At 31.3% G+C, this 57,671-nt stretch carries 52 protein-coding genes, 1 tRNA gene and 1 pseudogene (1 of these 54 running past the window's edge); 23 read left to right on the forward strand and 31 right to left on the reverse strand.

Annotated elements, in window-relative coordinates:
- Positions 1-236: 236 nt before the first annotated feature.
- Positions 237-701 carry a hypothetical protein gene (locus ACEQT4_RS12425; protein ID WP_370228095.1) on the reverse strand — a complete coding sequence of 155 codons (465 nt, stop codon included), beginning with the start codon at positions 699-701 and terminating at the stop codon, positions 237-239.
- Between the two features lie 207 nt (positions 702-908).
- Between ACEQT4_RS12425 and ACEQT4_RS12430 the strand changes: the two genes are divergently transcribed.
- The gene (locus ACEQT4_RS12430; protein ID WP_370228097.1) at positions 909-1,976 is read left to right on the forward strand and encodes a tyrosine-type recombinase/integrase; all 1,068 of its coding nucleotides are present in this window, start codon (positions 909-911) and stop codon (positions 1,974-1,976) included.
- Positions 1,977-2,140: 164 nt separating this feature from the next.
- On the opposite strand, the gene ACEQT4_RS12435 is transcribed toward ACEQT4_RS12430, so the two are convergent.
- Positions 2,141-2,824 (reverse strand): DUF2490 domain-containing protein, encoded by a 684-nt coding sequence (locus tag ACEQT4_RS12435; RefSeq protein WP_370228099.1) that lies wholly within the window; start codon positions 2,822-2,824, stop codon positions 2,141-2,143.
- The gene (locus ACEQT4_RS12440; protein ID WP_370228101.1) at positions 2,824-3,393 is read right to left on the reverse strand and encodes a hypothetical protein; all 570 of its coding nucleotides are present in this window, start codon (positions 3,391-3,393) and stop codon (positions 2,824-2,826) included. The genes ACEQT4_RS12435 and ACEQT4_RS12440 overlap by 1 nt, the downstream gene beginning before the upstream one ends.
- Before the next feature lie 45 nt (positions 3,394-3,438).
- On the opposite strand from ACEQT4_RS12440, the gene ACEQT4_RS12445 reads away from it, so the two are divergent.
- Complete coding sequence (locus ACEQT4_RS12445; protein ID WP_336129338.1) at positions 3,439-3,774, forward strand: tRNA-binding protein; 336 nt, start codon at positions 3,439-3,441, stop codon at positions 3,772-3,774.
- A gap of 138 nt (positions 3,775-3,912) precedes the next feature.
- Here the strand turns inward: ACEQT4_RS12445 and ACEQT4_RS12450 are convergent, their stop codons facing one another.
- Complete coding sequence (locus tag ACEQT4_RS12450; RefSeq protein WP_036226860.1) at positions 3,913-4,284, reverse strand: PUR family DNA/RNA-binding protein; 372 nt, start codon at positions 4,282-4,284, stop codon at positions 3,913-3,915.
- A gap of 83 nt (positions 4,285-4,367) precedes the next feature.
- Positions 4,368-6,110: an ABC transporter ATP-binding protein gene (locus ACEQT4_RS12455; protein ID WP_370228103.1), complete on the reverse strand. Its 1,743-nt coding sequence runs from the start codon at positions 6,108-6,110 to the stop codon at positions 4,368-4,370.
- A 149-nt stretch (positions 6,111-6,259) separates the two neighbouring features.
- Here ACEQT4_RS12455 and ACEQT4_RS12460 point away from each other — a divergent pair, with 149 nt between their 5' ends.
- The 4 genes from ACEQT4_RS12460 (at position 6,260) to yajC (ending at position 9,296) form a co-directional block, all read left to right on the forward strand.
- Positions 6,260-7,363, forward strand: coding sequence for a Glu/Leu/Phe/Val dehydrogenase (locus ACEQT4_RS12460; RefSeq protein ID WP_370228105.1), 1,104 nt, complete (start codon positions 6,260-6,262; stop codon positions 7,361-7,363).
- Positions 7,364-7,485: 122 nt separating this feature from the next.
- Entirely contained in the window at positions 7,486-8,430 is a 945-nt protein-coding gene (nusB, locus tag ACEQT4_RS12465; RefSeq protein WP_370228268.1) for a transcription antitermination factor NusB, read from the forward strand.
- Positions 8,431-8,514: 84 nt separating this feature from the next.
- A complete protein-coding gene (locus ACEQT4_RS12470; RefSeq protein ID WP_027878576.1) occupies positions 8,515-9,000 on the forward strand; it encodes a DUF1573 domain-containing protein in 486 nt (161 codons plus the stop codon).
- Positions 9,001-9,002: 2 nt separating this feature from the next.
- On the forward strand, positions 9,003-9,296 hold the full coding sequence (yajC, locus tag ACEQT4_RS12475) for a preprotein translocase subunit YajC (protein WP_027878577.1): 294 nt from the start codon (positions 9,003-9,005) through the stop codon (positions 9,294-9,296).
- 105 nt (positions 9,297-9,401) lie between these two features.
- Here yajC and ACEQT4_RS12480 read toward each other — a convergent pair whose 3' ends face one another.
- Positions 9,402-10,004, reverse strand: coding sequence for a YdeI family protein (locus ACEQT4_RS12480; RefSeq protein ID WP_370228108.1), 603 nt, complete (start codon positions 10,002-10,004; stop codon positions 9,402-9,404).
- Between the two features lie 174 nt (positions 10,005-10,178).
- On the opposite strand from ACEQT4_RS12480, the gene ACEQT4_RS12485 reads away from it, so the two are divergent.
- Both ACEQT4_RS12485 and ACEQT4_RS12490 read left to right on the forward strand, forming a co-directional pair.
- Complete coding sequence (locus tag ACEQT4_RS12485) at positions 10,179-12,557, forward strand: TonB-dependent siderophore receptor (protein ID WP_370228110.1); 2,379 nt, start codon at positions 10,179-10,181, stop codon at positions 12,555-12,557.
- Positions 12,558-12,708: 151 nt separating this feature from the next.
- Positions 12,709-12,790 (forward strand) — tRNA-Tyr (locus ACEQT4_RS12490).
- Between the two features lie 67 nt (positions 12,791-12,857).
- Here the strand turns inward: ACEQT4_RS12490 and ACEQT4_RS12495 are convergent.
- The 8 genes from ACEQT4_RS12495 to ACEQT4_RS12530 all read right to left on the reverse strand — a co-directional run bounded on the left by ACEQT4_RS12495 (position 12,858) and on the right by ACEQT4_RS12530 (position 21,093).
- Positions 12,858-13,289 carry a DUF2141 domain-containing protein gene (locus tag ACEQT4_RS12495; RefSeq protein ID WP_370228112.1) on the reverse strand — a complete coding sequence of 144 codons (432 nt, stop codon included), beginning with the start codon at positions 13,287-13,289 and terminating at the stop codon, positions 12,858-12,860.
- A gap of 102 nt (positions 13,290-13,391) precedes the next feature.
- The gene (locus ACEQT4_RS12500; protein ID WP_370228114.1) at positions 13,392-14,636 is read right to left on the reverse strand and encodes an OmpA family protein; all 1,245 of its coding nucleotides are present in this window, start codon (positions 14,634-14,636) and stop codon (positions 13,392-13,394) included.
- Positions 14,637-14,730: 94 nt separating this feature from the next.
- On the reverse strand, positions 14,731-16,062 hold the full coding sequence (locus tag ACEQT4_RS12505; RefSeq protein ID WP_370228116.1) for a DUF58 domain-containing protein: 1,332 nt from the start codon (positions 16,060-16,062) through the stop codon (positions 14,731-14,733).
- Positions 16,063-16,133: 71 nt separating this feature from the next.
- Positions 16,134-17,228: an AAA family ATPase gene (locus tag ACEQT4_RS12510; RefSeq protein WP_370228118.1), complete on the reverse strand. Its 1,095-nt coding sequence runs from the start codon at positions 17,226-17,228 to the stop codon at positions 16,134-16,136.
- Positions 17,229-17,231: 3 nt separating this feature from the next.
- Positions 17,232-18,428: a DUF4350 domain-containing protein gene (locus tag ACEQT4_RS12515; protein WP_370228120.1), complete on the reverse strand. Its 1,197-nt coding sequence runs from the start codon at positions 18,426-18,428 to the stop codon at positions 17,232-17,234.
- Entirely contained in the window at positions 18,425-19,195 is a 771-nt protein-coding gene (locus tag ACEQT4_RS12520; protein ID WP_370228122.1) for a DUF4129 domain-containing protein, read from the reverse strand. Before ACEQT4_RS12520 ends, ACEQT4_RS12515 begins: the two co-directional genes overlap by 4 nt.
- Positions 19,188-20,129 (reverse strand): hypothetical protein, encoded by a 942-nt coding sequence (locus tag ACEQT4_RS12525; protein ID WP_370228124.1) that lies wholly within the window; start codon positions 20,127-20,129, stop codon positions 19,188-19,190. The genes ACEQT4_RS12520 and ACEQT4_RS12525 overlap by 8 nt, the downstream gene beginning before the upstream one ends.
- Positions 20,110-21,093 (reverse strand): stage II sporulation protein M, encoded by a 984-nt coding sequence (locus ACEQT4_RS12530; RefSeq protein WP_106676995.1) that lies wholly within the window; start codon positions 21,091-21,093, stop codon positions 20,110-20,112. The genes ACEQT4_RS12525 and ACEQT4_RS12530 overlap by 20 nt, the downstream gene beginning before the upstream one ends.
- A gap of 79 nt (positions 21,094-21,172) precedes the next feature.
- Between ACEQT4_RS12530 and ACEQT4_RS12535 the strand changes: the two genes are divergently transcribed.
- Both ACEQT4_RS12535 and ACEQT4_RS12540 read left to right on the forward strand, forming a co-directional pair.
- Positions 21,173-21,919, forward strand: coding sequence for an RDD family protein (locus ACEQT4_RS12535; RefSeq protein WP_370228126.1), 747 nt, complete (start codon positions 21,173-21,175; stop codon positions 21,917-21,919).
- A 102-nt stretch (positions 21,920-22,021) separates the two neighbouring features.
- A complete protein-coding gene (locus tag ACEQT4_RS12540; protein ID WP_027878589.1) occupies positions 22,022-22,624 on the forward strand; it encodes a trimeric intracellular cation channel family protein in 603 nt (200 codons plus the stop codon).
- A gap of 9 nt (positions 22,625-22,633) precedes the next feature.
- Here ACEQT4_RS12540 and ACEQT4_RS12545 read toward each other — a convergent pair whose 3' ends face one another.
- A complete protein-coding gene (locus ACEQT4_RS12545; protein ID WP_370228128.1) occupies positions 22,634-23,341 on the reverse strand; it encodes a peptidylprolyl isomerase in 708 nt (235 codons plus the stop codon).
- 7 nt (positions 23,342-23,348) lie between these two features.
- Here ACEQT4_RS12545 and ACEQT4_RS12550 point away from each other — a divergent pair, with 7 nt between their 5' ends.
- Together ACEQT4_RS12550 and ACEQT4_RS12555 are read left to right on the forward strand one after the other, a co-directional pair.
- Positions 23,349-23,990 (forward strand): CoA pyrophosphatase, encoded by a 642-nt coding sequence (locus tag ACEQT4_RS12550; RefSeq protein WP_370228130.1) that lies wholly within the window; start codon positions 23,349-23,351, stop codon positions 23,988-23,990.
- A gap of 47 nt (positions 23,991-24,037) precedes the next feature.
- Entirely contained in the window at positions 24,038-24,844 is an 807-nt protein-coding gene (locus ACEQT4_RS12555; RefSeq protein WP_223077067.1) for a 1-acyl-sn-glycerol-3-phosphate acyltransferase, read from the forward strand.
- Between the two features lie 29 nt (positions 24,845-24,873).
- Here ACEQT4_RS12555 and ACEQT4_RS12560 read toward each other — a convergent pair whose 3' ends face one another.
- On the reverse strand, positions 24,874-25,506 hold the full coding sequence (locus ACEQT4_RS12560; protein WP_370228132.1) for a hypothetical protein: 633 nt from the start codon (positions 25,504-25,506) through the stop codon (positions 24,874-24,876).
- Between the two features lie 3 nt (positions 25,507-25,509).
- Positions 25,510-26,004, reverse strand: a complete 495-nt coding sequence (locus ACEQT4_RS12565; RefSeq protein ID WP_027878594.1) for an RNA polymerase sigma factor — start codon at positions 26,002-26,004, stop codon at positions 25,510-25,512.
- A 173-nt stretch (positions 26,005-26,177) separates the two neighbouring features.
- On the opposite strand from ACEQT4_RS12565, the gene ACEQT4_RS12570 reads away from it, so the two are divergent.
- From ACEQT4_RS12570 to ACEQT4_RS12585, 4 genes are all read left to right on the forward strand, one after another.
- The gene (locus ACEQT4_RS12570; RefSeq protein WP_027878595.1) at positions 26,178-26,357 is read left to right on the forward strand and encodes a hypothetical protein; all 180 of its coding nucleotides are present in this window, start codon (positions 26,178-26,180) and stop codon (positions 26,355-26,357) included.
- Between the two features lies 1 nt (position 26,358).
- Positions 26,359-27,717, forward strand: a complete 1,359-nt coding sequence (locus ACEQT4_RS12575) for a histidine kinase (protein ID WP_370228135.1) — start codon at positions 26,359-26,361, stop codon at positions 27,715-27,717.
- Between the two features lie 22 nt (positions 27,718-27,739).
- Positions 27,740-28,081 carry a 2TM domain-containing protein gene (locus ACEQT4_RS12580; RefSeq protein ID WP_370228137.1) on the forward strand — a complete coding sequence of 114 codons (342 nt, stop codon included), beginning with the start codon at positions 27,740-27,742 and terminating at the stop codon, positions 28,079-28,081.
- Positions 28,082-28,202: 121 nt separating this feature from the next.
- Positions 28,203-28,958 carry a LytR/AlgR family response regulator transcription factor gene (locus tag ACEQT4_RS12585; RefSeq protein WP_370228139.1) on the forward strand — a complete coding sequence of 252 codons (756 nt, stop codon included), beginning with the start codon at positions 28,203-28,205 and terminating at the stop codon, positions 28,956-28,958.
- Here ACEQT4_RS12585 and ACEQT4_RS12590 read toward each other — a convergent pair whose 3' ends face one another.
- Positions 28,959-30,143: an LETM1-related biofilm-associated protein gene (locus ACEQT4_RS12590; RefSeq protein WP_370228141.1), complete on the reverse strand. Its 1,185-nt coding sequence runs from the start codon at positions 30,141-30,143 to the stop codon at positions 28,959-28,961.
- 152 nt (positions 30,144-30,295) lie between these two features.
- Between ACEQT4_RS12590 and ACEQT4_RS12595 the strand changes: the two genes are divergently transcribed.
- From ACEQT4_RS12595 to ACEQT4_RS12610, 4 genes are all read left to right on the forward strand, one after another.
- Positions 30,296-30,946, forward strand: a complete 651-nt coding sequence (locus ACEQT4_RS12595) for a DUF4331 family protein (protein ID WP_370228143.1) — start codon at positions 30,296-30,298, stop codon at positions 30,944-30,946.
- A gap of 22 nt (positions 30,947-30,968) precedes the next feature.
- Positions 30,969-31,529: a DUF4331 family protein gene (locus tag ACEQT4_RS12600; RefSeq protein ID WP_027878601.1), complete on the forward strand. Its 561-nt coding sequence runs from the start codon at positions 30,969-30,971 to the stop codon at positions 31,527-31,529.
- A gap of 85 nt (positions 31,530-31,614) precedes the next feature.
- The gene (locus ACEQT4_RS12605; RefSeq protein ID WP_370228145.1) at positions 31,615-32,898 is read left to right on the forward strand and encodes a tetratricopeptide repeat protein; all 1,284 of its coding nucleotides are present in this window, start codon (positions 31,615-31,617) and stop codon (positions 32,896-32,898) included.
- A gap of 19 nt (positions 32,899-32,917) precedes the next feature.
- Positions 32,918-35,140 (forward strand): TonB-dependent receptor, encoded by a 2,223-nt coding sequence (locus ACEQT4_RS12610; protein WP_370228147.1) that lies wholly within the window; start codon positions 32,918-32,920, stop codon positions 35,138-35,140.
- Positions 35,141-35,520: 380 nt separating this feature from the next.
- Here the strand turns inward: ACEQT4_RS12610 and ACEQT4_RS12615 are convergent, their stop codons facing one another.
- The 5 genes from ACEQT4_RS12615 to ACEQT4_RS12635 all read right to left on the reverse strand — a co-directional run bounded on the left by ACEQT4_RS12615 (position 35,521) and on the right by ACEQT4_RS12635 (position 41,461).
- Positions 35,521-36,318, reverse strand: a complete 798-nt coding sequence (locus ACEQT4_RS12615) for an anti-sigma factor domain-containing protein (RefSeq protein ID WP_370228149.1) — start codon at positions 36,316-36,318, stop codon at positions 35,521-35,523.
- Between the two features lies 1 nt (position 36,319).
- Positions 36,320-36,847, reverse strand: a complete 528-nt coding sequence (locus ACEQT4_RS12620; RefSeq protein ID WP_027878605.1) for an RNA polymerase sigma factor — start codon at positions 36,845-36,847, stop codon at positions 36,320-36,322.
- 100 nt (positions 36,848-36,947) lie between these two features.
- Positions 36,948-37,574, reverse strand: coding sequence for a YceI family protein (locus tag ACEQT4_RS12625; protein WP_027878606.1), 627 nt, complete (start codon positions 37,572-37,574; stop codon positions 36,948-36,950).
- Between the two features lie 20 nt (positions 37,575-37,594).
- Positions 37,595-38,152, reverse strand: a complete 558-nt coding sequence (locus ACEQT4_RS12630; protein ID WP_223077058.1) for a superoxide dismutase family protein — start codon at positions 38,150-38,152, stop codon at positions 37,595-37,597.
- Between the two features lie 90 nt (positions 38,153-38,242).
- Positions 38,243-41,461, reverse strand: coding sequence for a hypothetical protein (locus ACEQT4_RS12635; protein WP_370228152.1), 3,219 nt, complete (start codon positions 41,459-41,461; stop codon positions 38,243-38,245).
- 98 nt (positions 41,462-41,559) lie between these two features.
- On the opposite strand from ACEQT4_RS12635, the gene ACEQT4_RS12640 reads away from it, so the two are divergent.
- Positions 41,560-42,687 carry a VWA domain-containing protein gene (locus ACEQT4_RS12640; RefSeq protein WP_370228154.1) on the forward strand — a complete coding sequence of 376 codons (1,128 nt, stop codon included), beginning with the start codon at positions 41,560-41,562 and terminating at the stop codon, positions 42,685-42,687.
- Between the two features lie 8 nt (positions 42,688-42,695).
- On the forward strand, positions 42,696-44,162 hold the full coding sequence (locus ACEQT4_RS12645; RefSeq protein ID WP_370228156.1) for a magnesium chelatase: 1,467 nt from the start codon (positions 42,696-42,698) through the stop codon (positions 44,160-44,162).
- 39 nt (positions 44,163-44,201) lie between these two features.
- Here the strand turns inward: ACEQT4_RS12645 and ACEQT4_RS12650 are convergent.
- A pseudogene (locus ACEQT4_RS12650) lies at positions 44,202-45,848 on the reverse strand (M1 family metallopeptidase).
- 8 nt (positions 45,849-45,856) lie between these two features.
- Entirely contained in the window at positions 45,857-48,067 is a 2,211-nt protein-coding gene (locus tag ACEQT4_RS12655) for a bifunctional alpha,alpha-trehalose-phosphate synthase (UDP-forming)/trehalose-phosphatase (protein WP_370228158.1), read from the reverse strand.
- 79 nt (positions 48,068-48,146) lie between these two features.
- On the opposite strand from ACEQT4_RS12655, the gene ACEQT4_RS12660 reads away from it, so the two are divergent.
- Positions 48,147-49,952: a glycoside hydrolase family 15 protein gene (locus tag ACEQT4_RS12660; protein WP_370228160.1), complete on the forward strand. Its 1,806-nt coding sequence runs from the start codon at positions 48,147-48,149 to the stop codon at positions 49,950-49,952.
- Positions 49,953-49,992: 40 nt separating this feature from the next.
- Here ACEQT4_RS12660 and ACEQT4_RS12665 read toward each other — a convergent pair whose 3' ends face one another.
- The 6 genes from ACEQT4_RS12665 to ACEQT4_RS12690 all read right to left on the reverse strand — a co-directional run.
- On the reverse strand, positions 49,993-51,321 hold the full coding sequence (locus tag ACEQT4_RS12665) for a M28 family peptidase (RefSeq protein ID WP_370228161.1): 1,329 nt from the start codon (positions 51,319-51,321) through the stop codon (positions 49,993-49,995).
- Between the two features lie 94 nt (positions 51,322-51,415).
- A complete protein-coding gene (locus ACEQT4_RS12670; protein WP_370228162.1) occupies positions 51,416-53,224 on the reverse strand; it encodes an acyl-CoA dehydrogenase family protein in 1,809 nt (602 codons plus the stop codon).
- A gap of 24 nt (positions 53,225-53,248) precedes the next feature.
- Positions 53,249-54,439 carry an acetyl-CoA C-acyltransferase gene (locus ACEQT4_RS12675; protein WP_370228163.1) on the reverse strand — a complete coding sequence of 397 codons (1,191 nt, stop codon included), beginning with the start codon at positions 54,437-54,439 and terminating at the stop codon, positions 53,249-53,251.
- A gap of 13 nt (positions 54,440-54,452) precedes the next feature.
- Positions 54,453-56,861 carry a 3-hydroxyacyl-CoA dehydrogenase NAD-binding domain-containing protein gene (locus ACEQT4_RS12680; RefSeq protein ID WP_370228165.1) on the reverse strand — a complete coding sequence of 803 codons (2,409 nt, stop codon included), beginning with the start codon at positions 56,859-56,861 and terminating at the stop codon, positions 54,453-54,455.
- Positions 56,862-56,866: 5 nt separating this feature from the next.
- Positions 56,867-57,322 (reverse strand): MarR family winged helix-turn-helix transcriptional regulator, encoded by a 456-nt coding sequence (locus ACEQT4_RS12685; RefSeq protein WP_027878619.1) that lies wholly within the window; start codon positions 57,320-57,322, stop codon positions 56,867-56,869.
- A gap of 135 nt (positions 57,323-57,457) precedes the next feature.
- Positions 57,458-57,671, reverse strand: partial view of a long-chain fatty acid--CoA ligase gene (locus ACEQT4_RS12690; protein ID WP_370228167.1) — the end only. It continues 1,556 nt past the right edge of the window; 214 of the gene's 1,770 nt are visible here — the last part of the coding sequence; the start codon falls outside the window, past its right edge — the gene reads right to left on this strand; its stop codon occupies positions 57,458-57,460.

Raw genomic sequence — 57,671 nt, forward strand, 5'->3', positions numbered from 1 at the left:
CAAGATTGAAAAAAAAATAACAAACATAAAATGCCTGTATATGTCAATATATTATCTTTTATGTTCATAAGTATCTCGTATCTCTAATTGGCTACAACGGTCTAGTATAACCGTCAGTTACGGGTTAATATGCGTTAATTTTCGGTTTAGCACTGGCTTTAGCAATTCCGAGTGGATTCGGACGTAGTCGAATCCGCCGTAATTGCGGTTATACATTGTTGTAAGCTGGCTTTTTTTCATCGACATCTTATTAAAATTCCACCTTGAGGGAAATTCAATTCAGCTATGTATTTTTCGTCAGTCAAACATCCATATCGTTTTCTAAATTTCCGTTCCCTAAAATCATAAACTCTTAAAATCAGATAGCTTTTGTCAAAATGATGTTTTTGCATTTCAATTCCGAAATTCACGCTGTTGTAATACTTTCCCTTAAGAGCATAGTAGTCAAAAGTCAGAGTTATTTTTTTAGTCGATTCAGCTTTTATTTTTTCCCAATCTTCTTTTTGAAGTCTTAATTCTCCAGGATGATATCCGACAAGATTTCTGCTTTTCGTTCCGTCCGCATTTTCGAAATTCAGATATGCACCAGCGATTTCTCCAACAACTAATCTTTCGTTTACTTCAATTACCATATTCAGATTTTGTCCAAATCCGTTTATTGTAATTAAAAGAAGTAGTGCAAAAATCAGTTTAAATTTCATTCAGAGTTCGGTTTTTTAGCTTGCTTACAACACTTATATATACGCAATAATACTAAATATAAAATAAATATTCAATCTATAAGCATAAATATTTAAAAGCTCATTGTTTACAGTGTGTTAAGAGATTTTAAATTAATTGCGCAATTGGTATATCTAATTAAAATTATTTTTTATTTTTGGTAAATAGATATACAAATTACGCAGGTTTTGGTTTTAAGTAATTATTCGTTTCAATTTGGTAAACACAATGACAAAGATGTTATTTGGATTAAGTTTCCATACTCCTCAACGCTCATAAATCAACTCAAAAAACGTTTTCCTTCTGCAAAATGGAGTAAGACTCAAAAATGCTGGTACATGATAGATGGTACTTCGGTTAGAGAAGCGTTACAGCTACCAAATAAAGACAAATCTGTTGGTTATCTGCAAAAAATTCATCCAAATAATCAAGAAGCTTTTATAAATTTTCATCAGTTACTTAAACTTAAAGCATATAGCCCAAACACCATAAAAACCTATCTTTATGAGTTTGCACATTTACTTAAATTGATAAAAAATTATGATGTAAATATGCTTACTCCAGAAAAACTAAAATCCTACTTTTTATTTTGTTTAGAGCATGATAAAATGAAAGAACGAAAACTTAATGGAAAGATTAATGCTATTAAATTTTATTACGAGCAAGTATTACATAAACCAAAAATGTTTTTTGATATACCTAGACCCAAAAAGCCAATTACATTACCTAAACATTTATCTAAAAACGAAATAAAACGCCTATTTAAACAGGTTAAAAATGAAAAACATCTGCTTATTTTAAAACTGGTTTATGGCATGGGTTTACGCCTAAGCGAAGTGACTAATCTTAAAATAACCGATATTGATAGCGAAAATATGATGGTTAGAGTAGAAGGAGCAAAAGGAAAAAAAGACCGCGTAGTAAATTTACCCGAAAGTATTTTGGAAGAAATGCGTGATTACTACCAAAAATACAAACCAGAATATTATTTATTTAACGGTCAATACGGCGGAAAATATTCGACCAGAAGCGTGCAAAGTATTTTTAAAACCGCAATGAAAAAAGCCAGAATTAACAAACGTATTGGTATACATGGTTTAAGACACAGCTACGCTACACATCTTTTAGAAAGTGGCGCAGATATTAGGTTTATTCAAGAATTATTAGGACATTATAGCATTAAAACTACGCAGGTTTATACCAATGTAACTAATCTTTCTAAGCATAAAATTAAAAGTCCTTTGGATTATTTGTAAATAAAATTTCTGCGAAAAGAGGAATCTAAAAAACATGTATTGTCCTTATTCAGATTGTTCACTAAGCATAGTTGAAGTGATGCATGGCTGAAAAATCAATATTATAATAATCTTAATTAAAGATCCTTTGACTACTAATACATTTGTAATGTACAGAATAACGTTTATAAGCTTACATACCAACCAATAGTTAACCAATATCTGTTTCTGGTATTATTATTAACAAAATCGTTAAAGCGATATTCTAAACCAAGCTCTAGTTTATTATTATCTGTAAAAACATAGCCAAAGATAGGCGATAATCTTAATTCTAAATCGTAATCCTTACTTTCAAAAATATTTAAGTATTCATTACTTATTTTAAAATACCATTCTTGCGCATCTACAGTTTGACCGTTTAAAGGCAAATCAAAAGTTAAACGATATCTAAGTCTTAATTGCATATCTTGATCACTTTCAAAAGTTTGATCGGATGCAAATCTATGTCCCAAACGGTAATTGCTTAGAGTATTTATAATAGTAAATTGTTGTATACTACGTTTAATAATCTCTTTATTGGTAAATCTAAGTAAAAATCCACCAGCCAATTTATTGTTTAATCCTACTTTTTTAGAGACTACAAAAGCTGCGTCTGTATGTACGTAATCGTATCCAGAATTTTTGGTACTGTTGGTAATGCCTTCTTTAAATAATTGCCTAAATTCTGATTTAAAATTTAACTGCCAATTATTGCTTAAAGGTTTACTAATGTTTAATGTAGGTAATGTACCAACTTGGTATCTGTTTTGAGCAAAACTAACCGAAATAGCAAGTAGACATATAACTAAAAAAGCATAACGTTTTTTCATTAAAACTCGATATTATCAGTGTTTCTAAACACAATTTTAGACGTAGCTTCTAATTGTCCTGTGTGGTTAAATAAAAGCTCAAAAAGATGTTTTCCAGAATCAGATTTTCCTTTTACAACTATTTCATATTTAACCGTAATATTATTTTTAACATCATCCTTAAAATAGTTGATTAGGTCTTTTTCTTCAGCAGAAAACTGAATTTGTATCTTTCTAATCTTATGCTTTATAAAAGTGTTTTGTAAAGAGTTTATAATGTTTTGTTGAATGGTTTTTGGTAGATCATTCCATTTTTTTTCAATTTCAATATCTTCAATTGTTCCGTTAGTATCAAATTCGATACTGTATTTTTTACCTTTAAATTTAGATTTTGCTTCAAAGCTAATCCCGTTATTGCTTTGCTCTTTATACCATTTTACTTTTTTAGATTGAATGATTTTTGATACAAATAACCTGGCTTTTTTAGGTACGTTTGTAAACGAAATTTTAGACTCTTGCTCATATTTATTTTGAGCTGAAAGTTGAAGCACTGTGAAAAAAAGTAGAGGTAGAAAAATTAATTTTTTCATGAGTAAACAATTATCTTACAAAGATAAACATTGAAATAAATATTTATGAGTAATACTATTCAATTTGAAGATTTCACAAAAGTAGATCTAAGAATAGGAACCATCATAGAGGTTAAAGATTTTCCTGAAGCACGTAACCCTGCATTTCAGTTAAAAATTGATTTTGGAGGTTTAGGTGTTAAAAAAACATCTGCTCAAATAACCACTATTTATAATAAAGAAGATTTACTTAATAAACAGATTGTAGCTGTTGTAAATTTTCCTAAAAAACAGATTGCTAATTTTATGAGCGAGTGTTTAGTTGTTGGTGCAGTAAAAGAAAAAGATGTGTTTTTACTTAATCCAGAACAAAAAGTACCAAATGGGACTAGTGTAAGTTAAAAATACTTAAAAGTAGTTTTGATAAGATGTGCAACTGTGATTTAGAACTTAAGCGAAGAATTTTAAAAAAATAAGGCATAAAAAAAGCGCTTTTTAAAATAAAAAAAGCGCCTTTTAAGTTAGAGTAGTTAAGTTATCTTATATATCGTCAAAGTCTACATCTGTAAATCTGCTTTCTGCACTTTCAGAAGTAACTTGTTCTGTATTGTATTCTTTTTTAAAGTCTTTTTGATGACGCTCGCTAATTACTTCTTCACCTTTTTCATTCACGATATAATCGGTCATTTCTTTTAAGATGGTGTTAAATTCGCTAAAATCTTCTTTGTATAAGTAGATTTTATGTTTTTTGTAATGAAATGATCCATCGTCGTTAGTAAACTTTTTACTTTCTGTAATGGTTAAATAATAATCGTCTGCTTTAGTAGCTCTTACATCAAAAAAATAAGTACGTCTTCCTGCTCTAAGTACTTTAGAAAAAATTTCCTCTTTCTCCATCATTTCGTTATTCATAATATGAGTTGTGTTTGTTAAAAATTTCTAAATCAAAAATCAAAAAAAAAGTTGAATGTCACAACAATTTCATGCAAATCTTTTTATTTGGTTGTCTTTAAGTATAGCTCTTTGTAGTAACCATCTGTGTTTATAAGCTGATCGTGTGTGCCAGATTGTACAATTTTACCGTTGTCTAATACTATAATTTTATGTGCATTTTTGGCTGCAGATATACGGTGACTTACAATTATAGATGTTTTTCCTTCGGTTATTTTTTTAAGATTATTTAATATTTTTTCTTCTGTTTCTGTATCTACAGCAGATAAACAATCATCAAATAACATTATTTGTGGCTGTTTTATTAATGCTCTGGCAATAGACACACGTTGTTTTTGTCCGCCAGATAATGTAATACCACGTTCACCTAAAACAGTATCATATTGTTTATTAAACTTGATAATATTTTTATGGACTTGTGCTTGTTTTGCAGCTTCAATAACTTCTTGGTCTGTTGCATTTTCTTTACCAAATTTTATGTTGTTATTAATAGTGTCACTAAATAAAAAGGCGTCTTGTGGCACGTAACCAATTGCGTTTCTTAAACTGTTTAAGTTAAGTTGCTCTATTGGGTTTTGGTCTATACTAATTTCTCCTTTTTCTACATCATACAACCTTCCAACCAGATCTAAAACGGTAGATTTACCAGATCCTGTTTTACCAATTATAGCTAGTGTTTCGCCAGAATTCACTTTAAAACTTACGTTTTTTAAGGCTTGTATATTAGTATCATCATAGGTAAAGGACACGTTTTTAAACTCGATATCACCTTTTATAGTAGAAGGTTTTGGATTGTTGTTTTTAATTTCAGGTTCGGTCTTTAAAAACTCGTTTATTCTTTTTTGTGACGCTTCTGCTTCTTGTACAATAGAGGTAACCCAACCAACAGTAGCAACTGGCCAAGTTAGCATGTTTACGTACATAATAAATTCAGAAATGGTTCCTAAAGTAATCTCTCCAGCCATATATTGTTTACCGCCAAAGTAAATCACTACAATGTTACTTAACCCGATTAATAAAATCATCATCGGGAAGAAAAATGCTTGAATGCGTACCAAACTTAGTTGTTTTTGTTTACTAGTTTCGGCTAAATCTTCAAAATTATTATAGGTTTGTGGCTCTATTCCGTAGGCTTTAATTACTGAAATTCCGCTAAATGTTTCTTGAGAAAACGTTGATAGTTTTGATAAAAACTGTTGTACAACGGTACTTCTTTTATGTATTTCGGAACTAATTTTATAGATAATAACCGATAAAATTGGTAATGGTATTAAGGTGTACATTGTTAACGTTGGCGATTGTCGGTACATAAAAATAATAACAACCACAAAAAGCGTTAAGGTGTTAATACTGTACATTAAGGCAGGACCAACATACATACGTACTTTACCAACATCTTCGCTAATACGATTCATTAAATCTCCAGTTCTATTTTTCTTATAAAAATTAAGCGATAGTCTTTGATACTGTTGGTAGACTTCATTTTTTAAATCGGCTTCTATAAATCTAGAAACGTTAATTAAAGTTTGACGCATTAAAAAGGTCATAATACCCGAAAATGCAGCAGCACCAACAATAATTAAAATGTATTTAAGAAGTGTACTTTTAAATAGAGCTTCATTTATATTTTCATTTTGAAGCTGTTGGTTAACCACATCGATTATAGATCCAATGTATTTTGGGACAAAAACCGAAAAGACTTTAGAAGCTATAGTTATAAAAATACCAATAATAATACGGCTTCTGTACTTGTAAAAATATTTATTAAGATGTTGTAGTTCTTTCATTAAGAAATTAATAATTGAAATAAATGATATTATCAAATTCGTATTTTAACACTAAAAAAATTGTTCATATATTAATTATAGTCTAATTTTGCACCGTCATTTTATAAAATTTATATTTTGACTAGGTTTAAAATTAATATCAATAAAAAATGATTTCAGAATTAATCAATACAAATCAATTACAAAAAGCAGATCCTGTTTTTGGGCAATTATCTTTTGACAATCACGAACAAGTTGTTTTTTGCAACGACAAAGATACGGGATTAAAAGCAATAATCGGGATACATAATACAGTATTAGGACCTGCATTAGGAGGAACCAGAATGTGGCAGTATGCTAACGAGTGGGAAGCACTTAATGACGTACTACGTTTATCACGCGGTATGACTTTTAAATCTGCAATTACAGGATTAAACTTAGGTGGAGGAAAAGCAGTAATTATTGGTGATGCAAAAACGCAAAAAACACCAGAATTAATGAAACGTTTTGGAGAGTTTGTACATAGCCTAAGCGGAAAATATATTACAGCAGAAGATGTTGGTATGGAAACATCAGATATGGATTTAGTAAGAGAAGTAACACCATACGTAACAGGTATTTCTGAAGAAAAAGGAGGCGCAGGTAACCCATCACCAATTACCGCATACGGTGTGTTTATGGGGATGAAAGCTGCAGCTAAATTTAAATTTGGCACGGATGTATTAGAAGGTAAAAAAGTAATAGTACAAGGTATTGGTCATGTTGGCGAAACTTTAGTAGAACACTTAGTACAAGAAGGAGCAAAAGTAATTATAGACGATATTAACCAAGAGCGTCTTGAAGCTATTAGTAAAAAGTACGGTGCAACAATTTATAAAGGTGAAAATATTTATGCAGAAGAAGTAGATATTTACGCACCATGTGCATTAGGAGCAACAATTAACGATGCTACTATCCAAACATTAAAAGCAAAAGTTGTAGCAGGAGCAGCAAACAACCAATTAGCAGACGAGATTAAACACGGTCGTCTACTACAAGAAAAAGGTATTGTTTACGCACCAGACTTTTTAATTAACGCTGGAGGAATAATTAATGTTTACGCAGAATTAGAAAATTATGACAAAACAGAAATTATGCGCAAAACAGAAAACATATACAATACAACTATTGAGATTTTAAACAATGCAGATGTTAATAATATCACTTCACATCAAGCTGCTTTAAATATTGCACAAAGTAGAATAGAAGCAAGAAAAAAAGAAAATCAACAATAGGTTATCCTATAAATTATATTATTTTTGCAAGGCGAAAGAAACTATTTCTTTCGCCTTTTTTAATTTAACAAGAAAAGCATTTTAAACTAAATAGTGCGCAACCCAAAAAGTTCTTTGTAATGATGTTAACAAGAAGACATATTCGTGTAAAAGTAATGCAAACCCTATTTGCATTTGATGGTACAGAAAGTGATGATTTTACAAAAGATCAAAAGTTTTTATTGTACAGTATAGACAATATGTATAACCTGTATTTACTATTAATGTCTTTATTAGTAGAAATCAATAAAAAAGCGACAACTCATCTAGAAACCGCACAAAAAAAACATCTAGCCACAGAAGAAGATAAAAATCCAAATAAAAAGTTTATTAACAACCAATTACTACAATTAATCGTTAATAACGAAAGACTAAAAGTTCAATTAGAAGACAGAAAAATAACAAATTGGCAATTAGATAACGAGTACGTAGATTTACTTTACAAAGAAATTAAAAACAGTGATCTGTACAAAGATTACATGTCAACAAAGACCTCTACTTTTAAAGAAGATAAAAACTTTGTAATAGATATCTTTAAAGAAATTATAGCACCAAACGATAAACTTTACGATTATCTAGAAGATAAAAATCTAACATGGTTAGACGATTTACCAACAGTAAATACATTTATCCTTAAATTATTAAGAAAACTTAAAGAAACTAGTGATCCTGTAACTTTAACACCAAAGCTATACAAAGATATAGAAGATAAAGAGTACGCTATAAAACTATTTAAAAAGACATTACTAAATCAAAGTAAGTTAGGAGAAGAAATTTCTGGAAAAACAAGTAATTGGGACAGAGATCGTATTGCATCACTAGATATGGTATTACTAAAAATGGCAATATGCGAGTTATTGCACTTTTCTTCAATACCAACCAAAGTAACAATTAATGAGTACTTAGAAATATCTAAAGAATATTCTACACCAAAAAGTAGCATATTTATAAATGGTATTTTAGATAAACTATTAAAAGAATACCAAAACGAAGGAAAACTAAATAAAGTAGGTAGAGGATTGATGTAGTAAAAAAATATTCTTACTTTTACCAATCTAAATTTTTAACCTTTTAGCCAATTTGGCAATAAATAACTATTAAATATTAATATTATGAAAAAAGTACTAGTTTTATTAAGTGCAATTTGCTTAGTAGGATTTACATCATGTAAGGAAGATGCAACAAAAAAAATTGATGCAGAAAATGTTGCAGCTGCAGCAGAAAGAGATGCAAAAGCAAACGTTTTTCCTGTAATGGAATTTGATAAAACAGAGCATGACTTTGGCGAAATAGCTTCTGGTACACCTGTAGAAACTGTGTTTACTTACAAAAACGTGGGAGAAGCACCATTAGTAATTACAGATGTAAAAAGTTCTTGTGGATGTACTATTCCTAAAGATTGGTCAAGAGAGCCATTAGCACCAGGCGAATCAGGAAAGTTTACAGTTAAATTTAACGGTAAAGGAACAAACAAAGTAACTAAAGTAGTAACAGTTACTGCAAACACTAAAACAGGAAGAGAAACTGTAAAAATCTCTGCTTTTGTGAAGCCAGATCCAAATGCTGCTCAAAAAGCTAACTTACCTATGGCACAATAATTATGGGAGAAATAGGAAGTTTTTTACCAATAATTTTAATGTTTGCTGTAGTATACTTTTTTATGATAGCACCACAAATGAAACGTGCTAAACAAGAAAAAAAGTTTGCTGCAGAATTAAAACGCGGTGATAAAGTAATTACAAAAAGTGGTTTACATGGTAAAGTTGTAGATCTTAATGAAAAAGATAACAGCTGTATTATAGAAACTATGTCTGGTAAATTAAAGTTTGATCGTTCTGCAATTTCTATGGAAATGAGTAAAACATTAAACAATCCATCAGTAGAAAAAAAGTAATTATTACGACATATTTAAAAAAAGGCAACCAAGTTGGTTGCCTTTTTTTATTATATATCATTTCAAAAGATTATTAGATACCACATAACTAAAGCACGATGTAAATTAACAATTTTTATATTTATCATGTAAGCCCTTTAACTCCATAATCATAGGCGTTATTTTTTCTAACCGATTTTTTTTTGTTGATTCTCGTTTAGCTTCACTTATATAATTACAATATTCCTTTTGTTTAGAAGGACTTAGTTTTTCAAAAGCATCTTTAAGATTATTATCTTCTTTAAAAGCAAATTCTAATTCTGTAGGAATCGTAATATCTGCTTTTTTAGTTCTTGTAGCTTTAATCTCTTTACCTAATTTTTGATTTTGTATAGCCTCTTTTACATAAGATAAAACTAAATTAGAGTTTACTGTATCATCCACTTCAAACCGCATTTGTCTCAATGCTTTAGTTTTTCCTTCTTGCGCATTAACTAAGACATTAGCTTCATCCTTTAAAAACACACCATTAAAAAACCATAAACAGTAATGATTTTTAAAAGCACCTAATCCAACTACATTCTTCCCATTTATAGAGTAGGTTGGTGCATTCCATTTTATTTGTTCTTCTAATTCTGTTGAAATTAAAAGCTGTCTTAAAGCAATTAACTGATTAGAAAAGTTTGGATGATTCTCAATATACTCATCAACTGAACTTACCTTTTTCATTTTATTATTATTTAGGACTAAGTTACATAATTTATATCTTAAACTTTTACATAAATTAGGTTGTTGACTTTCAAATCATTATAAATATTATTTATATTTAGTCTAAATAAAGTTTGTTTTGTTTGTTTTCAGACATATATTTGCGGCATTATTTAAAATCAATCTAAATAAATTATGTTAAAAAATATTACTCTATTATTAATTTTGTTTACGCAATTTGCTATTGCACAATCAAAAATTGAAGGTCAAGTTATTGGTCAAACTAATGAGATAATTCCTTTTGCAAATGTTATTATAGAAGGTACATCTAAAGGAACATCTGCAAATCAAGAAGGTTATTATTCATTAGAAAATTTACCAAAGGGAACGTACAATATCAAAGTGTCTTATGTTGGTTTTTTATCACAAACAAAGACAGTAAACTTAGAAGCAAATCAAACTTTAACAGTTAATTTTCAACTAAAAGGAGATACAGACCTAGAAGAAGTTGAAGTTTTTGGAAGTCGTTTTAAACATCCGGATAAAATTGAAGCATTAACTAGATTACCATTAGCTCCTTATGAGCAAATACAGAGTATTTCTATTATTTCTGATAAGCTAATAATGCAACAAGGTAATTTAACCATTTCTGAAGCAACTATAAATGTACCAGGTGTATATACTTTTGCCACTTATGGTAATAAGAGAGAAAGCATGTCTTCACGTGGGTTTAGAGGAATTCCTATTTTAAAAAATGGAGTTAGAGTACATTCAGATTTTAGAGGTGTAGGAATATTAACAGATATGCAAGGTGTAGATAATATACAAGTATTAAAAGGAGCTGCATCTATTACGCAAGGTGTAGCTACAGACTTAGGTAGTCCTGGTGGAGTTATCAATTTAGTTACAAAAACACCTAAGTATACTTTTGGTGGTAACGCGTCATTACGTGCAGGTAGTTTTGGTCAAGCACGTACTACTTTTGATGTGTATGGTCCATTAACTAAATCTCAAAATACAGCCTTTAGAATTAACGGAGCTTTAGAAAGAGCAGATAGCTTTAGGGATAATGTGTCTAGTGACCGTTTTTATATCAATCCATCTTTTGAATGGAAAGCAGATGAGAAAACTACATTTACTTTTGAAATGGATTATTTTGAAGATAGTCGTACGCCAGATGTAGGAACAGTCAATCTTGCAGAAAATAATGTAAATGCTATTTACGATCTTCCTGATAGTCAATTTTTAGGATATGAAAACGATAAGTCGTTAACCACAAATGCCACTTATGCCATACGTTTTGATAGAAAATTAACCGATAAATTAAGCCTAAAAGGAGCTTTTTATAAATCTAATTTAGATTTAGATGATAAAGGAGCTAGCCTAGGAAGTGTAGTTGAAGACATTAACGGAAACTCTATTTATAATCAAAGAGTAAGAGGTTATTCTGTGTCTAATAGAACTGATGACAATAGTGTGTTACAGTTTGATTTAATAGGTGATGAAATTGAAACAGGTAAAATAAAGCACAGTTTTCAAGTAGGGTTTGATTATCGTACCTCTAATTTTAGCACAACATCTCAACGTGTTTCAGCAATAGATACTATAGATGTTTTTACAACAAACACACACACTTTACCAGATAATTTAAATTTTTCTGCAGTAAATATAGGAGGAGCAAAATCTAAAGCAATCGGTTTTGTCGCTCAAGACGTTATTACATTTAACAAATGGTTTAAAACCTTTTTAGGTGTACGTTACAGTAAAACTCAAACAATAACTGATACCGAAACAACACAAAGTGATGCATTTAATCCATTAGGAGGAATTATAGTATCACCATTTAATAATGTTAACTTATTTGCTTCTTACACTAATAGCTCTTATCCAAGAACAGCAACTCGTTTAGATGTTAATGGAAATGAATTAGGTAACGAAAGATTTGATCAATTTGAAACAGGAGTAAAAACCAATTGGTTAAATAATAGATTGCGTTTTAACTTGACGTATTTCAAAATCAATAACAGAGATATCAACCTTCCTGTGTATGATGAAAACTGGGTTGCAACTGGTTACTATCAAAAAGGAGGAAACGATCAAAGACAAGGTGTTGAGGTTGAATTAAGTGGACGTATTTTTGAAAATTTAGAAGTGATTACAGGTTACTCATATATAGATGCGCAGTACAAAGAACATACGTCTTTCGTTTACGGTTCTTCACCGTTAAACACACCAAAGCACACATTTAATGCTTATGCTAACTACAGCTTTAAACAACAATTAGAAGGATTATCTGTTGGAGCAGGAGTATATTATACAGGAGAAAGACCAATTAACGATTGGAGTGCTGGTGCTGTAACGCATGAAGGTATTGTGCCAAATCAAGAACCATTTAATGTAGATGCATACACTCAAGTTAACGCTCAAGTAGCTTACAAATTCAATCAAAATTTTAACTTTAGAGTACTAATAAATAATATGTTTAATGAAATAGGTTATAACGCATATAGAACACGTTTTATTAACCAAACCGATCCAATAAATTTTGCAGGTGTATTGACTTACTCATTTTAATTTTATGAAATCGTCATTATTTAAAAATAAATTCTTTAAAATATTTTTGCCTTAAAATGTTAAAAATCAATTTATTCTAAAATAATTTGTAAAAAGGTTAAAATTTTACTTTGTTTAGAATAATAACTTAAATATATTTGCCGACGGTTTTGGGGAGATACTCAAGCGGCCAACGAGGGCAGACTGTAAATCTGCTGACTATGTCTTCGCAGGTTCGAATCCTGCTCTCCCCACAAAAAAAGCGCTCTACTTAGAGCGCTTTTTTAGTTTTTTGATTGATTGAGTTGGTTGGTTTATTGATTAAAATCTAATATTAAAGCTTAAATCTTTATCGTTTACTTCAAATTTTGCATCTTGGTATTGAGGCGGACCATAAGACATTGGGTTATTTGACATACCATAACTTTCTAATGGCATACCATTTTCAAAATCCATACGATTATTATCATTTTCGTCATGCATAACCATAATGGCGTATGTGCCAACTTCAATATTTTTAAAAGTAACAGTTACTTGTCCATTTTCTATTTTAGACTTTAAGTTTTTTATACCAGGACCTTTCATAAAAGTGTCTTCGGTATGTAGACCCAAAATAACACTACCTTTATCATTTTTAATGTTTTGTATGGTAACAGTAATATTTTGACCATTAGAAGTTACTTTTGTTTCTGTTTGAGCATTTACATTTAAAGTAAATATTAAAGCTATTAAAAGTGTGTAAATAGTTTTCATAATTAATCGGTTTTGTTGTTTTTTGATAGTTCAAATGTCTAACAAAACATGAGGCTTTCACAAACTAAGTCACCGAACTGTAGATTTTTTATGATGAATTGTTTATTCTACAGGAATTACCTCTACACGTCTGTTTTTTACTCTACCTTCTTCTGTATTACTTGTGTCTACAGGATATTGTTCTCCAAAACCTTTAACTATTAAACTTTCTGCGTTAATGCCTTTATTTAATAAGTAATTTTTTACTGTATTAGCTCTTTCAAAAGATAGTTTAAGATTGGTTTCTTCTGTTGCCGTATTATCTGTATGTCCAGAAATTAAATATTTTTTAAATTTTCCTTTTGATATAAGTTGAGCAATATTCTCAAGTTTTTTAATTTCTGAAGGTCTAATTTCTGCTTTACTTAATTCAAAATAAATTACAATAGGTTTTAGGTTTTTAAGCTCTTCTTTACTGTAAGCATTTTTTATCTCTTTTTTAGGACAACCATTTTCTGTTCCTTGTAATTTAGGACATTTATCATATTTATCTGGTACACCATCTTTATCATAATCTGGTAATGGACAACCTTTGTTGCTAATATCTCCTGCTATTGTAGGACATCTATCATAAAGGTCTGCAACACCATCGTTATCTTGATCTGGACAACCGTTATTGGTTCCTGGTGTTTCTGGACAGTTGTCTTCTTTATCAGGTATTCCATCTTTATCGGTGTCAGGACATCCATTAAATTTTGCTAATCCAAATGTGTCAGGACATTCGTCCTCTTGATTAAAAATACCATCATTATCATTGTCTGCACCTCCAAATTTGAAAATTATTCCTGCAGAATGTTGATAATGGCTTAAACCATAATCTTCAAAAGCATGCTTGTAGGCACTTTGTGCTGTAAAGCCAAAATTGTATGTCAACCAAAAATCAATACCTACAGCTCCGTTTACTGTTCCTGCGCCAATTTCGTCTAACCAAGTATATCCGCCACCAAGACTTACGTATGGATTAAAAGTAATATTATTGATTAGTTTGTATTTAAACATACCGTCAATAGATATGTACGGGAATTTTTCGTCTCTGTTGGTATGTTCTTGTTTTATGCTATTAAGGGATACAAGTGCTTCAAAAGATATTTTATTCTTTAAATGTCTAGCTAAAGCTAATTTAAAACCTGCAGGATCCATATTCCATGTTTGAAATTTTCCTTCTTCGCCAGGTAATTTTCTAACTGGATTGTTTACTGCGTTTGTACTTAAGCTTGCTGTCCAAGGAGAATAATTATCTTGAGCAAAAGTTGTTAATGTAAAGGATAGGGAAAGAATTACAGTTAGTAATAAAACTAAGTGTTTCATGTTTTTAGTAAATTGATTAATAGCAAAGCCAATATAAACTAAAAAAACAGAATATTAAAAATAAATAGATAACAGGTAAAGTTTGGCGATTAGCTTACAATAAACCACGTGCTTTAATTTCTAAATACTTATTAATAGTATCTAATGTAAGGTTTTCTGGTGTGGTTAAAATAGAGTAAATACCATACTTTTTAAGTTCGTTAACGATTAGGCGTTTTTCAAAAGCAAATTTTTCTGCAATTACCTTATCATAAGTTTGCTGTATCGTTTCGGCAGGTGCTTTGATAAATTTATCTAGCTCTGTGTTTTCAAAGAAAATAACGACTAGTAAATGGTTTTTTGCAATACCTTTTAAATACGGTAATTGTCTGTGTAAACTGTCTAAGGTTTCGAAGTTTGTATAAAGTAATATTAAACTTCTGTGTGTAATATTTCTTTTTATATCTGCATATAATCTGCCAAAGTCACTCTCAAAAAAATCGGTATTAACGTTGTATAAGCCTTCAAGAATTAAATTCATTTGAGATGTTCTTCTTTCAGCAACTACACGATTTTCAACACGTTTAGAAAAGGTAAAAATCCCTGCTTTGTCTTGCTTTTTTAATGCTACATTGCTAATCACTAAAGATGCATTTATGGCATAATCCAGAAGGGTTAATTGGTTAAAAGGCATTTTCATAACACGACCTTTGTCTATAACCGAGTAGACTGGTTGCGATTTTTCATCTTGAAATTGATTAACCATTAACGCATTTCGTTTTGCAGTAGCTTTCCAGTTAATGGTACGCAAATCGTCACCTAAAACATAGTCTTTAATTTGCTCAAACTCCATTGTGTGACCAAGTCTACGCACTTTTTTGATACCGTATTGCAACAAATTATTACTAAAAGCCATCAAGTCGTATTTTTTTAATTGAATAAAACTTGGGTAGTTAGGTACCATTGTATTATCGTTAAAAGTAAAACGTCTTGCAACTAAACCAAACACCGATTTTGCGTATATATTTAGTTTGCCAAAGTGATATTCGCCACGTTCTACCGGACGTAATTGATATTCTAATTTAGATGAAGATGTTGCGTTTAGCTTTCTTTCAATATTAAAATCTCTTACTTGAAATTGTTCAGGAATTTCGTCAATGATATTTGTATATATAGGAAATGTATAAAAGTTTTCAATTTCAAGTTGAATTGGATTTTGATCTCCGTTTGAAAGTTTTTCGGGTAAAATTCTTGAGGCTAAAATCCCTTTTTTAGCTGAAAATAATAGCAACGTATCTAATAATGTTAATGCGATTAAACCTAAAAGCAAAAAAGAAACAATATTGAGTAATCTTGGAAACAAAAAGCTAACCACATACAGTATCATTATGGCAATACATGCATAGAAAAAACGGTTTTGTATGTAAAATGGTTTTATAAGTTTCACTTGATTAGTTCTAAGTTTAAAGTTCTAAGTTGAAAGACTGTTTACTGTTTACTGCTAACTGCAAACTGAAATTACCTTGGTATTTCTACAGCTTCTATAATTTGTTTTATAATTTGTTTGCTTGTTACACCTTCCAGTTCGCGTTCTGGTGTTACAATAACACGATGTTGTAAGACTGGTATTGCTGCTTGTTTAATGTCTTCAGGTGTTACAAAATCGCGTCCATTCATTGCAGCGAAAGCTTTACTAGATTTTAGAATGGCTATAGATGCTCTAGGTGATGCACCTAAATATAAAAATGGGTTATTACGCGTGTTTACTATAATATCTGCGATGTATTTTATCAAATGACTTTCGATAATAATCTGATTGACTAAATCTTGAAATTCTTTAATTTTTTCTTGACTTAAATAAGTCGTGATTTGATTAATTTTTTTATTTCCTTTTAAGTCGTGTTCTCGATTTAAGATTTCTATTTCTTCTTCTAAATTAGGGTAATCAATATCTATTTTGAAAAGAAAACGGTCTAATTGTGCTTCTGGTAAACGATATGTCCCTTCTTGTTCTACAGGGTTTTGAGTAGCTAAAACAATAAAAGGTAAACTCATTTGATATTTATTACCGTCTATAGTTATTTGGCGTTCTTCCATTACTTCAAACAAAGCAGCTTGTGTTTTTGCTGGTGCACGGTTAATCTCGTCAATTAAAACCATGTTAGAAAAAATAGGACCTTTTTTAAATTCAAATTCAGATTTTTTCATGTCAAAAACCGAAGTTCCTAAAATATCACTAGGCATTAAATCGGGCGTAAATTGAATACGACTAAAATCTATTGCTAAAGATTTGGCTAATAAACGTGCCGATATTGTTTTTGCAACACCAGGAACACCTTCTATTAATGCATGACCGTTGGCTAAAATAGCTGCAATTAGCATATCAATCATTCCTTTTTGACCAACAATTACTTTACTAATTTCTGACTTTATTTGCGCAACACCTTGTTGCAGTTCGGTTAAGTCAATACGGTTTGTAAAGTTTACATTATCGTCACTTGCTTCTGGTGTAGCATTATCTGAAGTAACATCATTTGTTGGTGCTGAATTTTCTGTGTTTTCAGCATCTGACGGAATGTGATTTTTTTTGTCTTCGTTATTAAATTCTTCCATAATTTATGCGGTGTAAAAATCTTCTATTTGCTTATTTAAATGGATTAAATCTGCTTCTGTACATTGTGGTTTTGCTTTTAAATGTACTATAGATTTAACTAACTGTTGTATTTGTTCTTTATCTTTTCCTGATTTCTGGATCAGTAGCTTGGTAAAACGTTCGTCTAAAACTTGAGTATCCAAAAAGTAAACACGTCTTAAATATTCTAAAAAGTAAGTTATTTTCTTTTCAACTAAATTATTATGGTCTTTAGTTTCGTAATATAAATTACCAATGGTTTTTGTAAATGCTACGGTAGTATTTTCGTGAGGTTTAATTTCTTTAACAATGCGTTGTCTTCGTTTTGCGTTAAAAATTAAGAACAAAAGCAAACTAATTAATCCTAAATACCAAGCATAACGTAGTGCATCTTGACTTAATATAAACCTAAGTTTAGAACCGCTAACGTTGGTGTTAGCTTTATTTAATGAGTTGTAAAAAATATTGTCTTCTGGCAGATAGCCTAAAACAGCTTCGGTATATTTTTTATTATTTTTCTTTAATAAACTATAATTTGTGAAGGCTATAGGTTGTAGATGAAGTAAAAACTGACCATCATAATGTTTTACTTTTATAAAGTTAGGAAACGCAATACTGTCAAAGGTTTGATGTCCTAAAACAGTTGTTATACTTTTATCAAGTTTTGAAAAATGAAAGTTGTTAATACCTCTATCTATGGTGATGCTATCTGTTTTAAACCTTGGATTGGTTAATGTAAAATAGCTATTACCTTTTAAGTCATATTCATTAGTTGTATTAAATCCTAAAGAGTCTTTTAATCGTTTAGGAAAGTAATTGCTAGACATTAAAACTGTATTACCGTAGGATACAAAATCTAAAAGTTCTTGTGCAGAAATATCGTCCATTTCTGAGTATTGAGCAATGTGTATAAAATTACCTGTAGTGGTGTATTCATCTTCTTCCCAATTGTAATACTCGTCAAAAAACTCGTAAGGTGTTTTTCTTACGTCTGTAAATTCTTTATCAGAAAAAACGTTTTCTAATTCTTCATGAAAAATATAAGTTCCAAAAGGTATTTTATGTCTTTCATTATAAGTTGGTTTCCAATTTATAGGTCGTTCTTTAGTAAGCTCAATAAAAGCAATTAAGCCTAAAAAAAGGATTAGTAAGCCTACGTAAATTTTTATAGTTCTGTTCATGCTTTTACTGAGTTTAAAAAGTTAGTAAAAGCACGTTTTGCTTTGTCAAACTGAGCTTGATCTACATTAAACTCGCCATACCAAATGTAATTATATAGGTAAGATGTATAGGCAAATTGTTCTGAGATTTCTGGTGTTTTTATTTCGTATTGATAGTCGCTGTTTGTTTTTTCTGGATCGTAGTCTATAATTTCTTTTTCTGATAAGCCTTTTAAAAGCCACAAATAGTAATATCTAATGGCAAGTCTGTAATTGTTATTACTTTCGGCTTCGCTTATTAAAGCTTTAAAATTTGTTTGATGAATGTTGTTTTCTAGATCTGTTACAGGAATAATTTTTTTATCTGAAGATTTGCCAAAAACCCATGTACCTTCTTTATTTACAATAGCTTTAAAGATGAAATAAATAACCAATAAGAAAATGATAACACCAGCAATTTTTAGAGCTAAATCTGTAGCTCTAGAGGCTTGACCAGCGTTTTGAATGTTAAAAAGACTTTTTAGAAAATCTGAAACCGCTTTTTTAAAACGTGTCCACCAACCAGAACTAGCTTTACTGCGTTGGTAAATAAAATCGTCTCCGGTATATTTTTCAGATAAGTTATCAAATTGTTTTGGTAGGACGTTTGCATTATCTGTTGTTACAGAATCTATTGCTTCTAAATACTCATAGTCTTCATAAACTTCTTGCGAGTGTTTTTGAAGCGCATTAGCAGTACCAAAAGCTAATAAAAAAAGGATAATATGTAGTTTAAGTAATTTACTCACCAGATCCTATTTCGTCAATAACACTTTTAGTATTTACGTTTTCGCTAGTTTCTTTTAAACCGTAATACACAATACTTTGGTTAACTTGTATAATGGTTTGTAAAGTTGTACTAATAATAAATGCAATTACAGAAATAACTATAGCTAAAATTAAACTACCAACAGGCATCTCATCTATAGTTACAGGTTCTTGTATAACAGTTATACTTTGTACACCTTGTACAATACCCTGAATTAGACCAACACCCATCTGTACAACGTAAGCCATTAAGTAAAAAATACCAATGCAACCTACAGCATGCCAAAATTTACTTCTAATTAATTGCCATGCATAACCAAAGCTATCCCAAAAATTACGTTTATTGTCTAATTGCTCTAAAAGCGTCATATGGTAAAGACTACTAAAGATACCTATTAAAAACGGTAGCGCAAGTATACCAACAATAGTTATTGCTAGTATAAAACCAACGATACCAAAGATAATAGCCAAAGGTATAGCTAAAATAAAACCTAAAATTACAAACATGATAAGTTTACCAGCGTTAGCTTTGTAGCTATCTTTAATTTCTTTCATACCAAAATTGGGACCATTATGCTTTTCAAAAAGTTTAAAGTAAATAGGAGTGAAGGCATACACAATTATCCAAAATAATATAGATAAAATCACAACACCTATAATGGTAAGCAAAAAAACACCAAAGTTTTCATTAGCAAATTGGTCTATTGACGCAGATGGGTTACCAGAAGTAGAAAAACTATACATAAAAGACTCTGTATAAGTTTTAGTTACATAATAACTTACAATAGCTAATAGAATAATAAGTGCACCACTAACAGTAAAAAAGAAAGTAAAGAAGTGTTTACCGTGTTCTTTTAAAAAAGTAAATGTGTCTTGAAAAAACGAGTTAAAGTCTCTATTTTGATAAAGCTTCATAGTTTAGTTTTGTTTTTCGGTTAACAATAAACGGATATATTAAATAGTAAAATGAAATTATGCTTAGCGTAGTAAGTATGATACCAATAGATAGCCAATTTGGCATTATGTTAGAATATCTAGTAACATAACCTTCTAAAAATCCAGCAGCAATAGTAAAAGGAAATGTGCTTATTAAAATTTTAACTCCAACTTTTACACCTCTTTTAAAAGATGTCATCCTAGAGAAAGTTTTAGGAAATAAAATACTAGCGCCTAAAATAAAACCAGCAGCACCTTCTATAACAATTGCAAAAATCTCCATAGCGCCATGTATCCAGATACCTCTAACGCTTTCCCAAAACACATCTTCTTTTACAAACATATATTGAAAAGAACCTAGCATAATGCCATTTTCCATTAAAATATAACCTGTGCCTAAACCTCCAAAAATACCAAAGACAAAAGAGGTTATGCCAACATAAAGGTTGTTTAATGTAATACCAAAAGCGCTTCCCCAATTACTACCACTTTTGTAAATAGCAACAGGATCTCCTTTTTCAATATTTTCTAAGGTTAAATTAACGTAATGATCACCAAGAACAAGTCTAATAAAAGCATCATCAAACTCTGCAGATAAAGCACCAATAGCTACAAAACTTAAAAAAACTAAAAAAGCGTAAGCCACGTAACGTCTGTATTCATACATTATTAATGGTACTTCAGTCTTCCAAAAATATACAAATCTATTAGTGTCTTGTCGCTTAGTTTTATAGATTTTTTGGAACGCTTTTGCTGCTAAATTATTAAGATATAAAACTGTTTTACTTTTTGGGTAATACGTTTGTGCATATGACAAGTCATTAACCAATTGTGTGTAAAGTGAGGCTAATTCGTCAGGGTTTTTTAGTTGTTTTCCAAAAATAGCTTGTTCAAATTCTAGCCATTTTTCTTTGTTGGTTTTGATAAAAGCGACTTCTCTCATAAAGCAACCAAATCTACATATTTTTTATATTAAAACCACTTTTATGCGTTAAAAAAATGCTTACATTTGACCTTAGCTTATGGTCAATATATCAATAAATACTACACAAAACGTAAATATAAATTTTGTCGCAGCTAGTGTTGGCGAACGTTTGCTCGCATATCTTATAGATTGGATTATAAAAATAGCTTATGTTATTGTTGTTTATCAATTAATGTTTAAAGCTTTTAATTTTGAAGATTGGGCTAAAGATATGGACCAGTGGTCTGTAGGTGCAGTTGTTGTGTTTTTTTATTTGCCAGCTATATTTTATTCTCTAATTTTTGAATCGCTTTTAGATGGACAAACACCAGGAAAACGAATAATAAAAATTAAAGTAGTTAAAATAGATGGCTATCAAGCTTCTTTTCCAGATTTTATTGTAAGATGGTTTTTTAGAATAGTAGATTTGAATTTGTTTTCTGGTATAATAGGGTTAATAGCAGTAGTTACTAGTAATAAAAACCAAAGAATAGGAGACATGACAGCAGGAACAGGTGTTATAGCTTTAAAAAATAAAGTCAATATTAGTCATACCATTTTAGAAGAACTTAAAGAAGATTACACACCAACTTATCCATCAGTAATAAAGTTGTCAGATAATGATGTACGTATTATCAAAGAGACGTATTTGGCTGCTAAAAAATCTAAAGACTACGCTACATTAATTAAGTTAAGAGCTAAAGTAATTGAGGTAATGGAAATTAGACACCAAGTTGAAAGTAATGATATGGAATTTATTTCCACAGTTGTAAAAGATTATAATTACTACACACAAAACATGTAAGCAGAGAACCACTTTTTTTATAAAAAAAAGTGTGTGAATCGCTTATGCTGAACGCAGTCGAAGTATCCCTTACTATTAAATTTTAAAAACAATTTCAATCCAATGTTTTACATCATAGATATTTTAGGAACTATTGCTTTTGCAATTTCTGGTGTACTTGTAGCACTTAACAAACGTATGGACGCATTTGGTATTTTAATTATTGCGTTTGTAACAGCAGTTGGTGGCGGTACATTAAGAGATGTTTTGATTGGCGAAACACCAGTAAGTTGGATGAAAGATATGAGTTATGCCTACTTTATTTTTGGATCTACAGTATTTGCCGTACTTTTTAGACATAAGATTGATTACTTGCGTAAATCATTGTTTTTATTTGATACAATTGGTATTGGTTTGTATACTGTAATTGGAATTGAAAAAGGAATTTCGGCAGATTTGCATCCAATAATTTGTGTTTTTTTGGGTACGATGAGTGCTTGTTTTGGTGGAGTAATTAGAGATATTCTATGTAACGAAATACCAGTAATTTTTAGAAAAGAAATCTACGCAACCGCATGTATATTAGGCGGTATTACTTATTTTGCTATAAGCCAGTTACCCGTAGTTACTAATTTTGTATTTGTTATCTCTGGTCTAGTAGTAATTATAGTAAGGTTAATAGCTGTAAGATTTAAGGTAAGCTTACCAAGTCTTTATAAAGATTAGTAGCATTGTTTATTCTAAAACTTCAACAGTTTTAATATATACATTAACAAAAGGCCAATCAGACTCGTCTGTTTTTACAGCGTTTATCTTATCAACAATATCCATTCCTTTAACAACTTTTCCAAAAATAGTGTAATCGCCATCTAGATGAAAGGCGTCTTGCTGTGTAATAAAAAACTCATAAGGCGATGCTAATTTATGAGGGTTTTCAATATCACTACTTGGCATAGAAATTACACCTCGATGATGTGTAAAACCACGTTTAGTATCTGTAGGTAATAAGTAATGACCTATTTTATGTCGTTTTCTGGCTACTCTAATATCATCTGTGTTTCCACCTTGAATAATAAAGTTTTTAACAACACGATGAAACTGAGTATTATCAAAAGCTCCAATTTTTGCTAAATAAATAAAGTTAGCACGATGAAACTTGGTTTCGTCAAACAATAATATATCAATATCTCCCATGCTTGTTTTAATGCGTACTTTATTCTCTAAGTTTTCTTTTTCATATTCTAAGAAAAAGTCCATAACATTTTCTTCAGTTAAATAAGGATATTCCTTTTTCTTAATCGAATCTTTTTTAACCGTTTTAGTATTTGTTTTTACAGTGTCTGCAGCTTGTTTGGCGTTGTTATAGTTAGTTTTAGTCTTAGATTGCTTATCTTCACAATTAAATAAAATAAGACAAAGACTAAAAAAAAGAAATAGGCGCATTTTTAAAATGAATTTTAAGGATTTTACCATAGCATTGTCAAAAATAAAAAATATACCACTACCAGCCGAAACATCTCAGTTTAAAATGGCTCCACCTTATCGTGAAGCTCTTTTGCAACAGCAAAAAGATAAGATGAAACATGCTAGGCAAAGTGCGGTAATGGCATTGTTTTATCCAGATTTAGAGTTACAAACTAAACTTATTTTAATTTTAAGAAAAACTTACAAAGGTGTACACTCGGCACAAGTTGGTTTTCCTGGTGGAAAAGTAGAACATTCTGACCAAAATTTAATGCAAACCGCTTTAAGAGAAACTCACGAAGAAGTAGGTGTAAAACCAGATTATATTAAGGTTTACAAAGAAATGACGCAAGTTTATATTCCGCCAAGTAACTTTGTAGTTCAGCCTTATTTAGGTATTGCAGAGCAAACTCCAAAATTTGTTAAACAAGAAGCAGAAGTAGAAGATTTAATAGAAGTTTACTTAAAAGATTTGTTAAGTGATAGTAATTTAACCCAAAAAACAGTAAAAACCAGTTATGGGATTGATGTTGAGGTACCTGCCTATAATTTAAGTAATTATTTGGTTTGGGGCGCAACAGCAATGATGCTTAGCGAAGTTAAAGACTTATTAAAACAGGTTTTATAAGTGTTTTGATTTGTTATATTTGTAGCTCCTTAAAACTTAAACACACTATGGGATTATTTAAAAAAAATCCTTTCGGACATATACTTTTTGTAAAAAAATGGTTAATCAGAATCTTAGGTCTTTTAACACATAGACGCTATAGAGGCTTTAATGAGTTACAAATTGAAGGTTCTGAAATTATAAGACAATTACCAGATACAAACGTTTTATTTATATCTAATCACCAAACGTATTTTGCAGATGTTATTGCCATGTTTCATGTATTTAATGCTGCTTTATCAAACCGACAAGATAATATTAAGAATGTAGGATATTTATGGAATCCTAAACTAAACATGTATTATGTTGCAGCAAAAGAAACTATGAAATCTGGTTTAATACCAAAGATTTTTGCCTATACAGGATCTATAAGTATAGAGCGTACTTGGCGTAGTCAAGGAAAAGACGTTAATCGTCAAGTAAAAATGAGTGATATTTCTGCAATAAAACGCGCTTTAGATGATGGTTGGGTTGTTACATTTCCGCAAGGAACTACAACACCTTTTAAGCCTATTAGAAAAGGAACAGCTCATATTATAAAACACTACAAACCTGTGGTTGTACCTATTGTAATTGATGGTTTTAGAAGAAGTTTTGACAAAAAAGGACTAAGAATTAAAAAGAAAAACGTTTATCAAACTTTTGAAATTAAAGAGCCTTTAAAAATTGATTACGAGAATGAAAGTATCCAAGATATTGTTGAAAAAATAGAATACGCTATAGAGCAACATCCTTCATTTTTAAAAGTAATCCCAGAAAAAGAATTACTTGCTCAAGAAGAGCTTAATAAGCAACGTGAGTTTTTAAATGAATAATATTTACAGTATTTATTATTCAATATGGACTAAACTTCCATTTTCTTAAGTTCGTTATAATTCTTATTAAGACGTTTTAATAGAATACCATAAAGTAACTTGTAAAATAACCAAATAACTACACCAAATATTAATGTTGCAATAACAAACATAGCAATCATTACAATGTATTGTTGCGTGTTAAAATGTTCTATTTGTGCAGCTAATTCAGGATCGTGTCCAGAAGAATATATAAATCCAAATACCATAGAAACAAATACCATTGCTAGATTATAGATTACATAATATCTAATAACCTTTCTAGTTTTAAGGATGTTTTTCATTAGTTTTCTTGCACTGTCTGTAACCGAGATATTTTTGTAGGACTTGTATAATAAGAAAACAAATAACAAAATTATTGCGTAAGTAAATATAGTGATGCCTATAAAAGCAGCGTCACTATACATTGCATCTAATTTTTGTTTATATCCATCTGATGTAAACATTGGTATAGTATTTATACAAATCCAAAATAACAATTCTGCAATACTTATGTAAAACAATGTTTTTACAATGTTAGACGACTTTTTATGTAACATGGCATATAAATCACTACTTGATTTTTTTTCAAAAGTGTTATTGTTTTTTTGCCAATCTTTCTTTAATAATTCTAATTCATCCATGTTTTACGGATTTAAAATGGTTTTTAGCTTTTTTTTCACTCTGTTCATTTTCACTCTGGCATTAACTTCGCTAATTCCCAAGGTCTCACTAATTTCTCGGTAATCTTTATCCTCTAGATATAAAAATACTAGAGCTTTTTCAATGTCATTTAATTGGTGTACAGCTTGATACATTAATTTTAATTGTTCTTCTTCTGTGCTGTCATATTCTTCTGCACTAATTTTAAATTGTATAGCATCAAATTCTTGCGTTTTTATACGACGTTTAGATTTACGATACAATGTAATTGCTGTATTTAAACCAACTCTATACATCCAAGTTGTAAATTTACTATCACCTCTAAACTTAGGGAAGGCTTTCCATAGTTGTATGGTAATCTCCTGAAATAAGTCGTTGTGTGCATCATAATTATTAGTGTAAAGTCTACAGACTTTGTGCACAATATTTTGATGCTTTTCTAGTAATTCTACAAAATTATGTTCTGATGGTTTATCCAATATCTTTTAGTTAGTTGTACTTATTTGTAGCTTAAATAAAGAAGATGTTACACAAAATTAGAATTATTTTTTGCGTAGCTACAATTCGTCATAAAAAAATAACAGTTCGGTATTTCAATTTTTAAAAACCTAAATTCTTAATAGATATTTGCCTTGTAATTAAAACACAAACCATGTTTAAACTCGTATTAATAATTGTAATGGCTGTAACAGGACAAGTAAAAGGTCTAGACAAACCTTCAGTAGCAAAAGCAGATAAAACACCTATTTTTACTACCTTTAATCCATATCAAGACACTAATTTGTATAGCAAAAATAAGTGCTTATTAACTTTAGAAACTAACAAAAAATAGGATGATTAAATTTTTAAAAGAAACCGCTAAAGCCTTTTCAATTGGTGTTCTAGTCTTTTTAATTAGAGGCATATTTATATTGGCTAATGGTAACACATTAGATTTTAACCAAGATTTAGCTTTAGATTTTTTTTATAATCAATTATTTGCCGTGTCATTATACTTATCCAACGCCTATTTTGTAACGTACATGATGAATAAGTATAAGCAAGACTTATTTAAACTTAATCGTCTTTTAGTTGCTTTATTGTCTTCAGTATTTATATCATTAGCAACCATTTTTATACTTAGATTTTTAATAATAGTTTATGGGTATAACCAAGACGCTACATCGTTTTTACAAAATGAGAAAGTTGTTTTTTATTGGATGTCTTTAACTATATCTGTAGTCATAACAGCTATATTTTATACGGTTTACTATATAAAATCTAAACAAGAAACTAAGGTAAAAGAGCAAAAAGTAATTGCCGGAACAGCTAGTGCTAAATTTGATGCTTTAAAAAATCAATTAGATCCACATTTTTTATTTAATAGCTTAAATGTATTAACCAGTTTAATTGAAGAGAATCCAGACAAAGCACAGCAATTTACAACCAGTTTATCAAAAGTATATAGATATGTATTAGAGCAGAAAAATAAAGAATTAGTGACAGTAGACGAAGAGCTAAAGTTTGCAAAAACTTACATGTCTTTATTAAAAAACAGATTTGAAGACAGTATAATTTTTGAAATACCAGAACAAGCACAAAATCCAGAAAGTAAAGTTGTACCACTTTCATTACAATTATTATTAGAAAATGCTGTAAAACATAATGTAGTAACAAGTAGTAAACCTTTACACATTAAAATATTTGAAAGCAACGGAAATTTAGTTGTAAAAAATAATCTACAACCCAAAAAAATATTAAAAAAGAGTAGTGGTGTTGGATTAGCAAACATTAGACAACGCTACCAATTATTAACAAATAAAAAAGTAATCATCAATCAAGAAGCAAACAGTTTTGCAGTTGCATTACCAATGCTTACAAAACAAGTATCAGTTATGAGACAACAACAATTATCACAATCAAAAATGCTTGACAGTTATGCACGAGCAAGACAACACGTAGAAGAACTAAAAGGGTTTTATTTTAGCCTAGTAGCTTACTGTATCGTTATACCAAGTTTATATTTTATTTGGTACAAATTTACACCATTTACAATTCAATGGTTTTGGTTTCCTATGATAGGTTGGGGATTTGGACTAACAGCACAAGCCTTTAGAGTATTTGTAAATAATGGCAAATTTGGACGCAGTTGGGAACAAAGAAAAATAGACCAATTTATGAGAGAAGAAGAACAAGAAAAACGTTGGAATTAATAACAAAAAAATATTAAAAATCATGAGAAATACAGATATACAACCTTACGAAGATAATTTTTCTAGAAAAGAATTTTTAAAAGAAGAAGCCTACCAAAGAGCTAAAGAAAAAGTAAAGAAAATAGTAGGATTTTATTGGCATTTAGCGATATACATCGTAGTAAACATATTTATTATTTTAGTAATTGTATTAAATGGCGGATCCTTATGGCACTTTGGTACGTTATCAACACCATTATTTTGGGGAATAGGTTTATTTTTTCATTTCCTAGGAGTTTTTGGACCTAGAGTATTTTTTGGAAAAGATTGGGAACAAAGAAAAATTAAAGAGTTTATGGATAAAGAAGAGTCTATGTGGGAATAGTTAGTTTTCAGTAAGCAGTAAGCAGTAAGCAGTAAGCAGTAAGCAGTAAGCAGTAAGCAGTAAGCAGTAAGCAGTTTATTACTTCTGTTGCCAATAATCAACCATTCATAAAAAAATAAAAATGAAAGTTATAATTATAGAAGACGAAAAACCATCAGCAAGACGATTGCAACGTATGCTAACCAACCTAAATGTAGAAGCTACAACGCTTTTACATTCTGTAGAAGAGTCTATTAATTGGTTTAAAAACAATATACATCCAGATTTGATATTCTTAGACATACAATTAAGTGATGGTTTATCGTTTGAAATTTTTGAAACCATAGAGATTAATTCTGCTATAATATTTACAACTGCTTATGATGAGTACGCATTACAAGCCTTCAAGCTTAACAGTATTGACTATTTACTTAAACCAATTGACGCAGAAGATTTAGAACAAGCAGTACAAAAATATAAGTCAAGATTACCACAAAAAACTAATATGTCTTTAGATTTTGAAGACATAAAAAAACTATTAGTCAATCCAATTGACAGAGTATATAAAAAACGTTTTTCTATAAAAGTAGGACAACACATAAAGCTTGTAAATACAGATGAAATAGAATGTTTTTACAGCGAAAATAAAGGCACATACTTACATACTACAGATAATAGAAACTATTTGTTAGAAAACACTTTAGAAGCTTTAGAAGAAGAGATTGATCCAACACAGTTTTTTAGAGTAAATCGTAAGTTTTATGTAAACATAGAAGCTATTAACGACATTATAAGTTATACCAATTCCAGGTTACAAATTAAGTTAAATTCTTACAATGAAAATGATGTAATTGTAGCTAGAGAACGTGTTAAAGATTTTAAGGAATGGTTAGATTAACTATTCCTTTTTTTCTTCTTCAATACGGTTATCATCAAAAGCACTTGGTAATAATTTAGGTATAAACTTAACCACAATTGGTAGTAATAACGCGCCGCCAGGCAATAAAAAGATAGCAAGACTTGGTATAGATTTAAAAATATCTAATAACTGGTCTTGTACTTTTTTTTGTTCTTCTTTAGAAAGGTCTCTTATAGTAGATTGAGATAATAATAGCAGTAACTCTTTACTCTCTTTAAGTTCTTTAGTTAGACGTTTCCCGTTTCTTTTAATTAACTTTAAAACAAAACTTGTAGAGTTATCGTAAAATGTTTTTACTATGTTTTTTGATCCTAAAAGCGGTACTTCTTCTTTAAATTTTTTATAAAAACTTGCTATGCTACTAGATGCTTGGTGTACATGCAGGTTGCTTAAATTTAACTGTTTACCTAAATCAGATAAAAAAAGTTCTTCATCACTATCAATTTTAGCATCTGTCCAAGTTGCCATAGCAGCCATATCTAAACAATATTTTGCAAAAATTTCGGTTTCTACTTTAGCTATTGCTAGATTGTAGTCTAATACTTTTTCATGTTCGTATCTTGCAGATTGCTCAAAAAGATCAATTAAATTTTCATCATAATTTGACTTATGTTTTTTTGCGTTTAGTGTATTAATAACAATACTTTCTATAATAATTTCATGATCTCTTAAAAAATCATCACTAATACTTTTGTCTTGTAAGTAAACTCTAAAAGCAATAATATCTATAAAAAGTAAGGCGTTGGTTACAAAGTAGTTAAAGCTTTTGTTTATTAGATTGTCATCAATTTGTATACGCTTATTAATAATCCTTTCAACACTATCCTCTTTATCTTTATTTCCAATAAATATATTTAAAAACGAAGATCTTTTTTTGTTTAAAGCATTGTAAAATGCATCAACATCTGTGTAAAAATCATTTTCACTTTCACTATTAATATGAATGATAAGTAATGCAATTACTAAGTTAATTTTGCAAAGTTCTTCACTTTCGTAATCGTTATTTTTGATAAGGTTAGCTACAATATCTACGTTGCTTCCGTAGATAAATCCGCAATGTCTAAACGCTTCGTAATAGTTTTCAAGACTCGTATTTTTTAAGACTATATTAGGGTTTAAGTCTCTTATTAATTTTTTTATCCAACCTGTAGCCGATGGGTTCATGTCTTAAAATAAATAGATGGTAAAGATATATTTTTAATCTGATTTTATCACTTCAAATTTTCTTTAACAAAATTTTAATAAAACCTTAAGTTAAATAATTGCGTAGGTAGTGTTGAGAACCAAAAATAATAATTAACAAAATCTCAGACATTATGAAAAATTTAAAACTAGTATTAGGAGTTAGCATTTTTGCAATTGCAGGCTACTTCTTTTTATCTGCAGACCATATTGATGCGCCTGCAGTTTCAGGTGGTACAAGTGATATCACAGATTTTTATGCCTTTCAAGGCGAAGACACGGACAACTTAGTATTTGCTGCAAATGTGCAAGGGTTACTTAGTCCATCAGCATCAGCAAGTGCTGCTTTTGATGAAAACGTTATGATAGAATTTAATATTGACAACACAGGAGACAATGTTGAAGACTTAGTAATACAAGCAGTACCAAGAGACGGAAAAATGTACTTTTTTGGACCATTTGCACCGTCTTCAACTGGTTTAAACAGTATGATTAATACTGCTGCAGATGTAACAGTTGTAGATATTACTTCTTACGGAAGCAATGCAATTGTTGAAACTAACGGAAACATTAAAGCTTTTGCAGGACCAAGAGATGATCCTTTCTTTATGGATTTTGCGCAATACGGAGAGATTATTGCAGGAAATGCTTCAGGCTTTAACGATCCAGGTACAGATACTTTTGCAGGAACAAATGTAATGTCTGTTGTTATTGAAGTACCAAAATCTTCTATTGGCGGTACAGGAACTATCAATACTTGGGTAGAAACTAAAACTAAACAATAATTAAACTTTTAAATTAAAAATTATGAAATCTATATATAAAATATTTAGCATCGCAGTATTTGCATTAGCTGCTGTTAGTTGTTCTAACGACGATGACTTTACTCAAATACCAACGCAACAAGAACCAGATTTTTCAGGGACGTATGCTCAAAACGATCAAATGGGTAGACCTGCAGTAAATACAGTATTTGTATCATCATCTTCAAAAGATATGTTTAATACAACTATTCCTACAGATCAAAATGCAGCGTTTCAATCTATGTTCGAAACTAACTTAACAGGTTTAAGTCCAGCATATGCAAATCCTGGAGACCAAAATGCATTAGGCTTAGATGCGCCAACATTTACTGGTTTATTAGCTACAGATGTACTTAATGTGTCACTAGATGGAACAACTACTTTCTTTGATGGAACTAACGTATTAACAGGTCGTGCTTTAGCAGACGATGTTATTTCAGTAGAACTACTACTTATCTTTGGTGGTGAAGACGGTACAGAAAACCCTTCGCTTTCAGATGATCATGTAGATGCAAATGACAAGCCGTTTTTAACGTCTTTTCCTTACTTAGCATCTCCTTGGTAGACTATTTTAATTAAGGAGTATTTCCCCAAAGTACTCCTTAATTTACCTACTTATTACAACAAACAAACTACAAAAAACAAAAACAATGAAAACCAATATTATATTATTACTATTTGCATTTGTCTTGACAAGTAGTTGTAAAGAAAAAACCAGTAAGATTACTAAAACAGCAGATTACGAAATCTACATTACTAATCCAGACAATACGATATTAAGTAAAATAGAAGAAGATTATAGTTTTTGGAAAAACAAGTATAAAGAGACTCCAAACCAATATCCATATCTAGCTAAGTTAGCAGCTGCAGAAAGTAAGTTGTTTACAGCTACAGGAAATATTGACTACTTAAAAAAAGCTGAAGAAAATCTTTTAGAGGTAAATAAAATTACCAAATACAACAATGCAGGCTATTTACGAAGCTTAGCAAGAAATTACATTTCTCAACACAAATTTAAAGAAGCTTTAGACGTATTAAAAAAAGCTGAAATTAATGGAGAAAACCTTGAAGGAACTCAAAAAATGCTTTTTGATGTGCACATGGAACTTGGTAATTACGCTCAAGCAAAAGATAATTTAACTAAAGTTAAAGACTTAAACGACTTTGGTTATTTAATTAGATTGTCAAAATGGAGTGACTATAAAGGCGACTTAGCTTCAGCAATCAAATATCTAGAAAAAGCACAAACTATTGCAGAATCCTCTCAATTAAACGAAATTAAACAATGGACATATACTAATCTAGCAGATTTTTATGGTCATGATGGTCAAATAGAAAACTCTTATAAAAACTATTTAAAAGCGTTACAATTAAATCCAGATAATGCTTATGCAAAAAAAGGAATAGCATGGATTGTTTACGCATATGAAAATAATCCTGAAGAAGCTAAAAGAATCTTAGAAAAGATTGAAAATCAGCATCAATCTCCAGATTACTATTTGTTTAAAGCAGAGTTAGCTGAATTTGAAGGTGATACAGTGCAAAAAAATAAGTATTTAAAAATTTATTTAGATAGTGTAAACAATCCTAAATACGGAGATATGTATAACGTTCACACTTCTAAACTGTTAGCGGATGTTAATAGCGAAAAAGCTGTAGAGTTAGCTAAAATAGAGGTACAAAATAGACCAACACCAATGTCTTACGATTTATTAGCTTGGAGCTATTTTAACACAGGTAAAAAGGAAAAAGCTTTAGAAATTATTGATACTTTTGTAGCTAATAAAACCTTTGAACCAGAATCACAATACCACATGGCAAAAATCTACAAAGCTAACGGAAAAACAGACAAAGTAACAGCTTTAAAAAAAGAACTACTAGCTAGTAGTTACGAGCTTGGACCTGTAACCACAAAACAGGTATTAAAACTATAATCAACTAACAACAAATCTTATGAAAAAATTATTATTACTATTTGTAATGATAGGAACAACTATGTCCTTATCAGCACAAATTAAAGGAACAGTTGTAAGCAACAATCAACCTATTGAAGACGCTTACATTTACAACCAAACGTCAAAAAGTCATTCACATTCAAATCAGTTAGGTCAATTTGAAATTAGTAATACCAACGTTGGTGATGTATTACTAATAGGGCTTTTAGGTTACGAAAAACAAGAAGTAACCTTAACAGATAATTTAATAGCTAATCTAGTTATAGATTTAAAACCAAAAGCGTTTATGTTAGACGAGTTGGTATTATCACAACCAACAGATGTTTTAAGTAGCATTGTTCAAATAGATTTAGAAACCAATCCGATTAATTCTTCTCAAGAAATTTTAAGAAAAGTACCAGGGTTAATTATTGGTCAACATGCTGGTGGCGGAAAAGCAGAACAATTATTTTTACGTGGATTTGATATTGATCATGGTACAGATGTAGCTTTAAGTGTAGATGGTATGCCAGTAAATATGGTATCTCACGCACACGGACAAGGTTATAGTGATTTACACTTCTTAATACCAGAAACTATTGAGAAAATTAACTTTGGTAAAGGTCCGTATTACTCAGATCACGGAGATTTTAATACTGCAGGTTTTGTAGATTTTAGAACTAAAAGTAGCTTAGATAACAGTACTATTAGCTTTACAGCAGGACAGTTTAACACTTTACGTACTTTAGGTATGTTTAATCTTTTAGAAAACAAAGCATCTCAAAATGCTTATGTAGCTTTAGAATATATTGAAACTGATGGACCTTTTGAGTCACCTCAAAATTTTGACAGATTAAACCTTATGGGTAAGTATAATGCGTATTTAAACGATAATTCAAAATTAGGATTAACGGTTAGTCATTTTACAAGTAAATGGGACGCATCAGGTCAAATTCCTGTTAGAGAAGTTAACAATGGTAATATTTCCAATTTTGGTGCTATAGATGATACAGAAGGTGGTTACACTAGTAGAAGCAATGCTAATGTGCAGTTTAGTACCATATTAGATAATGATATTGCTATGCAAAGTAATGTGTTTTACTCTAAATATAATTTCGAATTATACTCAAACTTTACATTCTTTTTAGAAGATCCAGTAAATGGAGACCAAATAAAGCAAAAAGAAAACCGAGATATTTTTGGATTAAACACGCAGTTTAATAAAGAAGTTAATTACAATTCTTTTGATGTAAATTACACAGCTGGTTTAGGATTACGTTTTGACGATATTAAAGACATAGAGTTATCACACACATTAAATAGAAAGACAACTTTAGACTATATCCAATTAGGAGATGTGTATCAACGTAACATGAATGCTTTTGTTAATGCCGAAATTGACTTAGGAAAATTTAGCATTACTCCAGGATTAAGGTTAGAGTATTTCAACTTTCAATATAATAACAAGTTAAGTGAAACTTACGATTTACAAACCAATACAGAAGTAGCTGTATTGCCTAAACTTAATTTTCAATTTAATCAAAACGAAAATTTACAATGGTTTTTAAAATCAGGAATAGGATTTCATTCTAACGACGCCAGAATTGTATTAAATAACGAAGTTGATAAAGCTTTACCAAAAGCATATGGTGTAGATTTTGGAAACATCTGGAAACCAACACAAAAAATTGTACTTAATACAACATTATGGTACTTATTTTCTGAAGAAGAATTTGTTTATGTAGGTGATGCAGGAATTGTAGAGCCAAGTGGAGAATCTGAACGTTACGGATTAGATTTAGGCGTAAGATTTCAGTTAAACGATTATTTCTATTTTAATACAGACGCAACGTTTACAAAAGCGAGAAGTCTAGAAGCTGAAGATGGCGAAGATTACATACCATTAGCGCCAGATTTTACTTTAGTTGGAGGATTATCGGTTAAAGATTTTCATAACTTTTCAGGAGCAATTAACTACAGATATATTGATGATAGACCTGCAAACGAAGATAATAGCGTAGCTGCAGAAGGATATTTTGTAACGGATTTTAACTTAAACTATAGCTTTAATAAACACTGGAAATTAGGTGTTATTATTGAAAATTTATTTGATACAGACTGGAAAGAAACTCAGTTTTTAACCGAGTCTAGATTACAAAATGAAGTTGCACCTGTTGAAGAAATTCACTTTACACCAGGTACGCCATTCAACTTTAGAACAACATTAAGTTATTCTTTTTAAAAAAAGAATAAAAAAATAAAACCTTGCTATTCATAATTACGTAAATATGTTAGCTATCGATTTAAGGGAATTGATATAAAGAACTAACAAATAGGTTAATGCTATGAAAAAGTAAGGTTTGTTTTTTGTTAGTTTGTAGGAAATGTCTAATTAGTTTATACTTTTTAGGCATTTCTTTTTTTTGTAACTATGTTGTTTAAGTAGCTATAAATAATTACGTTAACTATGTGTATTTAATATTAGCTTCAAACTATTAAATTTTGAAATAAGGAATGATGAGGTTTTTTATTCTATTCAAGAATATAAATTGGTAGTAAAAAATAGAAAATAAAAAAAGCACTTCATTTAAGAAGTGCTTTCTTTTTACATGTATTTAAATATTAGTTAGAGGCTAAAGCACCTAACGTATATAATTGCTCTAATGTAGGCGATTGGCTACCACCAGCAGGCTCTAAGGTAATACCAAATGCTTGAGATTTGTTGGCATTATCTAGCTTAAATATCTTATTATCATCCTGCATAAAATCGTCTATTGTACCTAAACTTGTTGGTGTAAGCGGATCTAATAATAAAGACCAAACTTGGTATACTTTTCCTTCTGGAGGCTCAGGTAGACCTTGTAAGTCTAAATAGATTTGATCATTATTTTCATCCCAATAAACTGTTGCATAAGCATCAGGATAAGCAGCTTGACCTTCTAAAGGTACTTTAATTATGTTTCTATCTCTTATTACGTTAAGCAGATTTTTAGTTTCGGCTAACTTAGATTTAGAGTCTTCTATTTGAATTTCTAAAAATTCTTTTTCTGTGTTTATTGTAGTTACCTCGGTTTCTAATTGCTGTTTTTGGTTTAAGGTCCACAATAAGCCAGCACCAACTATTACTGCAGCTGCCCAACCTGTGTAAGTAAACCAATTTCTGTTTTTCTCTTTTGGTAACTGTATAACTTTATCGTTACTGTTTCTTAAATGCGCTTTAATAGTGCTATAAGCAACAGGTTGCTCTGGAGCTATGCTATTAGATAGTTTTATAAGTGCAGCTTCTATTTGCAATACCTCCTGTAAAACTTCTGGATGTTTAAGCATTAAGTCATAAACCTCCTTGTTTTCTTTTTCAGAAAGTTGTCCTGCAACATAAAGTTCTAATATTCCAGATTGTATGTATTCGTTAATATTCATTTTATAATACTGAATCTCTTAGTTCTTGGATACAATTTCTATTTCTTGTTTTTATTGTGCCTATTGGCATATCTAGCTCTTCTGAAGCTTCTTTTTGGGTATAACCTTTAAAGTAAAGTAGCTCTATAATTTTAACACATTTTTCTGCTAGTTTATCTACAAACTTTTTTATACCAATAGCATCAGTCTTACTTCCTAAGTTATCTGATGAGTGTATTATATCTACGAAATAATCGGAGTTAAGGTTTTTGCTAGATTTTTTAAAAGCTTTAGATCTAGTTTTGTCTATTGCAGCGTTGCGAGATATATTTAAAAGCCAAGTAAAAAATCTACCTTTACTAGAGTTGTAACTATCTGCTTTTTCCCACGCTTTTATAAAGACGTCTTGCATGACCTCTTCAGCTATTTCATTGTCTCTAACAATGTTATAAATAACTCCATGCATGCTTTGACTGTACATATTATAGAGTTTTTCAAAAGCTTTTTCATCTTTCTTTTGAAATTGAGATACTAAGTATTCTAATTGCATATAAGGGTTTGATGTATTTTTTAAATATAAGGATAAATGCGAAAATAAAAAATCGCCCGAGAGCGATTTTCTATATTTAAGTTTCTATTTGTATTTAAGCTTATTTTTCTCTTAAATAAGTTTCAATTTGTATTGCAACATCTTCCCATGTTTTACTTACTCCATCTGCGCCTTTATGAAGGTCAAAACAAACTTTATTAAGTGCGTTTAAGGCTTCAATAGCATTCCAGTTATTTAAGTCCATAGTTCCTTTTAACGTTACTCGTCTTTCATCTTCTATACCAACTTCTAAAGGTAAATCATGGGTTACACCATTCATTGTTAAGCTTGCGACATATTTAGAATCTTTGTACTTTAATGTTCCAGATATTAAATCTGTATCTATCATTGAACCAAAAAATGAATTCTTAATTTTAGCATCTCTTGTATTTGTAGCATCATTTGTAAAAAGGCTACTTACAGGAATAGAGAAGCTTAAGTTATTTAATGCTTCTTCTGGAGTTGCACCAGATTTATTATCAAATTTTACGGTTGTAAACTCTCCATTAACTCCAACTTTGTCTGTTGTTTTATAAGCAGTCCATTTAACAGAAGTAGCTTCTGGTTTTACAACAAACTGTTTTGTCGTTTTAACATCTTCGGTTGTTGTGGTTTCTTTTTTTTCTTCTTTACAACTAACAAAAACACTTAATGTTATAGCTAATAGTAAAATTGAAATTTTTCTCATTTGTTTTTATATTTTTTTGGTTATCTAATTATTCCTCCGCAACTAATTCTTCCTCCAGCTGCTCCTGTTGGTTGTGTTGTAAAATCATCTTCTCCTGAATGAACGATAATAGCTTTTCCTACTACATTTTTGGTGTCATCTTGGCATCCTACGCACCACAAATCTGTTTTTAATGTAACAGTTGCTTTTCCGTTTTCATCAGCAGTTAAATTACCGATATCACCTTTATGAAAACCGTCTGGGCTACCCCATTTTCCGTGAGAAGTTCCTGTAGGATTCCAATGTCCACCGGTACTTTTTCCGTCGTCAGAAGAGCAATCTGCTTTTTCGTGTATGTGAATGGCATGCGTACCAGGTTCTAAACCGCTTAACATGGCTGTAAATTCTACAACACCATTAGTTTCTGTAAAAACAGCAGATCCAGAAACATTACTACCGCTTTTAGGCTCTAAATTTAGTTTTACTTTTTTAGACGTTTCAGCAATTGTTTTTTCTGTGTCCATTTTCTTTTTATCTTCTTTACATCCAACAAAAACTGCTAAGGTTAATATTAGCGTAATAAGGCTTATCTTTTTCATATTATATTAAATTTTATGGTTAGACATAGAAATTTAACTACTAAAAAGCCTTTTTGCAAATATCTATAGTTAATAATTCTTTAAAATAGTTTAATCTAAATTGAAGTTTTTAATGTTATCTAATGTTTTTGTCATGTTAATAGTTTGCATTTTTTGATAATAAGGCTTAAAAGTATCATCAAAGAACAAGTTAGTTGTTTTTAAAGCGGCTTCTAGATCTTTTTTAGCATGATTGATTAATTTTTTTTCTGTTTCTGTAATTCCAGTTTTTCTTGATCCAACATACCATCTAGCTTTACTTAACCTGTCTGTTACACTAACATCTAGCGTCATAGTAATACCTTGTCTTTTATCCTGCTTACCAAGATAAATATCTAAAACTTCATCTATTTTCTTTATAATGTCTTTAGATGTTTTAATGTCTTCTTTGTATTTATCTTTGTCTAAATCGGTAAGTTCTTTTTTATACTTTTCTGCTAATGCTTTGCTTTCTGCAAGCTGTTTTGTAGCGTCTGCAGCAACTTGTTGCATTTGTTCTAATTGCTTTAAAGTATTGTAAACTTCATTTATAGCTTCTTTAGAGACGTCTAATCTAGGATCTGATTTTACGGTGATAGTTGTTTCTGAAGTTTGATCACCATATTCTAAAACAGCTTTGTAAGTTCCTGGTTTTACATCAACTCCGCTAGGTTCTCTCTTTCTTTTTCTTGTTGAACGTGAAGGTCTATCTACACCTTTTTCATCCATATACCACGTCCATCTATGTAATCCTTTGTCTTTAGGCGCTTTTTGTTTTAAAGTCCTAATTAGTTTGTTATTATCATAGATTTTAAGTGAAATGGAATCCCATTTAATGACTTCTTTATTTTCCGTTTCTTGACTGTCTTTTTCAGAATCTTCTTTGTTTTCATCCTCTTTAGGGCTTTCTTCTTTTTTATCTTTTGGATTAATAAAGTAGCTAAAACGTGCTCCGCTACCACGATTTTCGCCATTAAACATAGCGTTTGCGCCAAAACGACTTCCCGTAGGTTGTTGGTATGCCGCTTGATAAGCGGTTGGAGGATTAAATAAAGTTATGGTTTCTGTAAGCGTGTTTTTATTTTTTGCAATTGCTCTTAACGGTCTAATATCATCTAATACCCAAGCAGCTCGACCAAAAGTACCAATAATTAAATCATGCTCACGTGGATGAATTACTAAGTCTTTTACAGACGTAGTAGGGAAGTTGTTAGTCCATTTGGTCCATTGGTTTCCTGCGTCTATCGAGATGTATAAACCGTCATCTGTACCTAAAAACATAAGGTTTGGTTCTTCTAAATCTTCAATTATAGCTAGTGCATAACTTTTTACATCGTTTTGATCTACAATACGTTGCCAAGTTTTTCCGTAGTTTTTTGTTCTGTAAACATAAGGTGAATAGTTAAAACGTCTGTAATCGTTTGCTACTAGCAATGCTTCACCTTTATTTTTATTACTAGCTTTTATTTGAGCAATCCAACTTCCTTTTGGTAATCCTGGTAAATTATTAGACACGTCGTTGTAAGTTTCTCCTCCGTTTTGAGTGATATGAATTTTTCCATCATCAGTACCAACCCAAAACACATTTTTTTCTACTGGAGATGGTTCTATAACTAGTATCGTACAATGGTTTTCTGCACCTGTTGCATCCATAGTTAATCCACCACTTTCGTGTTGTTTTAATTTTTCAGGATCATTAGTGGTTAGGTCTGGTGAAATTACTTCCCATGTTAAACCTTTGTCAGTAGATTTATGTACAAACTGACTACCAAAATAAATCGTGCTATTATCAAAAGGGTCGATATTTATGGCAGCATTCCAATTAAAACGAAGTCTTACATCTTTATCTGGATGTGTTGGTTGTACGGTATAATTATTACCTGTTTTCCAGTCGTAACGACTTACATATCCTTGTTGACTCATGGTCCATCCATATTGTGAGTTATCTCTATCAGGGATAACATCAAAACCATCTCCAAAGCTTATTTCTTGCCAATAACTGTTACGAATACCTTGTGCTTTCCATACATAAGCTGGTCCGCGCCATGATCCATTATCTTGCATTCCTCCATAAACGTTATATGGAAACTCATTATCTACATTAATATGATAAAATTGCGCCACAGGCAAGTTGCCAATAAAGCGCCAATTTTTTCCGCCATCTTTAGTAATATTCAATCCGCCATCATTACCATCGATCATAAAATTACCATTATCTGGATGTATCCACCATGCATGATGATCTGGATGTACACCGTTACTAGAACCATATGCTGGCATTAATTGATTAAAGTTTTTACCACCATCTTCACTTACATTTACATAGGTAAAAACAGAGTAAACACGGTTTTCGTTTTCTGGATCAACATAAATTTCAGAATAGTAAAAAGGTCTGTTACCAATATCAGATTTATCGTTTATTTTTTTCCATTTAAAACCACCATCTTCACTTTTATAAAGTGCATTTTTTTTAGCTTCGACTAAAGCATAAATAACATTAGGTTTATTTTTAGCAATCGCAACACCAATACGACCTAATTCGCCTTTAGGGAAACCGTCTTCATCTGTTATTTTTTTCCAAGTTTCTCCACCATCATGGGTAATGTGTAAACCAGAACCTTCGCCACCAGATTTAAAGAACCAAGGATCGCGTTTATGTTCCCAAAGTGCAGCGATTAATTTGTTAGGATTTGATGGATCCATTACTAAATCTGCAGCACCAGTTTTATTATTAGCAAATAAGATTTTGTTCCATGTTTTTCCGCCATCAATAGTTTTAAAAACACCACGTTCTGGATGTTCTCCCCATGGACTACCAATAGCAGCTACGTAAACAATATTAGGATTTGTAGGGTCTACAATTACACGATGGATGTGTCTTGTTTTTTCCAATCCCATAAGTTGCCAAGTTTTTCCGGCGTCTAAAGATTTATAAATACCATAACCGCCATTTAAACTGTTTCTAGGATTTCCTTCACCTGTTCCAACCCAAATCACGCTAGGATTTGATTGTTGGATAGCCACAGCACCAATAGATGCAGTTGCTTCTTTTTCAAAAATAGGTTCCCAATTTATGCCTCCAGAAGTAGATTTCCAAAGTCCACCAGACGCAGTTCCAACATACATTACATCTGGGTTTTTATGTACAACATCTATAGCAGTTACACGACCAGACATGCCACCAGGACCAATGTTTCTAGGTTTCATATTTTTAAGTAGATCCAAGTTTATTTCTTGCGAAAAACTTGAAAACGAAATCATTAAGAATAGTAAAAGGGAAAGTTTTTTCATTATTAGTTAATTTAGTTTGCCTAAAGTTAAGCAACAAATTATTAAAAAGGTGTTAATGGATAAATTTTGACTTTAAAAAGTCGTATTTTTATACTGCAATGAAAAACGAAAAAACACATAGAAAAGGCTTTGTATTTAAACCTTACGAAGCACCTTCGCAAACTCCATTTGAAAAACTTTTTGAAATTTTTAAAGAGTTAATTACACATACTTCTGGCGATTTTGATGAAGCTATAGATTGGTTAAAGCAACTTGACGACGAGTATAACTTAACTACTGCCGAGTATACTATAGACGACTTTATTGAAGATCTTAAAAAGAAAGGTTACATAAGAGAAGAAATTAAACCTGACGGAAAAAAGGGTAACGCCATTACCGCTAAAACCGAAAGAGCTATAAGGCAATCTGCTTTAGAGCAAATTTTTGGGAATATTAAAAAGAGCGGTAGCGGTAACCATAAAAGCAAAAGTATTGGAGTAGGAGACGAGCATACTGGCGATTTTAGAGCATACCAATTTGGAGACAATTTGGATAAAGTTTCAATGACTGAAAGCTTGAAAAATGCACAAATCAATAACGGTATTGGTAATTTTAATCTTACTGAAAACGATTTGGTTGTAGAAGAAACCAATCATAAATCACAAATGAGTACGGTATTAATGATAGACATTAGTCACAGTATGATTTTGTATGGTGAAGACCGAATCACGCCAGCTAAAAAAGTAGCTATTGCGTTAGCCGAATTAATAACGACCAGATACCCAAAAGACACTTTAGATATTTTGGTATTTGGTAACGATGCTTGGCCAATAAAAATCAAAGATTTACCATATTTAAACGTTGGTCCGTATCATACAAATACAGTTGCTGGTTTGCAATTAGCAATGGATTTATTAAGACGAAAACGAAACACCAATAAGCAAATTTTTATGATTACAGATGGTAAACCAAGTTGCTTGCGCTTACCTGATGGGACTTATTATAAAGATAGTAACGGACTAAATCCATACATTACAAACAAGTGTTATGCTATGGCGCAACAAGCCAGAAAATTACATATCCCAATCACTACATTTATGATTGCTCAAGACCGTTATTTAATGCAATTTGTAAGAGAGTTTACGCAAGCCAATCAAGGAAAAGCATTTTACACTGGCTTAAAAGGTTTGGGCGAAATGATTTTTGAAGATTACGAAACCAACAGAAAAAAAAGAATTAGAAGATAAAAGCTAAAATGAAAATAGAAAACATAACAACTTTAGGAGAATTAAAAAAATCTGGTTATCAACCAAAATCTATAAAAGATGAATTAAGAGATAATCTAATAGAGAAAATAAAAAATAAGGAAACCATTTTTAACGGTGTTCATGGTTACGAAAACACAGTAATTCCAGAGTTACAACGTGCCATTTTATCAAGACACAACATTAATTTATTAGGATTACGTGGTCAAGCAAAAACGCGACTTGCACGATTAATGTTGACATTGTTAGACGAATATATTCCTGTTGTTGAAGGTAGCGAGATTAATGACGATCCGTTACAACCCATATCAAGATACGCTATTAAATTAGTTGAAGAAAAAGGAGACGATACGCCTATTAGTTGGTTACATAGAAGCGAGCGTTTTGCCGAAAAATTAGCAACGCCAGATGTTACTGTAGCAGATATTATAGGTGATGTTGATCCCATAAAAGCAGCCAATTTAAAATTAAGTTATGCAGATGATCGTGTTATTCACTACGGAATGATTCCACGTGCTAACCGTTGTATTTTTGTAATTAACGAGTTGCCAGATTTACAAGCAAGAATACAAGTGGCATTATTTAATATTTTGCAAGAAGGCGATATTCAAATTCGTGGTTTTAAATTAAGGTTACCATTAGATATGCAATTTATATTTACCGCAAATCCAGAAGATTATACAAATAGAGGTAGTATTGTAACGCCTTTAAAGGATAGAATTGGTTCGCAAATATTAACGCATTATCCAAATGATATAGAAACCGCAAAAACGATTACACAACAAGAAGCAAAATCGGATATAAGACAACAAGAGGCTATTTACGTACCAGAATTAGCAAAAGATGTTTTAGAACAAGTAGTTTTTGAAGCACGACATAGCGATTTTATAGACGAAAAAAGTGGTGTGAGCGCACGTTTAAGTATTACAGCTTATGAAAACTTATTAAGTGCTGCAGAACTAAGAGCATTAAAAAACAATGAAGAGAAAACTGCTGTACGGTTATCTGATTTTTTAGGGATTATTCCTGCAATAACAGGTAAAGTAGAATTGGTTTATGAAGGCGAACAAGAAGGTGCAGCCAATGTGGCTTATAATTTAATTGGTGAAGCGGTAAAAACATTATTTATTCAATATTTCCCTGAAATTGAAAAACTTAAAAAACAAGATGATGTTGGTCCATATGATGATATTATATCTTGGTTTTTTAACCAATCTGATGGTTTTGAGTTACTTGATGATTTAAGAGATAAAGAATATAAATCATTACTAGAAGCTGTTTCTCCATTAGATGATTTAATTGCAAAACATCAATCAAATTTAAGTAAAGAAGATAGCTACTTTATGAAAGAGTTTGTGCTTTGGGCTTTAGTAGAATATAAGCAATTGAGTAAATACAGATTTACAAAAGGAATTCAATTTAAAGATCCTTACGGAAGCTTTATTAAAGGTTTGTAAATAAAAAAAAAGCATCGTTATTACGATGCTTTTTTTTATCTAAGACTTGATTTGTAGTGATTTTATATAAAAATTGTTGTTAAGACTAATTGAAGAATTTGCTGAAGGAATTTTAATAGATTTCCATTCATTAGTTGGATTGATCCAATGTTCTTTTTCATCAATATTAATTAGTAAAGGTATTTTAAAATGTTCTACAGTGTTTGAAAATCTGAATTTCAGAGTTTTATTTTCAATTTTATACTCAAACACAGGAATTTTAGTCGTGCGTAAATATTGATTGAAGAAACCTGTTAAATCTAAACCAGTTTCTTCAGCTAAAAAATTCTCAATTTGCTGTGTTGTAACAGTTTGATGATAGAATTTTTTATTTAAAGTCCTCAAAATCTGACGCCATTTTTCGTCGTCATTCACCATAGTTCTTAAGGTATGAAGCATGTTAGCACCTTTGTAATACATGTCTCCAGAACCTTCATTATTTACATCGTATTGTCCAATTAATGGTCTGTCGTTTTGTATGCTTCTTCTGGTTCCAATCACATATTCTGATGCAGCTTGTTTACCATAGTAATAATCCAAAAATAAACTTTCGGAATACGCCGTAAAGCTTTCATGAATCCACATATCGGCAATGTCTACGTTTGTAATATTATTTGCAAACCATTCGTGCCCAGCTTCATGAATAATGATAAAATCAAATTTTAATCCCCAACCTGTACCAGACAAATCGTTACCTAAATATCCTTTTAAATATTGATTTCCGTAGGTAACAGAGCTTTGATGTTCCATGCCTAAATATGGTACTTCAACTAGCTTAAAACTATCTTCGTAAAATGGATACGGACCAAACCAATGCTAAAAAGCTTTCATCATTTTTGGAGCATCTGTAAAGTGTGATTTGGCTTTGTCTAGATTGTAACTTAGGACGTAGTAATTCATGTCTAAATCACCTTTTTCACCTTTATAAACTTCAGAGAAATTAGCGTAATCACCTATGTTAATATTAACTCCGTAATTATTAATTGGGTTATTTACAAACCAGTGATAGGTTTTTGTTTGATCATCTTTTTGTTCAACTTTTCTAAGTCTTCCGTTGGAAACATTCGTTAATTTTTCAGGAACATTTACACTAATAAGCATACTATCTACCTCGTCATACATGTGATCTTTATTTGGCCACCAAACACTTGCGCCAAGTCCTTGACAAGATGATGCTATAAAATGATTACCATTTTTATCTTTTTTCCAAGAAATACCGCCATCCCAAGGTGCACGAACAGCTTCACGTGGTTGACCTTCGTAGTAGGCTACGACGCTATTTACTTCTCCTATTTTTTGGGTGTTTTTAAGTGTGACAAAATGAGCGTTTCCATCATGTTTAATATCAAGTTGTTCTCCATTTTGAGTGACTTTAGTCAACTCTAAAGGCGGTTGCAAATCTATTTGCATGACTTGATATGGTTGTAACACTTTGTATTGAATGGTGTTTTTACCCGAAATTGTTTTGGTTTCTGGTTCTACTTTAATATCTAGGTGATAATAAGATAAATCCCACCATTCTCGCTCTGGTGTAATGCTTCCACGAAGTGTATCTTGTCGTGTAAAATCTTTCTTTTTATGAAGTAATTGTGCGTGAGATATTGTAAATGCCAAACAGCAAATAGCAAAGGTGAAAATTGATTTCATTTAATAAATTATTGTTGCATAAAATTAGCTAATAAATCTCTGACTTTGTCTGTATCTTTTACGTAATATTTTGCTTTTGTTTTTTTAAAGCCAACTTTTACAGAATAGGTGTTTTCTGGTAAATCTTCAAACATAAATTCGTCTGTCCAATCATCACCAATTGCAAAAATAAAATCGTAATTAGCTTTTGTTAACCAGCGTGAAGTTGCACGACCTTTATTAACGCTACTACTTTTAATTTCGATGACTTTATTTCCTTTTAAAACAGATAAATCGTTGTTAGATATTAAATGTGTTAAAACTGTATTTAATTCTATAGTTCTTATTTGTGCTAATTCTGGATCGGCTTTGCGGTAATGCCAAGCTAACGAGTATTTTTTTTGTTCGATAAATGTACCTGGAGTACGATCTACAAAGGTTTGAAGTATTGGTTGTATGTTGTCCATCCAGTTTGTTTTTAAGATTTCTAACATTTGCCAATCGTCGTTTTTACCCTTTAACCATACGCCATGATCTGTGATAAGATTATAAGATTTGTCTGCAAACCAGTCTTCAAAAGTTTCACGATCGCGACCACTAACTATAACTACATCTGTATTCTCTGTTTGATTTAATTGGTCTAAAAGCTGTATTAATTTATCGTCTGGTTTTGCATCTTGTGGATTATCTTTAAATCCAACCAATGTACCATCATAATCTAAGAATAATAGCTTTCTTTTAGCTTGTTTAAAATCTGAAATCATAGTTGCTTGATGGTCTTTATCCATTTTTTTAGCAACAATTGTTTTGCCTATTTTTTTGGTGTCGTTCAAGGATTTCATAAACTCTTCTGCCCATTTTTCTACGCTATAACGTTGTAGACGTTTTTGAAGAATTTTTATTCTTTTAGATTGCTCTTCAGCAGGCATTTCAATAGCAAGTTTTAAAGTATCAGCTAGTTGTTCGAAGTTATTAGGGTTAATTAATAAGGCTTCATTCATTTCTTTAGATGCGCCAGCCATTTCACTTAAAATTAAAACACCATCTTGGTTAACGCGTGTTGCAACGTATTCTTTAGCAACAAGATTCATTCCATCTCTTACTGGCGTAATTAATGCAATTTGTGATGAGGTATACAAGTCTATTAAATTATCAAAAGGCATAGATCTATAAAAGTACCAGATCGGTGTCCAACTAACGGTAGAAAATTCTCCGTTAACACGACCAACAAGTTCGTCTGTTTCTCGTTTCAATTTTTGATATTGAGGCACGTCAGAACGTGATGGAACCGCCAACATCACCAACCTTACTTTTTCTTTAAACTGCGGATATTTATTAAGGAAATATTCAAAAGCGCGAATACGATTTGGTATACCTTTGGTATAATCCATACGGTCTATAGACAAGATTAATTTGGTATCTGGACCAGCTTGAATATGATCGTCTAATCGTTTTTGAAGCTCGGATTTTTCGGTATTTGATTGATTTAAATGAGAAAGCGCTGAGTTATGGAATTTATTATAATCTATTCCCATTGGGAATGAATCTACCTTAACAACACGATCTAAATATGAAATTTCGTTAAACTGAACATCTAATCTTAAAATTCGTTTTACAGAACTTAAAAAGTGACGCTCGTAATCATAGGTATGAAATCCTAAAAGATCGGCACCAAGCATACCGTGCAGCAATTCTTCACGCCAAGGAAACGTTCTAAAAATTTCATAAGACGGATAAGGAATATGTAAAAAGAAACCTATGGTTGTATTTGGTTTTTTGTCTTTAATAAGCTTTGGCAGTAACAGTAATTGATAATCATGTACCCAAACTGTGTCACCATCTTCGATATTGTCTAAAACAACATCTGCAAATTTTTGATTAACGGTTTTATAAGCTTCCCATTGGTCGTTGTCAAACTCGGTATATTCCATAAAATAATGAAATAAAGGCCAAAGGGTTTTGTTGCTAAATCCGAAGTAAAAATTGTCTACATCATCTTGTGTTAACGGTACAGTAGCGCATTTTGCTTTAGTAACTTCTTTTTTAACTTGATTAGACAAGTCTTTATTTAACTCTTCTTCGGTCAATCCAGACCAACCAATCCAAATACCATTCCCTTCTTCATGAACCGATTTTAAACCGGTAGCTAATCCGCCAACACTAGGTTTTATGTTTAAAGTATTATTTTCAATTTTGACTTGTAAAGGAAGACGATTAGAAACAATAATTGTTTTATTCATAAGGGTTTGCTTTGGTTTAAAGTTAAGATTTTCGTTAATTTAATGAAAAATTGATTGAAAACATTATAAAACAAAAGATTTGGGAAATAATTTAGATTACGGAATTGTAGGAAATTGTAGAAGTGCAGCATTAATATCAAAAACAGGATCTGTAGATTGGTGTTGCTTGCCAGAATTTGATTCGTCATCTGTTTTTGCTAAACTTTTAGATGAAAAAATTGGTGGACATTTTTCTATTAATGTAGATGAAAGTTATACTACTAAACAATTTTACATTGATAAAACAAATATCTTGGTTACTAGATTTAGTAACGGAATTGATGTTTTTGAAGTGCATGATTTTATGCCAAGATTTCATAAGCAAGACGGAACTTATTATTATCCACCAGAATTAGTAAGATATTTTAAACATATTTCAGGTAAACCTACATTTACAGTGGATTATAACCCAAAATTAGAATATGCTAAAGGTAAAACAGAAATTTACGTAAAAGATGATTTTATAGCTAGCCTAACTCATGGAGAAAAGTTTGATACGCTTTTTTTATACACGTCATTTGATAAAAATGCAATTGTAGATAAAAAAGAAATTACGCTAACAGAAGACGGTTACTTTTTAATAGGTTACAACGAAAAGATTTTTAATCCAACAGTAGAAAGTATTTACCTAGATCACCAACGTACCAAAGTATATTGGTTAAATTGGATAGATAAAACACCAAAATACAATATGTATAATGCACAAATTTTGCGCAGTGCATTAACATTAAAATTACTATCCTACGATAAATCTGGTGCTGTACTAGCAGCAGCAACAACCTCTTTACCAGAAACTATTGGTGAAGTAAGAAACTGGGATTACCGTTTTTGCTGGATTAGAGATGCTTCTATGGTGATAAAAGTAGTGTCGCAATTAGGTCATAAAAATATGGCTAAACGCTACTTAAATTTTATTATTGATTTAATTCCTGATAAAGATGAAAAACTGCAAATCATGTATGGAATCAATAAGGAGAAAAAGTTAACCGAGTATAGTTTAGATCATTTAAGCGGTTACAAAGATTCTAAACCTGTACGTGTTGGTAATGCTGCGTATAAGCAAAAACAAAATGATATTTATGGTATTTTAATGGATGTAATCCATCAACAATTTGTGTCTTTTTCTTTAGATATAGAAAATACCGAAGAGCTTTGGACTATAACTAAAGGAATTGTTTGGGTAGTTAACAAACACTGGAAAGAGCCAGATAAAGGTATTTGGGAATTTAGAGGAGAGGATAGGCATTTTACGTTTTCTAAAGTGTTATGTTGGGTAGCAATAGATCGTGCTATTAAAGTTGCTGAAATATTGAATAAATACCATAAAGCAAATAAGTGGAAAATTATTAAAGATGAAATTAAAAATGACATTATGAGTAATGCTTGGAGTGATACTGCTAATGCATTTACACAAGCTTATGGTGTAGAAGATTTAGATGCGTCTGTATTATTAATGGAACCTTATGGATTTATAGATGCTAAAGACCCAAGATATGTTAGCACAGTTAACGCAATTGAAAGAGAGTTAAGTAACGACGGATTACTATATAGATATAAAAATAAAGACGATTTTGGTTTACCATCATCATCATTTACAATTTGTACATTCTGGTTTATAAACAGTTTGTATAAAATAGGCGAGGAGGAAAAAGCTAAAGCAATGTTTGATAAGTTATTATCTTACAGTAATCATTTAGGGTTATTTAGCGAGGATATAGACTTTAAAACAAAACGATTATTAGGTAATTTCCCGCAAGCGTATTCTCATTTAGCTTTAATTGAAACAGCGATTAACTTGTCTAATGTGACAACAGATGAAAAAGTAAAGAGCAGTATTGCTAATTAAATAAACCAAAAAAGGACTTCAAATTTGAAGTCCTTTTTTATTATCTAAATACTTTATTAGGAAAAACAACGGGACTTTCAAAACCATCTTTTCCTATAGCAGCAATTCCAAAAAAGAAGTTGTCTATAACAATACCTTCTAAAGTAAATTCTGATACATCACCTACATATCTACTATAATCCCAAGTAGGAGAAGTTGTGTATCTCCAATATATTTTATAGCCAACAGCACCTTCAACTTTATCCCATTTAAATTTAGCCGAAGGTTCTACAATACCACCAATAGCAACATTTTTTGGAGCTGGCGGCGCAGAAGCTAAACTAGCCATGTTTATTGCGTTAACAGCAGTTAGTTTTTTAGCATATTCAAAATTAACGTGTTCTATAACATCACCATATTTAATTCCGTTTTCCTCACGAATATCTTGATGTTGTTGATTGTAGTTTTCATGAGCTTCCATAATTCTAATTCCAGGAAAACCTAAATCGTTAAAAGGTCTGTGATGTCCGCCACGACCAAAACGGTCAAGTCTATAAACCATCATAGGATTCATTTCTGGCATATATGTCTTTACTGTTTTGTGTACATATCTTGCTAATTGTCTAGATATGCCATCAACTTCGCCGCCATAAAAACGTCTAAGTTGTCTTTCTCTTTCTGTTTCGTTTGCAGGAACAGGTTCAGAAAAAATTCTGAAAGTACGATTGTCTATTACTCCATCAACTCCTTTGATATTTCCAATCATATCATTGTTAAGAACACCAATAACATCCCAATTGTTTTCTTTAGCATATTTAGCTAAACCACTGCCACCAAAAAGACCTTGTTCTTCACCAGAAAGACCGACGTAAACAATACTACTTTCAAATTGATAGTTAGATAAGACTCTTGCAGCTTCAATGGTTCCAGCCATACCAGACGCATTATCATTTGCTCCAGGCGCATCTGTGGTAAAGTCCATAGTATCACTAGCTCTAGAGTCTATGTCTCCACTCATTATAATATATCTATTAGGATATTTTGTTCCTTTTTGTATAGCTACAACATTTACAACCCAAGCATCATGAGGCACACGTCGATTCCCTTCTTTAGTCACAAAGTCTTTTTGATAAAATACATCAAGACAGTTATTACAGTTTTTAGAAATTGATTCAAATTCAGACTTTATCCAACGTCTTGCAGCACCAATTCCTCTTGTGTTAGAAATGGTATCGCTAAAGGTGTTTCTTGTTCCAAAATTTACTAATGTTTGTATATCTTTTTCTATTCGTTTTGCTGAAACAGAATCGATAATATCATATATTTTTTGACTAGTTTGTCCTAATGAAATGCAAGTAAAGAGAAGTAGAGGAATAATAAGTTTTTTCATTTTTCTATTTTTTTCTAAAATACTAAAATAAAAAAGCTGATTCAAATACTTGAACCAGCTTTTTCGAAATTAAAACTAAAACTCACTTAAATTCTTAGAAACAATATTTGTTTTCTTCTTTTATTTTTTCGGCAATCTCATTGCGTAAGTCTACAATATCTGGATAGTTTTGGTACTTAGTAAAGCGTTTAAGTCCCATTAACATCATACGTTGCTCATCACCTTCAGCAAAAGAAATAATACTTTCTTTTCCTTTTTTCTCTATAGTTTCTACAGCGTGATATAAATATAATTTAGACATTGCGATTTGTGCAGATTGAGACTCTTCTCCAAATCGTTTTGCGTTTTTCTCTGTACGTAAAATAGCAGATTCTGCCATGTAGATTTCAATTAAAATATCTGCAGCAGCAACTAGTAATTGTTGATGTTGCTCTAAATCTGGTCCAAATTTTTGTACTGCAGCACCAGCAACCATTAAGAAGGTTTTCTTAAGTTTTACAATCATTTCTTTTTCTTCAGAAAAAAGCTCAGAATAATCTGGTGTATCAAAAGAAGGAATACCCATTAATTCTTCTTGAACTTTCATTGCAGGACCTAATAATTCTACGTGACCTTTCATTGCTTTTTTAACTAACATGCCTACAGAAAGCATACGGTTAATTTCGTTTGTTCCTTCGTAGATACGAGCAATACGAGCATCTCTCCAAGCAGCTTCCATTGGTGTTTCTTCAGAGAATCCCATACCTCCAAAAATTTGGATACCTTCGTCTGCACAATTTTGTACGTCTTCTGATACTGCTACTTTTAAGATAGAACACTCGATAGCATATTCTTCTACACCTTTAAGTTCTGCTTCTTGATGTGTATTTCCTGCTTCAACACGTAAAGCAATACGGTCTTCGATATTTTTTGAAGCTCTGTAAGTTGCAGATTCACCAACATAAGTGTTAGTTGCCATTTCGGCTAACTTAATTTTTATAGCACCAAAGTCTGCAATTGGTGTTTTAAATTGTTTACGCTCGTTAGCATATTGAACAGCTGTAGTTGTGATACGTCTTTGCGAATCTAAACAAGCAGCAGCTAATTTGATACGACCAACGTTTAAGGCATTCATTGCTATTTTAAAACCTTCACCACGACCTGCTAGCATATTTTCTGCAGGGACTTCAGTATCATTAAAGAATACTTGACGTGTAGAACTTGCACGGATACCTAATTTATGTTCTTCTTCACCTAAAGTGATTCCGTTAGGATTGTTTTTATCAAATTCTACAATAAAACCTGTGATATTCTTATCGTTTTCAATTCTAGCAAAAACAATCATTAAGTTACAGAAACCTGCGTTAGAAATCCACATTTTCTGTCCGTTGATTTTGTATGTTTTACCATCTGCAGAAAGCTCTGCAGTAGTTTTACCAGAATTTGCATCAGATCCAGCACCAGGTTCTGTTAAACAATACGCTCCAAACCATTCACCAGAAGCTAATTTTGGTACATACTTTTGTTTTTGTTCTTCTGTACCATAAAGTGTAATTGGCATAGTACCAATACCTGTATGCGCACCAAAAGCAGTACTAAAAGATCCAGTACCAGAAGAAATATAGTCACAAGTTAACACTGTAGATACGAAGCCCATTCCCATTCCGCCATAAGCTTCAGGAACAGCAACGCTTAAAAAGCCCATATCTCCAGCTTTACGCATTACTTCTTCTGTTAAAGCATAATCTTTAGCTTCAAAACGAGGTTTGTTAGGTATAATTTCACGGTCATTAAACTCGATAACCGAGTCTTTCATCATTTGTTGTTCTTCTGAAAAATCTTCAGGTGTGAAAATATCTTCACAGTTTGTTTCTTTTACTAAGAATTGACCGCCACGTAGGATGTCTTTTTCAGTTTCTGCCATTTTATTGTATTGTATTAAGTTCTTTTAGTTTAAAAATTCAAAAATTCCACATGCACCTTGACCTGTACCAACGCACATGGTTACAGCTCCATATTTACCTTTCATTTTACGTTTACGCATTTCGTCAAATAATTGTACTGAAAGTTTTGCACCTGTACATCCTAATGGATGACCTAATGCTATTGCACCACCATTAACATTAATAATGTCTGGATTTAAATCTAACTCTCTAATTACAGCTAATGATTGAGATGCAAAAGCTTCGTTAAGTTCTATTAATCCTAAATCCGATTGTTTTAATCCTGCTTGTTCTAATGCTTTTGGAATAGCTTTAACTGGTCCAATTCCCATAATTCTTGGTTCTACACCAGCAGCAGCGTAATTTACTAATCTTGCAACAGGCTCTAGATTTAATTCTTTAACCATATCTTCACTCATTACCATAACAAATGCAGCACCATCACTCATTTGAGACGAGTTACCAGCGGTTACACTTCCATTAGCAGCAAATACTGGTCGTAATTTTGCTAAAGCTTCTACATTAGTTCCTTTTCTAGGACCTTCATCTTTTGTTACAGTGTATGTTTTAGTTGCTTTTTTACCGTTTTCATCTAAATAAATTTGCTCTACATCTATAGGAACAATTTGATCTTGAAAACGATCTTCTGCTAAAGCTCTTAAAGCTTTCATATGTGAATTGTAAGCAAATTCATCTTGATCTTGACGAGACACTTTAAATTGGTTAGCAACCGCTTCTGCAGTATTACCCATTCCCCAATAATAATCTTCATGACCATCTTTTACAGTATCGTAATTTAGTTCTGGTTTAAAACCTGTCATTGGTACGCTACTCATGCTTTCTGATCCACCAGCAATAATACAATCTGCCATTCCTGCTTGGATTTTTGCAGTTGCAATACCAATAGTTTCTATTCCTGAAGAACAAAAACGGTTAACCGTTACACCAGGAACATCTACACTGTTTAATCCGATTAATGAGATAAAACGTGCCATATTTAAACCTTGTGATCCTTCTGGCATTGCGTTACCAACTATAACGTCGTCAATACGTTTTACGTCTAGATTTGGTAATTCTTTCATCATGTGCTGAATCACTTCTGCACCTAACTCGTCTGCTCTTTTAAAACGGAACACGCCTCGTGGTGCTTTACCAACTGCTGTTCTGTATGCTTTTACTATATATGCTTGTTTCATTTTTGTCTGTTTTCTAATTACGAAGTGGTTTACCTGTTTTTAACATGTGCTGAATACGCTCTAAAGTCTTACGTTCGGTACATAGACTTAAGAAAGCTTCGCGTTCTAGATCTAATAAATATTGCTCACTTACTTTAGTTGGTTCTGATAAATCACCACCAGCCATAACGTAAGCTAATTTGTTAGCTATTTTTTGATCGTGTTCACTAATGTAGTGGCTTGCTTCCATTGAGTCTGTTCCTACTAAGAACATTCCTAATGCTTGTTTACCAAGTACTTTAATATCTTTGCGCTTTACAGGTTGCGTGTAGCCTTGATCTGCCATTAATTTAGCATGTGCTTTAGCTGTAGCAATTTGTCTGTCTTTATTAACGACAACAATATCTTTTCCTTTTTGTAATACACCTAAATCAAATGCTTCGTAAGCTGAAGTTGATACTTTTGCCATACCTATAGTTAAGAAATACTCTTGAAGAGTATTTAACTCGACATCACCTTTTTTGAAAGTATCTTGCGCTCTTAAAGCCATTTCTTTAGATCCGCCACCACCTGGAATTACACCAACTCCAAATTCAACTAATCCCATGTAAGTTTCTGCAGCAGCAACAACTTTATCTGCATGAAGTGATAATTCACATCCGCCACCAAGCGTCATTCCATGAGGTGCAGAAATAGTAGGAATAGAAGAATAGCGCATGCGCATCATCGTGTCTTGGAAGTATTTGATCGCCATGTTAAGCTCGTCATACTCTTGTTCTGCAGCCATCATAAAAATCATTCCGATGTTTGCACCAACAGAGAAGTTTGCTCCTTGGTTACCAACCACTAAACCAGCAAAATCTTTTTCAGCTAAATCTATTGCTTTATTTAAACCAGCTAGTACGTCGCCACCAATAGTGTTCATTTTAGATTGGAATTCAACATTTAAAATTCCGTCACCTAAATCTTCAACAACTACACCAGAGTTTTTAAATACCTCGTTAGATTTTCTGATGTTATCTAATATGATAAAGCTATCTTGACCTGGTACTTTTTCTTGTGCTTTCTTATCAATATCGTAGAAATATGTAGCTCCATCTTTTACTGTGTAAAACGATGTGTTACCAGAAGCAACCATATCATTTACCCAAGCTGCTGGTGTTTTACCTTCAGCTTTCATAATTTCAAGACCTTTTTCTACACCAATTGCATCCCAAATTTGGAAAGGACCATGTTCCCAACCAAATCCAGCTTTCATAGCATCATCTATCTTATATAATTCGTCTGAAATTTCAGGAATACGATGTGATACGTAAGCAAACATTGCTGCAAAGTTTTTGCGATAAAATTCGCCAGCTTTATCTTTTCCTTTTACTAAAATTGGAAAACGGTCAATGACTTTATCTACAGTTTTTGTTAATTCTAGAGTAGGGAAAGAGGCTCTTTTTTTAGAGCGATAGTCTAATGTATCTAAGTCTAATGATAAAATTTCGCTTTTACCATCGTCTGTTTTAACTTTTTTATAGAATCCTTGACCTGTTTTACTTCCTAACCATTTGTTTTCCATCATGGTATTGATAAAATCTGGTAGTTTGAAAAGCTCATGTGCTTCGTCATCAGGACAGTTGTCGTAAATTCCGTTAGCTACATGTACTAAAGTGTCTAACCCAACAACATCTACCGTACGGAAAGTTGCCGATTTTGGACGACCAATAACAGGACCCGTTAATTTATCAACTTCTTCTATGGTCAATCCTAATTCTTTTACTTGGTGAAATAACGATTGAATACCAAAAATACCAATACGGTTACCAATAAAAGCTGGTGTATCTTTAGCAATTACAGATGTTTTTCCTAAAAATTGTTCCCCATAACCGTTTAAGAAGTCTAAAACGTCTTGAGATGTTTTAGGTCCAGGAATTACTTCGAATAACTTTAAGTAACGCGCTGGATTAAAGAAGTGCGTTCCGCAAAAATGCTTTTGGAAATCTTCGCTGCGTCCTTCGCTCATAAACTTAATAGGAATACCAGATGTATTTGATGTAATTAAAGTACCTGGTGTACGGTGTTGTTCTAGTTTTTCAAATACTTGCTTTTTAATGTCAAGTCTTTCTACAACTACTTCCATGATCCAATCTACATCTGCGACTTTTGCTATATCATCTTCAAGATTACCAGTAGTAATTCTGTTTGCAAAATCTTTGTGATAGATTGGTGATGGTTTAGATTTTAATGATGCTGCTAATGCATTGTTAACAATACGGTTTCTTACGACCTTGTCTTCTAAAGTTAATCCTTTAGCTTTTTCGGCATCGTTTAATTCTCTTGGTACAATGTCTAATAATAAGACTTCTACACCAATATTGGCAAAATGACAAGCAATACCGCTTCCCATAATTCCAGATCCAATAATGGCTACTTTTTTGATTCTACGTTTACTCATTTTTATTAAATGGTTTCTTTAGTATATATTTTTTTATTAGAAATTAACTCGTTTATAGTGTCTGACACTTCATAGAAATGTTTTAGTTTTTCTTCTGAAACGTGTGCTCTTACAGTTTCATTAAAAACTAAAACACGTTCTTTGGCGTCTTTTCTTTTTTCTTTTCCAAACTCAGTAAGATGAATTAAAACACCACGACCGTCGTTTGGGTTAGGTTTACGTTCTATCAAACCTAATTCTTCCATACGTTTTAATATTCTTGAAAGACTAGTTGCTTCCATGCCCATTATTGGTCCTAAAGAGGTAGAAGGTGTACCGTTTTCTTTATCGATACTTAATAATGTAAACCCTGTAGCCATAGTTGTGTCAAACTTTGCAGCTTCTTCGTTATACATTTTATTTACCGCTAACCAAGTGGTTCTTAGCATGTAATCTATCGTTCTTTCTTTTTTGTTTTGCATTAAAATTCTTTTGAAGGTTTTCAAAGATAGTAAAATTTATTATGCACGCATAATAAATTTTTAAAAAAGATTATGATATTAACAAAAAAAGCCATCTAAATTTTAGATGGCTTCTTATTTTGTATTAAAAAATGATTAATTATAAATTTTATCATAAAGATCTTTATAAATATTTTTAATGACGTCTCGTTTCATTTTCATGGTTGGTGTTAATTGTCCACCATCTACAGACCAAACATCTTGTGTAAGTTCAAATCGTTTAATTTGTTCCCATTTTCCGAAACTTTTATTGCAGTTGTCTATTTCTTTTTGGATACGGTCTATAACTATTTGTGATGTTGCAATTTCT

The organism is Mesoflavibacter sp. (genome assembly GCF_964226795.1).
GTDB lineage: Bacteria > Bacteroidota > Bacteroidia > Flavobacteriales > Flavobacteriaceae > Mesoflavibacter > Mesoflavibacter zeaxanthinifaciens.

Excerpts from the sequence above, each read along its gene's own strand:
- ACEQT4_RS12570 (WP_027878595.1), top strand. The coding sequence starts at position 26,178 with ATGTTTAAACTCGTATTAATAATTGTAATGGCTGTAACAGGACAAGTA.
- ACEQT4_RS12555 (WP_223077067.1), top strand. The coding sequence starts at position 24,038 with ATGGGATTATTTAAAAAAAATCCTTTCGGACATATACTTTTTGTAAAA.
- ACEQT4_RS12575 (WP_370228135.1), top strand. The coding sequence starts at position 26,359 with ATGATTAAATTTTTAAAAGAAACCGCTAAAGCCTTTTCAATTGGTGTT.
- ACEQT4_RS12535 (WP_370228126.1), top strand. The coding sequence starts at position 21,173 with ATGGTCAATATATCAATAAATACTACACAAAACGTAAATATAAATTTT.
- ACEQT4_RS12530 (WP_106676995.1), bottom strand. The coding sequence starts at position 21,093 with ATGAGAGAAGTCGCTTTTATCAAAACCAACAAAGAAAAATGGCTAGAA.
- ACEQT4_RS12500 (WP_370228114.1), bottom strand. The coding sequence starts at position 14,636 with ATGAAACACTTAGTTTTATTACTAACTGTAATTCTTTCCCTATCCTTT.
- ACEQT4_RS12450 (WP_036226860.1), bottom strand. The coding sequence starts at position 4,284 with ATGAATAACGAAATGATGGAGAAAGAGGAAATTTTTTCTAAAGTACTT.
- ACEQT4_RS12625 (WP_027878606.1), bottom strand. The coding sequence starts at position 37,574 with ATGAGAAAAATTTCAATTTTACTATTAGCTATAACATTAAGTGTTTTT.
- ACEQT4_RS12635 (WP_370228152.1), bottom strand. The coding sequence starts at position 41,461 with ATGAAAAAACTTTCCCTTTTACTATTCTTAATGATTTCGTTTTCAAGT.
- ACEQT4_RS12620 (WP_027878605.1), bottom strand. The coding sequence starts at position 36,847 with ATGCAATTAGAATACTTAGTATCTCAATTTCAAAAGAAAGATGAAAAA.
- ACEQT4_RS12600 (WP_027878601.1), top strand. The coding sequence starts at position 30,969 with ATGAAATCTATATATAAAATATTTAGCATCGCAGTATTTGCATTAGCT.
- ACEQT4_RS12550 (WP_370228130.1), top strand. The coding sequence starts at position 23,349 with ATGAATTTTAAGGATTTTACCATAGCATTGTCAAAAATAAAAAATATA.
- ACEQT4_RS12680 (WP_370228165.1), bottom strand. The coding sequence starts at position 56,861 with ATGAGTAAACGTAGAATCAAAAAAGTAGCCATTATTGGATCTGGAATT.
- ACEQT4_RS12685 (WP_027878619.1), bottom strand. The coding sequence starts at position 57,322 with ATGCAAAACAAAAAAGAAAGAACGATAGATTACATGCTAAGAACCACT.
- ACEQT4_RS12470 (WP_027878576.1), top strand. The coding sequence starts at position 8,515 with ATGAAAAAAGTACTAGTTTTATTAAGTGCAATTTGCTTAGTAGGATTT.
- ACEQT4_RS12655 (WP_370228158.1), bottom strand. The coding sequence starts at position 48,067 with ATGAATAAAACAATTATTGTTTCTAATCGTCTTCCTTTACAAGTCAAA.
- ACEQT4_RS12525 (WP_370228124.1), bottom strand. The coding sequence starts at position 20,129 with ATGAAGCTTTATCAAAATAGAGACTTTAACTCGTTTTTTCAAGACACA.
- ACEQT4_RS12540 (WP_027878589.1), top strand. The coding sequence starts at position 22,022 with ATGTTTTACATCATAGATATTTTAGGAACTATTGCTTTTGCAATTTCT.
- ACEQT4_RS12645 (WP_370228156.1), top strand. The coding sequence starts at position 42,696 with ATGAAAATAGAAAACATAACAACTTTAGGAGAATTAAAAAAATCTGGT.
- ACEQT4_RS12675 (WP_370228163.1), bottom strand. The coding sequence starts at position 54,439 with ATGAAACAAGCATATATAGTAAAAGCATACAGAACAGCAGTTGGTAAA.
- ACEQT4_RS12670 (WP_370228162.1), bottom strand. The coding sequence starts at position 53,224 with ATGGCAGAAACTGAAAAAGACATCCTACGTGGCGGTCAATTCTTAGTA.
- ACEQT4_RS12640 (WP_370228154.1), top strand. The coding sequence starts at position 41,560 with ATGAAAAACGAAAAAACACATAGAAAAGGCTTTGTATTTAAACCTTAC.
- ACEQT4_RS12460 (WP_370228105.1), top strand. The coding sequence starts at position 6,260 with ATGATTTCAGAATTAATCAATACAAATCAATTACAAAAAGCAGATCCT.
- ACEQT4_RS12585 (WP_370228139.1), top strand. The coding sequence starts at position 28,203 with ATGAAAGTTATAATTATAGAAGACGAAAAACCATCAGCAAGACGATTG.
- ACEQT4_RS12560 (WP_370228132.1), bottom strand. The coding sequence starts at position 25,506 with ATGGATGAATTAGAATTATTAAAGAAAGATTGGCAAAAAAACAATAAC.
- ACEQT4_RS12605 (WP_370228145.1), top strand. The coding sequence starts at position 31,615 with ATGAAAACCAATATTATATTATTACTATTTGCATTTGTCTTGACAAGT.
- ACEQT4_RS12445 (WP_336129338.1), top strand. The coding sequence starts at position 3,439 with ATGAGTAATACTATTCAATTTGAAGATTTCACAAAAGTAGATCTAAGA.
- ACEQT4_RS12435 (WP_370228099.1), bottom strand. The coding sequence starts at position 2,824 with ATGAAAAAACGTTATGCTTTTTTAGTTATATGTCTACTTGCTATTTCG.
- ACEQT4_RS12590 (WP_370228141.1), bottom strand. The coding sequence starts at position 30,143 with ATGAACCCATCGGCTACAGGTTGGATAAAAAAATTAATAAGAGACTTA.
- ACEQT4_RS12615 (WP_370228149.1), bottom strand. The coding sequence starts at position 36,318 with ATGAATATTAACGAATACATACAATCTGGAATATTAGAACTTTATGTT.
- ACEQT4_RS12440 (WP_370228101.1), bottom strand. The coding sequence starts at position 3,393 with ATGAAAAAATTAATTTTTCTACCTCTACTTTTTTTCACAGTGCTTCAA.
- ACEQT4_RS12665 (WP_370228161.1), bottom strand. The coding sequence starts at position 51,321 with ATGAAAAAACTTATTATTCCTCTACTTCTCTTTACTTGCATTTCATTA.
- ACEQT4_RS12510 (WP_370228118.1), bottom strand. The coding sequence starts at position 17,228 with ATGGAAGAATTTAATAACGAAGACAAAAAAAATCACATTCCGTCAGAT.
- ACEQT4_RS12630 (WP_223077058.1), bottom strand. The coding sequence starts at position 38,152 with ATGAAAAAGATAAGCCTTATTACGCTAATATTAACCTTAGCAGTTTTT.
- ACEQT4_RS12595 (WP_370228143.1), top strand. The coding sequence starts at position 30,296 with ATGAAAAATTTAAAACTAGTATTAGGAGTTAGCATTTTTGCAATTGCA.
- ACEQT4_RS12610 (WP_370228147.1), top strand. The coding sequence starts at position 32,918 with ATGAAAAAATTATTATTACTATTTGTAATGATAGGAACAACTATGTCC.
- ACEQT4_RS12515 (WP_370228120.1), bottom strand. The coding sequence starts at position 18,428 with ATGAACAGAACTATAAAAATTTACGTAGGCTTACTAATCCTTTTTTTA.
- ACEQT4_RS12545 (WP_370228128.1), bottom strand. The coding sequence starts at position 23,341 with ATGCGCCTATTTCTTTTTTTTAGTCTTTGTCTTATTTTATTTAATTGT.
- ACEQT4_RS12580 (WP_370228137.1), top strand. The coding sequence starts at position 27,740 with ATGAGAAATACAGATATACAACCTTACGAAGATAATTTTTCTAGAAAA.
- ACEQT4_RS12480 (WP_370228108.1), bottom strand. The coding sequence starts at position 10,004 with ATGAAAAAGGTAAGTTCAGTTGATGAGTATATTGAGAATCATCCAAAC.
- nusB (WP_370228268.1), top strand. The coding sequence starts at position 7,486 with ATGTTAACAAGAAGACATATTCGTGTAAAAGTAATGCAAACCCTATTT.
- yajC (WP_027878577.1), top strand. The coding sequence starts at position 9,003 with ATGGGAGAAATAGGAAGTTTTTTACCAATAATTTTAATGTTTGCTGTA.
- ACEQT4_RS12455 (WP_370228103.1), bottom strand. The coding sequence starts at position 6,110 with ATGAAAGAACTACAACATCTTAATAAATATTTTTACAAGTACAGAAGC.
- ACEQT4_RS12485 (WP_370228110.1), top strand. The coding sequence starts at position 10,179 with ATGTTAAAAAATATTACTCTATTATTAATTTTGTTTACGCAATTTGCT.
- ACEQT4_RS12495 (WP_370228112.1), bottom strand. The coding sequence starts at position 13,289 with ATGAAAACTATTTACACACTTTTAATAGCTTTAATATTTACTTTAAAT.
- ACEQT4_RS12425 (WP_370228095.1), bottom strand. The coding sequence starts at position 701 with ATGAAATTTAAACTGATTTTTGCACTACTTCTTTTAATTACAATAAAC.